The organism is Flagellimonas crocea, from assembly GCF_033441595.1.
Taxonomy (GTDB): Bacteria; Bacteroidota; Bacteroidia; order Flavobacteriales; family Flavobacteriaceae; genus Flagellimonas; species Flagellimonas crocea.
Window position 1 is genome coordinate 115,343 of sequence record NZ_JAUZVX010000001.1, and the last position, 57,671, is coordinate 173,013.

Sequence of the window (57,671 nt, forward strand, 5' to 3'; positions counted from 1 at the left end):
ACCGCATGGGCTATAACATAAATCTCCCCATCCAGACCTTCTTCAATATAATATTGTCCAGGTGCCACTGTTGCTTCACCATCGATCATTGGGAACATAGTGCTACCGGCGTAGGTGTGGGTTTCCGATACTTCATAAGCGTCGTCGATATTATAGGTAACACTGACTTCGCCATCAACATAGCTTACATCTACTGTTCCAACAAGTTCTCCTTTGCTGATATCACATTGGCCAGCACCTGCATAAATTTCGTAGGATTCCTCACTTCCATTGGCCAACGGACCAATGCTCCAGCCCCAACGGCTGAATCCTTCACCAATAAAGCAGGTATTGCCATCGTTTCCTCTTGCAAAAGCGGTCTCACAGGATGGCTCTGGTTCGCAACCAACAGGAATTGTGACGATTATACTTTGTGTTCTTCCAGTAGGAAGAAGAACAATGGCCATCACCTGTCCTGAGCTTGGTTCAAATCCTTCTCCGTTGGCCAGTGCGGCATCAACAATTTCTTGACCCTTTTCTCGGCTCCAATCGCTGCCCAAAAAACTACAGGCTATGCAGTTTTGGTCATCAAGTAGTTCCCAAATAGCCCATTGTACATCACCAAATGTATATCCTAGACTTGTGAAGTTCTGGTTAACTATCCAGTTGATCAAATCAAAATTCTGCGGATTTTCAAATGCTCCAACGGGCAATTCCGAATAACTTGAATAAACATTGTAATCAAAGCATTCATTTGGACCTAAGGATAGATCTACATCCACACACCAAGCAGCATATTCCCCGGCAAGTTCTGTGTCATTTATGGTCAAATCAAAATATGCCCCGTAGGCTGTACCTTCTCCTTTGGCCGTAGTACATGCGCTGATCATGGAAGGTAATTCAGGAAATAGGTCAACAACGCATTCTCCGGTATCATTCTTCTCCTTTTGTTCTTTAATTTTACCCTTTCCCGCAATACCTTCAATATTTTCACCTGCTGGTTCAACTTCACAGGCAAAAAAGGTAAATGCGAAAATCGCAATAAAAGCTAGTGTTAATTTTTTCATGTTCAATAGTTTAAGGTTTACATCTTTAATTTGTTAAAATTATACAAATTTGACAGCCTTATCTGCTTTGAACGGTGAACGCTTTGTTTATTCGATTAATGGCCAAAAAGGAGCTTTACAGTATGATTTTCAAGTGATTAAGTGTAGGAATTTACTTAATTGTTCAACATTACGGGCATCACCAACATGGTCACATGCTCGCCTTCATCCAAGCCATCGATTGGGGTAAGGATGCCTGCTCTGTTCGGTAAGCTCATTTCCAAGGAGACTTCATCCGAAGACAAATTGTTCAACATTTCCAGAAGGAATCTAGAGTTGAATCCAATCTGCATATCGTCCCCTTGATAGGAACAGGACAATCTTTCTTCCGCTTTGTTGCTGTAATCCACATCTTCTGCAGAAATATTGAGTTCAGCTCCTGCAATCTTCAAACGGATTTGATGCGTGGTCTTGTTGGAGAAAATGGAAACCCTTCTCACCGAGCTAAGGAATTGATTTCTTGCAATTGTCAATTTGTTCGGGTTTTCCTTTGGAATCACCGCTTCGTAGTTCGGATATTTTCCATCTATCAAACGGCAAACTAGTTCTGTATTGTCAAAATAGAACTTGGCATTACTATCGTTGTATTCGATGGTCACTTCGGATTCGGAACCTGCCAAAATACCTTTCAATAACGTCAAAGGCTTTTTCGGCATGATGAATTCCGCTACTTGGGAAGCCGTTACATCTTGTCGTTGGTATTTCACCAATTTGTGGGCATCGGTGGCCACAAAGGTCAAATTCTCTGGAGAAAACTGGAAGAACACACCGCTCATTACGGGGCGAAGGTCGTCATTTCCTGCAGCGAATATGGTCTTGTTGATAGCCGTTGCCAAAATATCTCCCAATAGGGTAGTGGAGCTCGGGTTGGAGACTTCCACCGCTTTCGGGAATTCCGCTCCATCTGCATAGGCCAAGGCATATTTACCGTGGTTGGAACTGATTTCTACCGTGTTGTTGTCCTCAACAACAAAGGTCAACGGTTGTTCAGGGAATGTTTTTAGGGTATCCAAAAGCAAACGAGCAGGAACTGCTATGGTTCCTTCGGAATCGGAATCCACTTCCAAAACCGTACTCATGGTAGTTTCCAAATCGGATGCGGAAACCGCTAACTTACTTTCTTTAAGATCGAACAAAAAATTGTCAAGAATGGGCAAGGTGTTGCTATTGTTGATAACTCCTCCCAAAACCTGAAGCTGTTTCAATAAATATGTACTGGATACGATAAATTTCATCAACGAAATACTTTAGTATAGTTGCTTTTTGTGCAATTAATTCGCGTTTTACGGCCTGTAAAATCAATAAAAACAAATATATCCCAAATGGATTTAGCAGAGAAACAAATTTATCAACACTTAAGCGGTAAACTTGCGTTTTCTGTAATAGCCAAAGAAGAGTCCGAACAGCAGGGTCAAAACTACTGGCAGTCCAATGTTTACAAGCTGCCACTTGGTTTTTTGTGCTGCTATTTTTTTCACATCCAATAACGGAATGGCTACTTTCTTGTTACGAATGTTAATAAGCCCGTTATTGTCCAATAGGTAATTTGTGCTGTTCACCAAAAATTCTTTGTTCCCATAGCGGTTGTTGGTCCATTTATCGTACCCCAATTCCAGCGGTCTGCCGTTGCGCAATTGGTTTTTGATGACGTCCCCATCCGAGATTACGATCATTTTGTTTTCAGGTCCCTCCTCCAAGGTATTTTGAAGCTTTAACGGTTTAACCCTGTTCTTGTACATTGAGATAAAATTGCCCTCAATCAACACGGCCAATGGAAGATTGCCATTGTTGTAAGTTTCCTGATCAGGTTGTTGGTTGATGATGTCCAAACTTACGACTCTCGGAATTCCGTCCGTTTTAGAAAGCGGTGAACTCTGTAATAAGACGGTCTTCTCATAATCGTTTTCCAACACGTCCATGGGACTGGTAAACTGTAATCGTACCGCCTCAATATTGGTGTTGATGGGGTGGTTGTTCTGGGAAAAAACCATTGGGTAATAAAACCAAGGCAGCGGATTGTACTGTGAATCGTTCCCTTCACCCGAGGCCAGTACTATTTGGGTAAAATATAGGTCATTGACCAAAACAGGATTGATGCGGACCCCATATTTGAAGAACAAATCTTTCAGGTTCAAATCTCGGGGAACGGCAATCGCCTCTCCGCCACCTGCATAAATGCTGTCCATTTCCATGTTGACCTGGTCTATCATCCAAATGGACTTGCCTCCTTGAACCATATATTGGTCCATCACATACTTTTCTTGATCGGTAAATGCTTCGGTAGGTTTGGCGATAAGCGCGAGGTCAAAGTTTTTTAGCTGATTTAATACATTTTGCGGATTGCTGGCCACTGAATCCAAGGTTATGGCGCCAATGTTGTAGTAGTCGCGAATGGTAGTGAGGTAATCTGCGATATAAATATCATCCAGTTCGCCATTTCCTTTGATAACGGCAATGCTCTTTTTTTCTTCAATGCTCAATTTGGTGAAGGCATCTGCAAAGGCGTATTCCAATTGCTGTACCGAATTATTGATGCGATCTTCTGCTGAAGAACCCAATTTATTCTTGAGCAGCGGAACTTTTACCGTCTGGTCGTTGTAATTGACCATGGCCCATGGAAATACCAGCTCATTGGATACCTTTCCGTTTTCCTCTACGGTAACATTAGCGGGCTGCAGACCCAAGCTCTGCAATTGGGCAACGGTTTCCTGCGGATTTTCGCTATCCTCCAAAGGGTCCACCAAATTGTATTTGATGTTGCTATTTTTAGACCCGAAGGATTCCAACAGTTGTATGGTCTCCGTTTTCAGTTTGGCAAACTCTGCTGGAATGTTTCCGTCCAACAATACGTCCACAATTACAGGTGTCTCAAATTTTTGTGCTACCGCTACGGCAGGTTCCGAAAGTGTATATCTTTTATCTTCCGTAAGGTCGAAACGAGTGTACACAAAACTGGCCAATAGGTTGATGACCACAACCAATACAATTACTTTTACTATGGATACAAAAAACCTTCCCATTATTGCGGTAATTGTTTTAAACGTTGAAAAGTGAGGTAGAGAAAAAATAGGGTCAATGAGATAAAGTAGACCAAATCCCTAGTGTCTATGACGCCTCTGGCAATGCTATCAAAATGTGCCTTTGCTCCGAGTGATTGTATGGTTTGTTGTGTTTCTCCGTCGGAAAACAGCGAAGATGCAGCATCAAACCCGTTAAAAATCAGAAAACAGACCAAAATGCCCACTAAAAATGCAATGATTTGATTATCGGAAAGGGTAGAGGCAAATATTCCAATGGACGTATAACAGGCCATTAAAAACAATAATCCAAAGTAAGAGCCCAATACCACACCGAGGTCGTAATTGCCTTCCACCATGCCCAATCCTGAGATGGCAAAAACATATACGATTGTTGGAATTATTGCGATAACGCACAAAAGGAATGCGCCCCAAAATTTACCGAGGACCAACTTCCAAACGGAGATAGGTTTGATCAGCAACAATTCGAGCGTTCCCATTTTTCGTTCTTCGGAAAAGCTTTTCATGGTGATGGCGGGTACCAAAAAGATGAAAATCCAAGGAGCCAGTAAAAAGAAATTGCTCAAATCGGCAAAGCCATAATCGAAAATGTTGTATTCTCCTTTGAATACCCAAAGAAAAAGCCCGTTGAGCAGTAAAAACGACCCCACAATTAAATAACCGATGGGCGATGTAAAAAAGGACCGTACCTCTCTCTTAAAAATTGCGAACATTAAGATGGGTTTGTTGATTGAACTTTATGAACACTCCAAGCTTCGGGCTTGTCGGAAAACAATTTTTTGGTATTGCCCCAAACCTCTTTGAAAAAATCGGAATTCCTGTATTGGTTCAGGTGCGATTCCGTGTCCCAAAAACTATAGGTGAAAAAGATGTTGGAATTAGCGATGTCCTGATACAATTCTACCATGTTGCAGCCTTCAAAAGCCAAAATGCCATTTTTACTTTCTTCAAATATTCGCTCAAAACTAGCAATATTTTCGGGTTTAAAAGTCAGTTTTACGATGCGTATCAACATTTACAGGAAATTTATGGTTACCGTGTCCCTATAATTGAGTCCAAGAAGGGAAGAGGCTCCTCCAACGGAGTTTAGGTCACTTTTATATATGGCTAGCTCAATATAACCCGCGGAATTGAACAAGGCCAAGGCGTCCCCAGGACCTTTGCGTTGGTTGCGTTCCAAATTATAGTTGATGATGCCGTTATAGCTCAGGTGTACCTGCCTGATTTTTGTGGTCCTTGCAATAATTTCAAAATCACGTCCGCTACGATAGGCCTCGAACAGGCTTTTTTGAATATTCGTGACTACGTTGCCGTAATTGTCTATGTAGATCACGTTGCCCGAAATGGTTTTGCCTTCGTTGGTAATCCTTGGTTCAAAATCACGTAGTTCCTTTAAACTTTGCAAGGGCTTGCCTATAACTTCCAATTTGCCGCCACGCGCAATGTGGCAGGCTACCTGAACAAAAATATGGAGCACGGGAAAAGCGCCAGCTTCCGCATTGGGCAGATTGATTTCCACTACTTTTTCCGGCTGGACCTCAGAAGTTATCAAGGAAATCACACCACTATTGGCGCTTACAAAATAGTGCCCGTCGACCTGAACTACGATGTGTTCGTTCTCTGGTGAAATTTCCGAATCCACTCCAACAATATGAACCGTTCCCTTAGGGAACGAACGATAGGCATTCCTAAGGATATAGGCACATTCCTGAATGTTGAAAGGACTAATGGCGTGCGAAATATCAACAATGCTAATATCAGGGAGGTTGCTCAGTATTGCCCCTTTAACAGCACCCACAAAGTGGTCCTTGTATCCAAAATCGGTAGTTAGGGTTATGATTGGCATACAATACTGTTGATATGTTTTTCCGCGTTCAAATTGATTTTTAGTTAAGTTTGTTTGTAAAATTAGTCAAAAAAGAAAGAATTAAATTCTTCAAAAACAACTGTAACACCTCACAATTTTTGAACGAACTAATAATTGAACTTACGGATATTAGCCCCCAGGAATTTTTTGGACAACAAAATTCAAATATCGAGTTGCTTAAAAAGTATTTTCCAAAGCTAAAAATTGTAGCTCGGGGCAACAAAATCAAGGTATTTGGTGATGAAGAACTATTGGAAGAGTTCGACAAGCGCTTTGACGAGCTTACCAGCCAATTTGCTAAGTACAACAAACTTGATGAAAATATGATCGAGCGAGTGCTCACCAGTAGCAGTAAGGAGGAGTATACATCTTCCAAAAGCAGTGGTGATGTTTTGGTACATGGGGTAAGTGGCAGGCTGATAAAGGCACAGACCGCCAATCAAAGACGATTGGTGGATGCCTGTAAAAAGGACGATATGGTCTTTGCCATTGGTCCTGCGGGTACCGGTAAAACCTATACAGGTGTTGCCTTGGCCGTAAAAGCTTTGAAAGAAAAACAAGTGAGGCGTATTATTCTTACACGTCCTGCTGTGGAGGCAGGGGAGAACCTAGGTTTTCTTCCCGGCGACCTTAAAGAGAAGCTAGATCCGTATATGCAGCCTTTGTATGATGCACTTCGTGATATGATTCCGTCTGAAAAATTGGAAAAGTATATCGAGGACGGTACCATTCAGATTGCACCAATGGCCTTTATGCGCGGTCGTACTTTGGATAACGCCTTTGTAATCTTGGACGAGGCGCAGAATACCACCCACGCCCAAATGAAAATGTTCCTCACACGTATGGGTAAAAATGCCAAGTTCCTTTTAACGGGAGACCCTGGCCAAATCGATTTGCCGAGACGTGTGATATCCGGTCTAAAGGAAGCTCTGCTGATTTTGAAAGATGTTGAGGGAATCAGTATCATTTATCTGGATGATAAGGATGTGATACGACACAAATTGGTGAAAAAGGTGATTGATGCCTATAAAAATATAGAGCACCAAAATCAATATTAAAAAATTATGGGGATGAATACGCTGATGTCCACGGATTTTAACTTTCCTGGGCAAAAATCTATTTACAAAGGTAAAGTAAGGGAAGTTTATACGTTGGACAATGATATTTTGGTGATGGTGGCCACAGACCGCCTATCTGCATTTGATGTGGTGATGCCCAAGGGAATCCCGTACAAAGGTCAGATTCTAAATCAAATAGCCACCAAAATGATGAAGGATACCGAGGACATTGTTCCCAATTGGCTCATGGCCACTCCCGATCCCAATGTAGCTATCGGAAAAGCTTGTGAACCTTTTAAAGTGGAAATGGTAATTAGGGGCTACATGTCCGGCCACGCCGCTCGTGAGTACAAAGCTGGTAAAAGATTGCTTTGTGGGGTACCAATGCCCGAAGGGATGAAAGAGAACGATAAGTTTCCGGAACCCATCATCACGCCGGCTACCAAAGCGGAAAAGGGAGACCACGACGAGGATATTTCCAAAGAAGATATTTTAAAACGAGGTATTGTATCCAAAGAAGATTATGAAGTCTTAGAAAAATATACCCGTGCTCTTTTTCAAAGAGGAACCGAAATCGCGGCCAAAAGAGGGCTTATTCTGGTGGACACCAAATACGAATTCGGTAAGACCAAAGATGGTGAAATTGTGTTGATTGATGAGATACACACTCCGGATTCATCTCGTTATTTTTATGCCGAGGGTTACCAAGAGCGTCAAGATAAAGGAGAAGCTCAAAAACAATTGTCCAAAGAATTTGTTAGACAATGGTTGATTTCCAATGGATTCCAAGGACTGGAGGGGCAATCGGTTCCCGAAATGTCGGATGAATATATTGAATCGGTTTCCAATCGGTATATCGAACTATATGAAAATATTACGGGAGAGAAATTCGTGAAAAGTGATATTTCCAATCTCCAAAAGCGTATAGAAAATAATGTTATTACGTATTTGTCACAATAACTGATTCAACCTTGTTATGTACCCAAGAAATGAAAGGGAATTCTGTGAATTCCCTTTTTTTATTGCTTGAATGCAGACAAATCTTAAAACTAATTTGATATATTGACATGGTACAATGGAAATAACTAAACAAACCAACCTATGTCAGAAAAACAAAAAAAAGCCACGGCCTATTGGAAGGAGAACCTAAGATATTTGGTCATATTATTGGTCATTTGGTTCTTGGTCTCCTATGGGGCGGGAATTCTTTTCAAGGATGCTTTGAACAATATTAAATTGGGCGGATTCAAACTAGGATTCTGGTTTGCCCAACAAGGTTCCATATATGTATTTGTCATTCTCATATTTGTCTATGTCCGGCTTATGAACAAGTTGGACAAAAAATATGGTTACAACGAAGAATAATCAACACAAAAACCTAAAAAATGAGTGATGTACAAATTTGGACCTATGTGTTGGTCGCACTATCCTTTGGTCTGTATATAGGAATTGCAATTTGGTCTCGGGCCGGTTCCACAAAAGAATTCTACGTGGCCGGTGGAGGAGTGTCCCCTTTGGCCAACGGAATGGCAACCGCAGCCGATTGGATGTCGGCGGCCTCCTTTATCTCCATGGCAGGAATCATATCCTTTGCAGGGTATGACGGAGCCGTGTATTTAATGGGGTGGACTGGTGGCTACGTGCTTTTGGCCCTTTTATTGGCACCATACCTAAGAAAGTTCGGAAAGTTTACCGTGCCCGATTTTATCGGGGAACGTTACTATTCCAAAACGGCACGTGTTGTTGCTGTTATCTGTGCGCTTATTGTTTCTTTTACCTATGTTGCGGGGCAAATGCGAGGAGTTGGAATCGTATTTTCTAGATACCTAGAGGTAGATATAAACACAGGCGTTGTTATCGGAATGGTCATTGTATTGTTCTATGCCGTTCTTGGAGGAATGAAGGGAATTACCTATACGCAGGTAGCGCAATATTGTGTTTTGATATTTGCTTTTATGGTGCCCGCTATTTTTATTTCCATCCAAATGACGGGCAATCCAATCCCACAACTTGGCTTTGGCAGTACCTTGTCCGATGGTTCCGGTACTTATCTTTTGGATAAGTTGGACGGTCTTTCTACCGAACTTGGCTTTGCGGAATATACCGATGGCTCCAAAAGTATGATCGATGTTTTCGCCATTACCCTCGCCTTGATGGTGGGTACTGCCGGGTTGCCCCACGTAATTGTTAGATTTTTTACCGTTAAACGCGTGCGTGACGCTAGAAAGTCGGCAGGACTGGCCTTATTGTTTATCGCAATTCTCTATACCACGGCACCAGCAGTGGCCGTTTTTGCCAGAACCAACCTCATAGAAACGGTTAGCGGGAAAGAGTACGATCAAATGCCAGAATGGTTCAGTAGATGGGAAAAAACAGGGTTGATAGCGCACGAGGATAAAAACGGTGACGGAAAAATACAGTACGTGGCATCTCCAGAGGTAAACGAACTTACGGTAGATCGCGATATTATGGTATTGGCCAACCCAGAAATCGCCAATCTTCCTGCTTGGGTGATTGGTTTAATAGCTGCTGGCGGGCTTGCAGCTGCTTTGTCAACGGCAGCAGGATTGCTGTTGGTTATTTCTTCTTCCGTATCCCACGATTTGATAAAAAATGTCCTTAAACCCGATCTTTCCGAAAAAGCGGAATTATGGACGGCTCGTCTTTCTGCTGCTGTCGCTGTAGTAGTGGCAGGATATTTCGGAATCAATCCGCCCGGCTTTGTGGCTGCTGTGGTCGCCCTTGCGTTCGGTCTTGCGGCCGCATCGTTTTTCCCTGCCATTATCCTAGGTATTTTCTATAAAAAGATGAACCGTGAAGGAGCCATTTCTGGAATGATAGTAGGGCTTTGCCTCATGCTTTTCTATATGTTGAAATTTAAGTTTGGCATTTTTGATGGAGGAAAGGACGTGGTTGCCGGACTTCAGGAAAGCTGGTGGTTCGGGGTATCTCCCGAAGGGTTCGGAACCATAGCCATGCTTGTTAATTTTATAGTTGCCATCGCGGTGAACAAATTCACCCCGCAACCACCGGAAGAAGTACAGGAAATCGTTGAAAATATTCGTATTCCCAACGGAGCGGGAAAGGCAAGTGAACATTGAAATAACTGTGATATTGGCCTGTTTTTCCTTAATTTTAAGGCAGCATAAAATTTAATAAACATAATGAGTAACTACCACATCAAACACTTGGAGGAATATTTTCAGGTGTATCGAAAATCCGTAAGAAACCCCGAAGGATTTTGGGAAGAAGTAGCCGAAGAACATTTTCAATGGCGAAAAAAATGGGATACCGTTTTGGAATGGGACTTTACCAAGCCTGAAATTACTTGGTTCAAAGGTGCCAAATTAAACATAACCGAAAACTGTATCGACCGCCACCTTCGTATTCGTGGTGATAAAACGGCAATACTTTTTGAACCCAACGACCCTAATGAAGAAGCAGAGCATATTACATACCATCAATTACATGAGCGTGTCTGTAAATATGCCAATGTATTAAAAGAGCAAGGGGTAGAGAAAGGGGATAGAGTAGTGATCTATTTGCCAATGATTCCTGATTTGGCTATCTCTCTTTTGGCCTGTGCTCGTATTGGGGCCATTCATTCTGTAGTTTTTGCAGGGTTTTCATCAACCGCATTGGCAACCAGAATCAATGATTGTGGCGCTAAAATGGTACTTACTTCAGATGGTTCTTACCGAGGAAAAAAGGTTATTGATCTTAAAGCAATCGTGGACGAAGCTTTGGAAAGTTGTCCTGATGTGAAAACTGTGTTGGTTTCTAAACGAACCGGAGGGGAAGTAAACATAAAAGACGGTAGGGATGTTTGGGTTCAACCCTTATTGGATAAAGCATATTCCGATTGCGACCCGGAAATAATGGATGCCGAGGATCCCTTGTTTATTCTATACACTTCAGGCTCTACTGGTCGGCCCAAGGGAATGGTCCACACTACCGGGGGCTACATGGTATATACAGCGTATACCTTTAAAAATGTATTCCAGTACCGTGAAGAGGATGTGTATTGGTGTACCGCAGATATTGGCTGGATTACTGGGCATTCCTATATCGTTTACGGACCATTGGCCAATGGAGCAACCACGGTAATGTTCGAAGGTGTTCCGTCTTACCCGGACTTTGGACGCTTTTGGGATGTGGTACAAAAGCACAAGGTCAACCAGTTTTACACCGCCCCAACAGCTATTAGGGCATTGGCCAAGGAGAACTTGGATTTTGTGACCAAATACGACCTTTCCAGCTTAAAAGTATTGGGTACGGTAGGAGAACCAATCAACGAGGAAGCATGGCATTGGTATAACGACCACGTAGGGGAGAAGAAATGCCCGATTGTGGATACCTGGTGGCAAACAGAAACGGGCGGAATCCTGATTTCACCCATTCCATTTTCCACACCTACAAAACCAACCTACGCCACATTGCCCATGCCGGGAATACAGCCGGCCCTTATGGACGAAAATGGACAGGAAATCAAGGGGAACCAAGTGGACGGACGATTATGTATCAAGTTTCCATGGCCTTCCATAGCAAGAACCATTTGGGGCAATCATCAACGGTATAAGGATACTTATTTCTCCGCTTTTGAAGGCAAATATTTCACAGGTGATGGAGCTCTTAGGGATGAGGTCGGTTATTACCGAATTACGGGAAGGGTAGATGATGTGATCATTGTATCCGGTCATAATTTAGGTACGGCACCGATTGAAGATGCAATCAATGAACATCCGGCCGTGGCAGAATCTGCCATTGTTGGTTTCCCACACGATATCAAAGGAAATGCGTTGTACGGTTATATCATTCTGAAAGAAACAGGGGAAGATCGTAATCGTGATAACCTCAAAAAGGAAATCAATCAATTGATTACCGAACATATTGGACCCATTGCCAAGCTGGATAAAATCCAGTTTGTGGAAGGATTGCCAAAAACACGAAGCGGTAAGATTATGAGACGTATCCTAAGAAAGATAGCCTCAAAGGACACCAGCAATCTGGGAGACACTTCAACCTTGCTGAATCCGGAGATAGTGGAATCCATTATGAAGGAAAGTATTTAACTGTATAGATTCTTTAAAATATCAAGGGCCTCTTTATGATCTTAGGAGGTCCTTTAGTTTTTTTGGTTTTAGCTTTTCAATAGTGCGTAAAAATGCAATGGCCGTGATAAAGGCATCACCTAAAGCCGTGTGTCTATCCTTTCTGGAAATACTGAATTTTTTTGCCAAATCATCTAGAGAATACCTTTCCTTTTTTTTGACCACAGTGGAAATCAATAGGGTGCGAATATAAAGTGATTCTGTGTCCAACGTCTTGTTTTTGAGTTTGGGCAAACCATTTCTTTTCAATGCTGCGTTGATCATATTGATGTCGAACATTACATGATGACCGACCAATACATGGTTTTTGGCGTATACCAAAAATTGTTTTAAAGCTTCTAGTTCGGAAATACTTCCTTTTCTGCTCTTTTTTAAGATGCCATGTATTTCAGCACTTTCGGAATCGTAGTGTTCCTGTTGAATGTACACCTCAAAACTGTCCTTGACCACAATATTGTTGTTTTTGAGCTTCAGGGCACCGATACAGAGCATTCGGTCCTTGGTCAAACTAAAACCAGTGGTCTCAGTATCCAACACCACAAAAATGTTTTCGTGGATATCCTCTGGAAGATTTTCATTGAAATATGCTTCGTACTCCCACCAAAAATCGGGCAGTTCCAACGGTTTCTTTTTGGAGAACGGCCACATCAACGCAACATGGTTTTAACCTGGAACCTTACCTCGATCAATGATTGTATCTCTTTGATGGTCTTAAAGGTTCTCTTCAATTTTATTTTTTCTTCCTTGTTCAATTGGTCCAAAGCGATGTACCTGCCCGAATCGTTGTGCAAAAGGCCCTGTCTGGTCCGGAACTTGAGCAACGCCTTGCTGGCATAGGAGCATGCCAAGAACAATTCCTTGTTGTTCGGTTCCAGTTCGGCCAATTTCTCGTAACGCTCAGCCGTATTGTTGATGGACTTGATGGAGTGCGATAGGATCAGTACCCGTGCGGCATCTATAATAGGCATAAGGGCCCGTAATTTCAAATCAAAGAAATCCTTGTGCTCACCATCCTGCTCCACTAGAAAATCTCGAAAAAACCCTGAGGGCGATGGATTTTGCAGAGCACCACTTGCCAAATGGGTGAAGAATAGGGGGTAACCCTGTACATTATCAAAAATGCTTTGCGACAGTTCATTGGCCAAAGCCTTATCTCCGTAGGTCACGTTATAATCAAAAAAGATGGAGGACAACAGGATTTCATCCGGCCCGGGATTGTGTATCCAATGCGTGGTTACCTTTTTCCATTCCTCCAGACTATGGCACCACGAAGGATTTGAGGCCATCATGTCTGCAGGACAATATTCAAACCCAATTGTGTTGAGCATTTTGGAGATGCGTTCGCCTAGCTTTAAAAAGTAGCTTCTGGTTTCCTCTAATCTATCTTCGGGTACATCCTCAAAAATAATGGCATTGTCCTGATCGGTATTCAACAATTGTTCTCCCCGGCCCTGACTTCCCATACTCAACCACGTGAATTTTACGGGAGGCTCTCCATCCATTTTGGACAAAGCAATTTGAACAGCTTGTTTTATTGAGGCGTCGTTCAGTTCCGAGATTATCTTGGATACCAATCCCAAAGGGATGTTCTGGTCCAAGTATCCCTGCAATAGATTCATGATGCCATGTCGGATTCCCCGTAATCTTTTGGCATTCGTGGCTCTTTTGATGGCCCGCAACAGTACGGCCGGATTGTTTCCAACAGCGACCATAATATCGTGTTTGGACAATATCCCTACGGATTTGGTATCGGTGGTACCATCCTCGGTAAGCACCAAGTGGCTGATATCGCTTTTCATCATTGCCATTTGGGATTGCGCCAATGTTAGGCCCTTGGGATATGTGATGATTGGTGATGACATAATGGATTTGGCGAATGCGGTGATGGGAAACAGTCCTGTGGCCACCTTTTTTCGTAAATCTTTATCGGTAATGATCCCTACGGGAAGATTGTCCTTTTCGACCAAAATACAGCTTACATTGTGCTTGGTCATTTTATTTGCGATGGTCTTTACCTTTGTTCCTTCTTTGCAGGTGATGAGGTCCGTGGAATATTTTATGGGCCGTAGATCTAATATTTTATCCGAAGAGTACTGATTTGAATCGGTACCTGCCCCGTATAGTTTCCCCCGATGTTTAATGGAGTAGGGGTTGCCCGTATTGGAAGCAAAGCTTTCTATCAAAAAATTACCAATGCGTTTGTTTTCTAGGGCCAAGGGTTTAAAATCCTTGATGGGAATAGCGTAAAGTATGGTTTCTTCATAAGCTTTGGCCTCCAACTTATAGCTTTCGTTGGCCAAAAGCGGCCGCAATCCAAAAACATCGCCCTCATCACAGATATCCAAGATTTGACTTGAACCTGATTTGGACAGTGCCACGGCACCTTTGTTCACCACATAAAAATTGTCGTGCGGGCTTTCACCTTGGGAGAAAACCACAGTGTTTGTCTCCTTGTGGATAATGGTAACCTCAATGGACAACTGCTCCAGCTGTTTGGGTTCCATGGCATTGAAAGGGGGATAGTTTTTAAGAAAGTCGGCAATACGTTCGGATATGGTGTTCTTCATGGCTTTCTAAATGTAAGCGTAAATCCCAATAGTTTCACCTTATTGCATAAAACGACCATATAAAGCGGCATTGCTCAAATCCGTTCACTTTCTATCACTTGCTTTATTGTAGGCCCTGATCATAAGTACAGCCCAGATAGCGACCAAAACAATGACCACGATGGAAAACCACAATACAATATCATTTGCTGTCATTTTCCACAAGCTTTAGGTAAATCATAAGACCTAGTAGCGTAGGTGCCCAAAGTCCTACAAATAGTCCATGGTCGGGGTCGCCATTAAGAAATAAATATTCTGCCACTAGAATGATCAATGCACATAAGATCAGCATCAATAAATTGGCGGCTCCTAATTTTTTAAGGTAATTCATTCGAAGGTTGGTTTAAAACCTTGAAGTTAGGAAAAAAAATACGGATAAAACAAAAAAGCCATCCAACTAAACTTTAGTTAAATGGCTTTGTTTTAGTAGCGAGAGGGGGACTTGAACCCCCGGCCTCCGGGTTATGAATCCTGAGTCTTTTGAATCCATTTGGGCTTATTTGATTTGATAATCAATTGTTTATAAGATATTTAAGGATGTTCAATTTTTATTCAAAGCCATAAAAATTCATATTAAAACATGATTTGTTGTACATATGTTGTACATAGATTTCGTATCTTTATAAGGCAAAAAATAACACTATGGCGACTGTAAAGATAGTATTACGCAAGAATTATCAGAAGAAGGACGGGACTTTCCCAATTGCCCTACGAATAACAAAAGATAGAAAGTCCAAGTTCCTTTTTACAGGTGAGTACATTCTTGAAAAGGATTGGGACCAAACAAAGGGGTTGGCTAAAAAAAGTCATCCTAATTCTTCACGCCTTAATAACATGCTTTTGAAAAAGATTACTGAAGCGCATGACATGGCTTTGGAAATTGAATCAAGCGAAAAAAAGCAATCTGTAGCTACAATCACTAAAAAGATTGTGGGAGAGGATAAATATGATTTTTTCAAAGTAAGTGAGGTTTTTTTGGCGAATCTCCTAAAAAGAAAAAAGTTCAATCAACAATACAATCAAGAAAAGAGGTTGGAGATTTTTAAAACTTATTTAGGGCGAAAAGAGCTTTCCTTTACCGATTTGGACGTCACCTTATTGAAAAGGTTCGAGGCATATCTTCTTTATGAACGAAAAGTCGCTCCAAGAACGGCGATAAACTATTTAATGCTTATCCGCACCATTTATAATTTTGCCCGAAAGGAATATCATGTTGATGATAGGAACTACCCATTTGGAAAAGGTAAAATACAGATTAAGTTTCCTGAAAGCGAAAAAATCGGATTGAACAAGGAAGAGGTTCAATTACTTGAAACCGCAGACAATTTGACAAAAGCACAGCTTCATGCGGTGTACGTATGGCTAACGAGCTTTTACTTTGCGGGTGTTCGGGTTGCTGATGTCATAAAACTAAAATGGTCCGACTTTAAAGATAATCGCTTATATTATCGTATGGGGAAGAACAGGAAACTTGTCTCATTGGTCGTTCCCGATAAGACCAAAGAAATTCTTAAGTATTTTGAGGCTCAAAAGAGGGGGAAGGATGATTTGGTTTTTCCTTTTTTAAAAGGCACCAATTTGAAAGATGACAAAAGAGTAGCAACTAGGGTTAAAACCGTAACCCGAAATTTAAACCGGCGATTGCAAATCGTTGGAGAAAAACTGGGTATTGAGAAAAAACTATCTATGCATATAGCCCGTCATAGCTTTGGAAACATTTCTGGCGATAAAATACCTATTCAAATGCTTCAAAAACTGTATCGTCATTCTTCGATTACAACAACGGTTAACTATCAATCGAATTTCATGCACAAAGAAACCGATGATGCCTTAGAAAAGGTAGTAAACTTTTAAGAACATCCAGTAGTTCGGGTATTTTGTCGAAAGATTTGAATACAATTGGATTATTAGGGTACCTTGTACTTTTCTATAATTGTATTCGATGCAAGTAGTTTGCCTACAAGAAGAAGCTTTCTATGCCTTGTTTGACAAGGTAGTGGAATATTTAGAGCAAAAAAGAGCTGATAAGCCAGAAAAATGGATTGACGGCGAGGAAGCAATGTTTCATCTCAAAATAAAATCCACCACCACTTTGCAAAAACTGCGGGACGAGGGTAAAATCAGGTTTTCCCAACCTCAAAAGAAAGTAATTCTGTACGATCGGGATTCTATTAATGAATATATCGAGGCACACGTTCGTGAAACTTTTTAGCCATGGAAGAAAATATAAAAATTGATGAGGAGTATAAAAAGGCATTCAATCTTGGATATGAATTGGCGAAAGAGTTGAATCTAAAAACTCCGATGTTCAAAAGTGTCGTGCCGACCGACGATCACATGAATGCTGTGCAAGCAGGAATGATGCAATACAGTAACGAACTAAATAAAAATCTACATAAAGGAAATGTCCAACATCAGGAATCAAATGTAAAACCACAAAATATTGCCAGTGTTCAATCAAACAAGAATAATAAGGATATGGGAAAAGGATTGGACTTTTCCAATTGAGAAGACCATTGCTCAATACCCTTTATCCTGAATTGAAAAATGATGAATCCGTATGGTAGTTGGAATTGGTAAAAAGGTTATTTCTTAAGTTTTGACGCAAAAGCGTAGACTACCAATTCTTCAGTCTTTCCAGTTTTTGCATAGGCGTTGCATCGATTTTTTTATATTTTTGTACCGTGAAATTTTTAACAATCATATTGTCCTTTTACTTTTTGGCGCTCAATGTAGTGCCCTGTGGCGATTCGGGCAAAGCTAAAGATGACGCCCAGGTCGTTTCGGTAATGGACTATGATGGCAATCACGACCAAGATTGTGAGCTGTGTTCACCATTCTGCCAGTGCCATTGTTGCCACGTGCATACAATTGATTTTGATATAGCCGAATTTCAACCGCTTCAATCCGTGATTTCTCAAGAAAACTTTGCCCATTTTGATAGCCTTGGCAAAGATTTTGCCCTTTCCCTTTACCAACCCCCTCAAGTATAATTCAGTTTTTTTAAGGATAGCTCTATCCTATCGTGATGCTTTCAACGTAAGCATCACATTCTAAATGCATTGCATCTCATTGCATTGCGATGTTTAAACTGAATTAATACTTTTTCTATGATTAACAAAATCATTTCATTTTCCATAAACAACAAATTTATAATCGGTTTGTTTATGGTTGCCCTAATAGGCACCGGAATATGGTCTATGGCCACTATAAATCTGGGTTCTGTACCTGATATTACCAACAACCAAGTACAGGTTATTACCGTTGCCCCAAATTTAGGTACTGAAGATATTGAGCAATTCGTGACCTATCCCGTAGAATTGGCAATGGCAAACCTTCCTGACGTTATCGAGCTGCGTTCGGTATCCCGTTTTGGATTGTCAGTTGTTACCATTGTCTTTAAGGATGAAGCAGGTACCTATCTGCCCCGGCAATTGGTGCAGGAGAAATTAGCTGAAGTTGCTGAAGAAATTCCCGAAGGTTTTGGTACACCATTTATGGCACCCATAACTACAGGTTTGGGAGAAATCTTTCAATATACCTTAAAAGTCGAGGAGGGCTACGAAGACAAATACGATGCTATGGAGCTTCGTACCATTCAGGACTGGCTGGTAAAAAGGCAAATGGCCCTAGTGCCCGGCGTAGTGGAAGTAAACGCGTTTGGTGGGTATGTCAAACAGTATGAAGTTGCCCTAAATCCCGATAAGCTAAAGAGCTTTGGCATCACGATGGGCCAGGTATTCGAGGCACTTCAAAAAAATAATGCAAATACCGGAGGTGCCTATATTGAAAAAAATCATCAAGCCAATTTTATTCGGGGCGAAGGACTCGCAAGAAGTCTTGAAGACCTAAAAAATACCGTGGTCACGACTCAAAACGGGACCCCCATACTGGTAAGCGATGTTGCAGAAAAAGTAGGCTATGGCAACCAGGTGCGCTATGGCGCCTTTACACAGGACGGGCACGAAAGCGTGGGCGGGCAGATTTTGATGCTCAAGGGCGAGAGCCCGAGCAATGTCATCGAAAATGTGGAAGGGCGAATCGCTGAAATACAAAAATCACTTCCCGAAGGCGTTACTATAGAACCTTTTCTTTCACGAAGTGAACTTATAGCGCGAACTACCAGTACCGTAAAGAAGAACCTCGTGGAAGGCGCGTTGATCGTGATTTTTGTACTTGTCCTGCTATTGGGTAGTTTTCGTGGGGGCCTTATTACGGCATCGGTCATCCCGCTTTCATTGTTGTTTGCATTCATATTGATGAGGCAGTTCGGCGTTTGGGCAAATCTGATGAGCCTTGGTGCCATCGACTTCGGTATCATTGTAGACGGGGCCGTCATCATTGTGGAAGGTATGGTGCACCATATACAGATGCGGCTGAAAAAATCCAAGGCCGTATTTACGCAAGTAGAGATGGACGAACTGGCCTATGAATCGGGCAGTACAATGATGAACTCGGCCTTTTTCGGTCAATTGATTATCCTGATTGTTTTTACCCCTATCCTCTTCCTTACTGGAATAGAAGGCAAAATGTTCCGTCCAATGGCCTTCACCTTCGGTTTTGCCGTTTTGGGGGCAATTATATTGTGCCTCACCTACGTGCCGATGATTTCCGCCCTGTTCCTACGTCCCGCCAAAAACCCAGACCACTGGTTCGCCAAGTTTGAACATAAGATTGAAGGTTTCAGCGATAAAATTATGGCAACCTTGCACAAGGGGTATCAACCGCTGTTGAATTTTGCTCTACGGTTCAAGGCTGGTGTAGTGTTGGGCGCCGTCGCCCTATTTGCCATTGCGGTATTTATATTCAGTGGTATGGGGGGTGAGTTTATTCCTAAACTCGATGAGGGCGATATAGCGATGCAGGCCCTTATAAAACCTGGAAGCAGCCTAACGGAATCCATTGAAGCTTCCAAAAAACTACAAAACCTGGTAAATGAATTTCCAGAGGTCAAGACAATGATTTCAAGGATTGGAGTTGCCGAAATCCCTACGGATCCGATGCCAATGGATATCGCCGATAGCTATGTTATCCTAGAAAAGGATAAAAGTAAATGGACGAGTGCCGATAGTAAAGAAGAATTGATAGAAAAGATAAAGGAGAAAATATCGGTCATCCCGGGGGTGAACTTCGTGTTCACCCAACCGGTCGAGCTGCGGTTCAACGAGTTGCTAACCGGAGTAAGGGAAGATGTAGCCATAAAACTCTATGGAGAAGATTTGGACATTCTGGCTGAAAAAGCCAACGAAATGGCATCCATAATTCAGACCGTGCCGGGTGCCGGTGATGTAAGGGCAGAGGCCACTAGCGGTTTGCCTCAAATGACCGTTGTCTATAATCGTGCGAAAATGGCACAGTACGGAGTTACAATTGAAAAGCTCAATGATTACGTGAGCGCGGCCTTTGCCGGTGAAGCGGCCAGTGTCATCTTTGAAGGGGAAAAACGGTTTGAAGTGGTAATACGATTGGCGGAAGCCTATCGTAAGAACATTGACAATCTTAAAAACCTGTACATCGATTTACCCAATGGCAACCAAGTTCCATTAAAAGAGGTTGCGGATATTAGTTATAAACCGGGGCCGATGCAGATATCGCGTGATAATACCTATAGAAGGATTTATGTTGGTGTAAACGTTAGGGGCAGGGACGTTAAGTCAATGGTCGAGGAAATACAGGCAAAACTTGATGAACAACTGGAACTGCCTCCTGGGTACTATATTACCTATGGTGGTTCATTTGAGAATTTACAGCGTGCAACAGACCGTCTTATGGTGGTGGTACCCATTGCCCTGGTATTGATTTTTATCCTACTGTACTTTGCCTTGAAATCATTTTCACAATCGGTGATGATATATATGGCAGTACCGTTGGCAGCTATTGGTGGGGTCTTTGCCCTTTGGTTACGTGGTATGCCCTTCAGTATCTCGGCCGGAGTGGGATTCATCGTACTCTTTGGCGTGGCCGTCCTCAATGGACTAGTGCTCATCAACAAATTCAACGATTTAAAAGAAGAAGGAATGACAAATATCAAAAAACGCATCGAAGAGGCCACCCACGAGAGATTGAGGCCAATATTGCTTACGGCTACGGCAGCCATTATGGGTTTTGTGCCAATGGCGGTCTCCACGTCGGGGGGTGCTGAAGTACAAAGACCGTTGGCCACTGTGGTAATTGGCGGTTTGATTACGGCCACCTTGTTGACACTTGTGGTGGTGCCCGTCCTCTACAACTGGCTCGAGAGCAGAAAGCAGCGCAAACAATCCGACAACGGAGATACCGGATATGTAAAGAACAGTCTGCCTATGCTCGGGATTCTACTTGCCGTAAGTGGTTTTTTGTCATCGGGTACGGTGGTTGCCCAAGAACCTGATCCTGTCCAGACCCTTACCCTGCAACAGGCCGTTGACAAAGCCAGGGAGTATTACCCAACCTTAAAACAGGGCGAGGCCTTCATTGCACGGGAGAAGGCCTTAAGGGGCACAAGCTTCGATTTGGGGAACACCCAAGTATTTACCGGTAAGGAAGAAACGGGCAGCGGTGTGCCCGGCGTTCAGACCGTGATTGGTGTTCAACAGGGAAATATCGATCTACTGTCGGGCTTTTCCAAATCCAAGTTTTTCAAGGAAAGGGTAGCCTTGGGAGAAAAACTGTATGAGCTCAGCGAACAGCAATTGGTACGCAATGTGATGCTGGCCTACAACCAGATACAGTACAATACCGCCCAGCTGCGCTTTGCCGAGCGCCTTGACAGCGTCTATACAGACTTTGAATCGGCCGCAAAGCTGCGGTACGATACCGGTGAGACGGGAAAATTGGAATACATTGCGGCCTCTTCGGAATACCAGCAGATACAGGTACTCAGGCAACAGGCCTACGATGATATCGAGATTGCCAAAAGGCAGCTGAAGCAATATCTGGGCATTAATGACCCCATCGACATAGCTGACGAACCTTTTACCGCTTGGGCGGAAAGGTTTCTGGATTCACCCTCGGAGAATATAAATAAGAACCCTTTGTTACAGTTTGCCGAACAGAATGTGGCCGTAAGCGAAGCCAATGTAGAGGTAGAGAGATCACAGTTCCTGCCCAAGTTCAACCTAACCTATGGAAGGCAAACAGTTGACGACGTTTCAGGCTTTAACACCTATCAAGTGGGAATAAGTATTCCCCTGTGGTTCTTACCGCAAAAGAACAGGGTGAAAGCGGCAAAGGCCGATGCGATTTTGGCCGAGAGCCAATACCTTGAACAGAAGGCGATGACCGAAAGCACGTTGGCCCAATTGGTTAAGGCTCTGGAAAAAACCCAAAAAAGTCTTGAGTATTACGAAAAAGGGGCACTGCGGTTGGCCGATGAACAAATTGCCACGGCAGAACTGGCATCCCGGGAAGGCGAGATAGACTATGTAAACTATATCACTATCCTTAATAGTGCCATACGCATAAAACAGAACCACTTACAATTTATAAATCAGTATAACCAGCAGGCCATTGAAATTCAATATCAACTGGGCAACCTATAATTTAAAAGAAAAAGAAATGAAAAATATAGCAATTACATTGACATCAATCCTGGCCTTGACAGCGTTCCTTGTTTCCTGCAACGGTAGGCAAAAGGGAGAATTAGGCCATGATGAGGGCAAAGCGACCACTAAAGAGACGTTACAGGAAGGGGAAGAAGGGCATGGTAATGAGGCCCATGCAGAAGAGGGCGGCCATGAGGAAGAAGAAGGTTCCGTTGAAATTACCCAACAGCAGGCGGAAACCATCGGCCTCGAAATGAAACCTTTGGAAGAACGTAGCCTGGGCAACAACATCAAGGTAACGGGCAGACTCGAACTTTTCCCACAGGACAGGGCCAATATAAGCCCCTTTGTGGGCGGCAATATAAGCTCGGTACTTGTTATAGAGGGTGATAAGGTGCGCAAGGGACAGGTTCTCGCCTATTTGGAACACCCCGATATCATAACGATGCAACAGGAATTTCAGGAGAAAAATGACGAACTGGTCTTTTTGGATCAGGACTACGAACGAAAAAAAACCCTCTATGACAAAGGGGTCTCATCCGGCAAGGAATTTCAGATGGCACAATCCAAATATCGTTCCACGACCTCTTCGGTCAATGCAATGCGGGCAAAACTACGGCTATTGGGCTTTAATGTTGACGAAATCGCCAATGGTAAAATATATCAGGGTGTACCCGTTATAAGTCCCATTAGCGGTTTTGTCGATGAGGTGTTGATAAGCCTTGGCGATTATGTGGCACCACAATCCAAGATGTTTGCCGTAAGCGACAATTCTAAGATACACGTGGATCTAAAGGTATATGAAAAGGACATCCCGAGGGTCAAAGAAGGGCAAAAGATTTTTTTCAGTGTTGCCTCGAGACCAGACGAGCTGCTTACCGCTGAGGTACATTCCATAGGCAAGACCTTCGAGGAAGATCCCAAGGCCGTGCATATCCACGCCCATATAGAAAATCCCGAAAGGGATTTATTGCCTGGTATGTATGTAGAGGGCAGGATTGTACAGGATGAAAAAAACACTCTGGCAGTACCCGAGGAAGCGGTCATCAAAGAGGGTGAAAAGTCGTTCATTTTTGTACTTGACGATGGCGATGCCCAGGAAGAAGGCAAGCTCAAATTTAAAATGGTGCAGGTATCGGTAGGGGTTATCGATTTGGGCTTTGTTTCCATAAATCCCATGGAACCCCTTCAATATGGTTCAAAAGTGGTTATCAATGGGGCCTATACCCTTTCTTCAGAAATGGTGAAAGGCGAATTGGAGCACGGACATTAATTCTCTAAAAAATCAAGGATTTTGATTCCGGGTTTGTTTATCATCTTAATTAGTTAGTTAAAAATTAGAAAACATGCCCGGTTCAAAATCGATTAAAAATTTAAACATTTTAAAAATGAAAGAAATAAAAGCATTTGTTAAACCGAACAGGATACAAAGGGTCATCGAAGCCCTTAGCGATAACGGTTTTAAAAGTATGACGCTTTCACAGGCGGAGGGTACCGGGGCGTTCAAAGCAAAAGGAGCAAGACCCTCCCTTGATTTTAATATAACCGATAGCCCGGTGGTAAAAGTGGAGTTGGTATGTCAAAATGAGGAGGCGCAATCAGCCATAGATATCATATTAGAAAATGGTAAAACGCCCGAACCTGGGGATGGAATCATTTATCTATCCTATATTGAGGATGCCTTTCAGATCAAAACAGGAAAATCCCTTAAACGCTACGATCTTTAACCCCTTTTAAAATGGAAAGAATTGTCAAAAAACTGGAAAGCAAGGGAATACGGCCCACACCGATGCGACTGTTGACCTATAAAAAGTTACTGCAAAGCGAGGTAGCCATCAGTTTGGGAGAGCTAGAGAATTTTTTCGAGAAATCGGAAAGGAGCACCCTTTTCCGGACGATGAAAACATTTGAGGAAAAAAATATTGTACATCAGATAGCGGACGGTACAGGGATTATGAAATATGCACTCTGTGAGGAAAACTGTGGATGTGAGGTGGGCAGCGACCTGCACCTACATTTTCACTGCACCCAGTGTAACGAGACCGTTTGTTTGACCGATCGTAAAATCCCACAGGTAAACCTGCCTCAAGGATATATGGCAGACGATATCAATCTGGTCGTAACGGGAGTATGCAATAAATGCAGTGGCAATTTGGAGTAGCCTTAAAGGCCAATAACATCAAAAGAATACGACGATGATAGCAATCTATAAAAAAGACCAAATCATATATACCATCGCAGATCAAGAAATGGATGCCGATGATGGGGCGACCTTGGTCAAGGCCCTGAATGAACATTTGAAAAGCAATGAACAAGCCGCTTGGTATATGGAAATGGAGCCTCGCAAAAAAGGAGTGAAGAAAAGCAGCGGTGAGAGGTTGGATTTTTCCTTTCCCGAAGAAACACGGCTTAAGAAAATAGCCTTGGTGGGCGAAAAAACTTGGCAAGAACGGTTTACCGAATCGCTATTGCCGTTTAGCGAAGCCCACATAAAATATTTCGGACCTGAAGATGGAAACATGGCCAACAACTGGCTCGAACAAACAAGCAATTTCAATAGTAACTGAAACATGAATCTTTAAATCTAGAAAATTATGATGGACGATTGGTATTTTGGGGGAATGCACTGGATATGGTGGGGGTTATGGATAATCCTCATCTTCTGGATATTTTTAATTCCCTACCCCACACCGGGACAGAAAAGAAAAAGGGACACCGCAATGGAAGCCCTGAGAGAGCGGTACGCCCGGGGCGAAATCGACGAAGAGGAATTTGAAAAACGAAAGACGTTCCTGTTAAAGAACAAAAAATAACAGTGTTTTGCTTTTGACCGAACGACCATAACACCGTTATCTATGCAAAGAAGAAAAATAGGGATATGGCTTTTGGCAGGCTTTGCCTTTGGGGTATTTATACTGCAACCCTTGGGCCTATCCCTTTTTCTCTTTGACCGGTCGGGCGATTCCGGTCACTGGTCAAGCTTTTTTCTTGAAGCCTTCAAAACCGTATGGAACGTTGTCGATGTTGACCAAATTCTTAGAAACCTGTTGTTCGGGACAATGGGAAGCAGCCTTGCCCTGATGGTCTTTTTCAGAAAAAAGATTTTTCAACTGAACAGGCAACGGATGGACAGGCAAACCGTTCTCGAACTCATAAACAAGGGAGAGAGCAGCCGGGTGGAATTCAAGTCAAGCTTGCGATGGGATGTACGGCAGGGCAAGGTAAACAAACAACTTGAGCTTATCATTGCAAAGACCATTGCCGGGTTTATGAACACCGAGGGGGGCAAGTTGCTCATGGGTGTCGATGACGGGGGAACCATTCTGGGCCTGCAACAGGATTTCGATACGCTTAAAAAGCCGGACAGCGATGGCTTTGAGCAGTATTTGATGCAATTGATCGCTCAAAAACTGGGAACCCATCTTTGTACGCTAGTGAACGTAGCATTTTTTGGGTTTGGTCAAAAGCAAGTGTGCTGTATCGAGATTTTACCAGCCCAAATGCCGGTATATGTGAACCTTGAGGGACGGTCACGGTTTTATATACGCACGGGCAATGCCACGCGCGAACTAGATTTGCCCGAAGCCCTGGTGTATATAGGTAAGGAAAAGGCACAGTGCAACTAGAAACAGGAGGTTATTGGGCCATGCAGGAAGGGTTATTGGCACTTCCGTTGCACGTTTGTTTTAATTAGATTGATTAAAAAATATACAAAAATGGTACAGATAATAAACTTAGAACAGGAACATCTTATTGCCGCTAAAATCAGCGGGAAACTTACGGAAAAGGATATGGAAAAGATGCATCCGCTCATCCACAACATCATAGAAAAAGGCCATAAAGTGGATTTCTATATTGAAATGGAAGATTTTGAAGGCTATACCCTTAAAGGCTTTTGGGAAGACCTAAAAATTGATTCGGCACACTTGGGAGATTACGGCAAGATAGCCTTTGTGGGTAACAAAAAATGGCAGGAGTGGGTGGCTAAGGCAACTGATTTTTTCACTAGCTCGGAAGTTAAGTATTTCGATATTTCCGAGAAATCACAAGCCCAAAAGTGGATTAAATCTTAATTAACGATAACAAAACGATTAATAATATGAATGACAAGGAAAAACATAGTAATGACGATGGCCACAATCACGACCACGGTGGCATCTTCGGCAAAAACACCGAACTCTATTTTGCTATATTAAGTGGGGTCACACTAATAACAGGTTTCCTATTGGAGAAATTTACAGGGGTTTCAGAAAACATTCCTTTTGGACTCTATATTGCGGCCTACTTTTTTGGAGGTTATTTTACCCTGAAGGAAGCTATTAGCAAAGTGGCCAAGGGCGAATTTGAAATCGATTTCCTGATGCTGGTCGCGGCTGCGGGGGCGGCCTATCTGGGCGAATGGGCAGAAGGTGCCTTGTTGCTTTTCCTTTTTAGTCTGGGTCACGCATTGGAAAACTATGCAATGGGCAAGGCAAAAAAGTCCATTGCGGCACTGACCGACCTCGCCCCAAAAACAGCCCTTCTCAAGAAAGATGACGATACCGTTGAAGTGGGTATTGAAGAACTACAGGTGGGCGACATCATCGTGGTGCGCCCCAACAGCAAGATATCCGCCGATGGTGTAATTGTAAAAGGTAACAGTAGTGTTGACCAGGCACCCATTACCGGGGAAAGCGTTCCGGTGGACAAAACACCAATAGAAAATCCGGACAAAGAGTATACCTCAAAAAGCAATATTCCCAATGAGAACCGTGTATTTTCAGGAACCATCAATGGCAACAATACCCTTGAAATAAAGGTAATCAAAGAGGCAAAAGATTCTACCCTCAACCGCTTGGTCACTATGGTTCAGGAGGCTCAAGACCAGAAATCGCCCACCCAGTTGTTGACCGACAAGTTTGAGCGGTACTATGTGCCAGCGGTCATTATACTGGTCGTTGCACTGAATTTTGCTTTTTTGGTCATCGATGAACCGTGGAGCGAAAGCCTATACCGTTCCTTGGCGGTATTGGTAGCTGCAAGTCCGTGCGCGCTCGCCATTTCGACGCCATCTGCTGTATTGAGTGGTGTGGCAAGGGCTGCGCGTGGCGGGGTCTTGATAAAAGGCGGTCGCCCATTGGAAGATTTAGGGGTGCTTACCGCATTGGCCTTTGACAAGACAGGAACGCTTACCGAAGGAAAACCAAAGCTTACCGACGTCGAAAGTTTTGGCAGTATAGATAAAAAGGAACTGTTGGAAATCGCGATTGCGGTTGAGGAACTGAGCGACCACCCCCTGGCAAAGGCAGTTGTACGGGACGGAATGGAACGGCTCGGGAAGGACACAAAGATTCCGGATGCCGATGATTTGGAGGCCGTACAGGGCAAGGGCATAAAGGCAAACTATCAAGGGAATTCCATTTACATTGGTAACCTGGAACTCTTCGAGGATATTGATAAGGGCGTACCCGACGATGTATCAGAAAAGGTAAGAGCGCTTGAAGGGGAAGGAAAGACCACGATGCTAATAAAAAGGGGCAATGAATTTATAGGGATGCTGGGGCTGATGGACACCCCACGGGAAAAAGCCAAGGAAACCCTTGCCCAACTAAAGGAAATAGGCATCAAGAAAATGATAATGCTTACGGGCGACAACCAGAAAGTGGCAGATGCCGTAGCCGAGGAAATTGGGTTGACCGAAGCTCGCGGAAGTCTGCTTCCCGAAGAAAAAGTGGAGGCCATCAAAAAACTTGCGGAACAGGAAAATAAACTGGCAATGATAGGTGATGGGGTCAATGATGCCCCTGCTATGGCAAACAGTACCGTTGGTATTGCAATGGGTGCGGCGGGAAGCGACGTGGCTTTAGAAACCGCAGATATAGCACTAATGGCAGACAAACTGGAAACCTTGCCTTTTGCCATCGGTTTAAGCAGAAAAGCGAAGGCGATAATCAAGCAAAACTTATGGGTTAGCTTGGGGGTTGTTGCCCTTTTAATTCCTGCGACAATTATGAGTTGGGCAAGTATAGGGATAGCCGTGGCCATTCACGAGGGCTCTACGTTGGTAGTGGTGGTCAATGCATTGCGTTTGCTCGCCTACAAAAAATAAATTCAATAAAGGAGATTGCCTTTGAATCAAGGTTAAAAATGAACAAAACGGAAAAAATATTGTCGAATTACGGTATTCGCCCTACTCAAATGAGGTCCAAGATATACAGGTATCTGAGAAGGAAGCAAAGTGCCGTGTCCTTTTCCGACTTGAAAAAGGTCTTTGCTGAAAAGAGCGAAACCAATAAGACAGCAAACAGAACGACCTTTTATCGCAACCTTAAGATTTTTGAGGATAAAGGACTTATTCATCAGATAAATGATGGAACCGGAGTGGCAAAATTTGCGATTTCCGGTGAAAATGCAAAAGGTGAATACGGTTCAGATTTACATCTGCACTTTCATTGTACCGAATGTAAGAAAACAATCTGTTTGCCAAATAAAATACCGGAAGAAAGTTTACCAGCTGATTATAAAATAAACGATGTCAACCTGGTATTAAAAGGAATATGCGTGAAATGTAAGAAAAAATAACAGGTGGGAGTTCCAGAACTTTGAACCCTTGCGCCCAAGAGTCAAGTTCAAGGTTCTTCCACCTTATTTAACCAAAAAAATACAACTATAGAAAAATATGATATAACAATTATTGGTTTGTGTTTTGGCGATAATGGAATTCAGGGCAGCGGCAGAGGATATCGCACGGATGCCCCATTGGCATCCCACATTTTCAGAAACCTTTAAGGAAGCCTTTCTGGCCGCTACCGAAGATAGGGCATTGCATATATAAATATTGGGGCAAGTAATACCATATAAAATATAAGATGATGAAGAAAATTCAAAAGCTAACCCAGGAAATCAACGAATTGACAGTAAGGATTGAACACGAATATCCCGAACTCTATCGGTATTTGGATGAGAACCCCATAACGATTCCCGTAGATGATGAAGCAAAACCGACCATTAAATCGTTCGCTGATTATTTGGAGAGCTTAAAATCGATTTTGGAAAAATATATGGAATCCCATAATAAGTAAAGAGTGAAAAGACCAAACGTAGAATTTAATACAGATTATTTAAATGTCCACCATAAACAAAACCACTTTTAAGGTAAGTCAAATGGATTGCCCTTCAGAAGAACAGATGATAAGGATGAAACTGGAGTCAAACCCTCAAATCAAATATCTGGACTTTGACATTCCGAATAGAAAGTTGGATGTGTACCATCAGGGGAATGCCCAAGAAATAAACGTGGAATTGGGTGCATTAAAGCTGGGGGAAAAACTTTTGGGAACAGAAAAGGCGGAAACACCTATTGCCGAAGACGAGACCAAACAAAAGAAGATACTCTGGTGGGTCTTGTACATCAATTTTGGGTTTTTCGTTATCGAAATGACCACGGGTTGGATTTCTTCCTCGATGGGCCTTATTGCGGATTCACTAGATATGCTAGCCGATTCCATTGTGTACGCGTTGAGCCTTTTTGCCGTAGGCGGCGCTATTTCCAGAAAAAAGAAAGTGGCGAAGTTCAGTGGCTATTTTCAAATGGCCTTGGCCCTGCTGGGATTTTCGGAAGTCCTGAGAAGGTTTTTGAGCAGTAGTGAAACCCCTTTGTTCCAATGGATGATAATCGTTTCCATTTTCGCCCTTATCGGCAACCTCGTTTCCCTATGGCTGATAAACAAGGCCAAAAGCAAGGAAGCGCATATGCAGGCAAGTGCCATCTTTACCTCAAACGACATTATTGTGAACGGCGGGGTAATACTGGCAGGGGTGCTGGTTTATTTTTTAGACAGTAAATGGCCCGATTTGGTCATAGGCGGTATTGTATTTGCCTTTGTGATGCGAGGAGCCATTAGAATTTTAAAATTGTCCAAATAACGTATTGGGAAGAAAAGAAATAGCAAAAGAAAGATTTTGGAAAGGAATCCAAATGCCATATCCCGAATAGGACTCAAAACTACCCTCGTAGGTATTTTGATCAGTGCATTATTGGCATTGATCAAAGGTTTGGGCGGGGTGTTCGGGCATTCTTATGCCCTTATTGCCGATGCGATCGAATCCGGGGCGGATGTGCTGACATCCGCACTATTATGGGCCGGGTTGAAATGGTCGTCAAGGCCACCGGATGAAAACCATCCCTACGGACACGGTAAGATAGAGGCCCTGGTGGCGGTGGGTATTGCTATAGCCCTAACCATTGCAGGTGGTATAATCATAAGGGACAGCATCGACCATATTCTGGTACCCCACAAAACTCCTGCACCCTTCACACTCTTCATACTGGTATTTGTTGTCCTCACGAAAGAGGCGTTGTATCGTTATGTCATGAAAACAGGTGATGAAATCAATAGTTCGGCCGTCAAGGCCGATGCATTTCACCATAGGAGTGATGCCATTACGTCGATAGCCGCTTTTATAGGTATTTCCATAGCATTGATCGGTGGCGAAGGGTTTGAGATAGCGGATGATTTCGCGGCACTCATTGCAGCGGGCATTATTCTGTTCAATGCCTATAAAATAGCTAGGTCATCGGTAAGGGAGTTGCTGGACGAAGCTGTTGAGCCCGAATTTCGAAATGAGGTTATCCGACAGGCCGAAGCCGTTCCTGAAGTGGTAAGGGTAGAGCGCTGCCATTCCCGAAAGATGGGAACGGCCTTTCATATCGATATGCATATTTGGATCGATGGGGAATTAACTGTGACCGAGGGCCATGATATTGCACACAAAGTAAAGGAGAGATTGTTCAGGTCATATTCCGAGATACTTGACGTGCACATCCATATCGAACCTAGCAAAGAGAGAAATGTTAAAATGACAGAATTATGAACAGTTGGCTATGGGTACTCGTTTTGGGCCTAGCGGCCTGGGCAGCACACTGGGGTGCGGATCGATTGTTGACCCCTTTAAAGTTGCTCCGCAAGCAATGGGGCCTTACCGCTTCCGCTGGAGCCGCTTTTCTTGCCTTTGTAACGGCAAGCCCTGAAGTTGCCATAAATATTACCAGTGCAGCTCGGGGAGTCTCCAATATTGGCCTGGGAAATTTGTTGGGTTCCAATATTATTTCCATTCCCTTAATGGTGACCATAGCTTATTTTGCTTCCCGGAAACAGTTCAAGAACAACAAGGAACATCAAGAGCATCTTGATAAAAACGTTCTGGCATTGAACAAACGTTCGGTTTCCGTACTGTCCCTTCCATACTTGGGCATTATCGCCCTTGTGGCCATTTTGACCTTGCCAAAGCCCTGGCGCGGGCTACAACCAATAGACGGGTGGATTATGCTGGTCGCTTATGCTGCCTTTTTGACTCACGCAATCATAAAAGGCAAGGAAAAGGGCAAAAAAGTAGAATGGAACAAAAAACAGGTCTGGTTATCGATTGCCGGGGCCTTGGCCATAGCAGTCGGAGCATTTTTCATAGTGAAGGCGACCGAAAATATTGTTTCTGCCCTAAATATTTCTGAAATCGTGGGAGGCCTTTTCATCACGGGCATAATGACCACCGCACCGGAAATATTCAAGACCTGGAGCGTGGTAAAAGGGGGAGAGGTGACTGCGGGTACCACCAGTGTTATAGCGGACAATGCCGTAACGATGACGGTGGCATTTTTTCCGCTGGCGTTGGTAACCACCCCCATTGAGGATTTTGAACTGTTCTGGGTCAACCTGGCCTTTGTCGGGCTTATGCCGCTGCTTTACACACTATTTGTGCATCAAAGCAAGGAACTGCACGGTTTCTCTCGTTGGCAAATTTTTGTGTTTGATGCTGCCTATGTCGCCTATTTACTGGTCATGGTTTTTTTCGTGTTGAAACTTTTTGATAGATGAAAAAGGAACTTTTTAAAGATTGCTCGATGAGGCTCAATATGCTGGATGAAAACATCCACAAATTGGCCGTAAAGTATGCTGAAGAATACTATATAACAAACCAATGCTCCAAGGAGGAAGCCCTTGAACGCGGTATTGTAAAAGCAGAGATGGAAGGGCGAAAGCTCTAAAAAAAGTATAGAATATGGACTGGACATTTGAAGATTTCAAAACAAAGCTTGATGGCCTACAGCCGTCAGTTCGGAAGAAGGCCCTCAAAATTGCGCAAGAATTGGTAAAGGAGAATGGGTATTCTCGTGAGAAGGCCATTACGGAGGGAATCAAACGTGCAGAAGAATGGTTTTATGACCTTAGGGGATAGCATTGGTGCGTTAATTTAAGTAAAGCACAGTACATTATGTCACGGGAAAGGAGAAAGCGGAGACTAGAGGAAAAAAAGGGTAATTCAATAAACAAAAAAGTGAGAACCAGAAAGGAGAAAGCGTATTGCCTGTTGGTTTTTGTGGCAATGTTCCTTGCGGTGCTGACAATTGCCTTTCTAGATGCAATTCTATATGGTTTTTACCTGCTTTTCAATTGAATAATTAAACCTAAAAAGAAAGATTAATGAAGTCAAATCAATAAAAACAAAATGATATGAAAGATGACGGAATTTTAATACCTGTAGATTTCACAGAGGTTTCAGAAAATGCGGTGAGCTATGCTATTGGGCTAGCACAAAAATTGAAATCAAAACTGGTTTTTGTCCACGCCTATTCAGTGGCATATCCATCCGGTACGCCCATCGGGATGGCAACTATGGCACACAATGTAACAGATACCACAGCATCACAAGAAAAAATCAATAAAGAAAAATTGGATAAGTTTCTAAGAGGCTTTCCTGAACTGGACAAGTTGGAATTTCAAGCAATGATCGGTTTCGGGGCAACGGTCGATGTGATTTCTGGCCTAGCTAAGGAAATAAATACCAGTCTTGTCGTTATGGGTACCAAGGGTACGGCTTCGGGATTTGATGAAATTTTTATTGGAACCGTTACCGAAAAGGTGACACAAAAGGCACCTTGTCCAGTACTGGCCGTACCTGAAGATGCCAGCTATACTGCATATAAGCGTATCGGGGTCGCAGTGGATACGGATAGTATGGATAATAGAATAGATTTTGAAATGTTGTCCAAATTATTGGAAAACTATAATGCACAATTGCACTTTGTACATATAGCGGACAAACAGGAAAGGGTGCCGGAGAAAGCATTTATTCGTGAAAGATTTGGCAAACTTCTTGTACCTAATCAATGGTCTTTTACAGTTATCGAGGAAGGCAAACCCGAAGAGGGTATCGATGAATTTTTGACTGAAACCCCAATAGACCTATTGGTTTTGCTTTACAGGGAACACGGATTTTTTGAGGCAGTTTTCAAAAAGGGGCTAAGAAAAAAAATGCTGTATGCCTCCAAGGCCCCATTGCTGATAGTTAAGTAGCCCTTCTACTTATGTGCTCTAGTAAATATTAGTTTTCGCTTACTACGCGAAATTATCGTGCTCATTCTGGAAGCTAGTGGACTTGCCACAATGTGGGAGGCCGTATTTGCCGATGTGGGAGTAGCGTTATTGGCAATATTCAATGCGGTTCGATTGCAGAAGATGAAGTGGACTTAGGAATAGTAAGTATCGAAATATAAATTTTCATTCTGACCAACGCACAATTTCCCACAGTACGGGATTTGCATAATTAAATCAACAACCCTTTTAAGATGTAAACACTTCTTTCTTGATAAATTACTATAAATAAATTTAGACTAAACTAAAAATATATTTATATTTACAAAAATATAAATATAGCAATGCCTAAAATTATTCAATTTTACATTGGTCTGTCCTTAATCGCTCTACTTGGCTGTGAAAATTTCGGCCCCGAAGAACCTATGGAGTTTGAGTTATTGGATGGGCCGTTGGATGGATTGTCCGTTAGTGAGCAACAGCGTTTTTTAGCCGGGGATATTGCCTTTAACGATGATGTTTTTACCGTTGAAAAAGGCCTTGGTCCCTTGTTTGTTGGCACCAGCTGTGCAAGTTGCCATTCAGGGGATGGAAAAGGTCACCCATTTAATCAACTTATTAGGTTTGGTAACAATGATTTGACCATACCCTCGATGTTATCCTTTGGTGATGGCAGGAACCAGATTCAAAATAAAGCCATACCGGGTTTTGAACCGGAGACCGTGCCGGAAGGCTTCCCATTTTCCATTTTGGTCGCTCCGGCGGTGACGGGATTGGGTTTGTTGGATGCTGTCTCTGATGCGGATATTTTGGCTCACGCAGACCCTTCTGATGAAAATCAGGACGGCATTAGTGGAAGGCCTCACTACAATATTCCTCCTGAATTCACCAAGATTCGGAATAATAGTGTTCCCCAGGGAAACAATTATATCTTCAGGTTTGGAAAGAAAGCGGGTAGTTATGATTTGTTGCACCAAAGCGTCAGCGCATATAACCAGGACATAGGAATTACATCCCTTTATGACCCTATAGACCCGTTCAGTGGACTTGAAGAGGATCCTGAAATAAGCACCCAGACCTTGAACGATGTCGTTTTCTACCTTAAAACCTTAAAAGCACCAATTCCCAGAAATCAAACAGACCCCGATGTAATTGCTGGGAAAGAACTCTTTGAATCTGTACAATGTGCTGTCTGTCACACACCCACGTTGACCACAGGATTTTCCCCAATTGAATCGTTATCCCTTAAGGAATTTCATCCCTACACGGATTTGTTGTTACATGACATGGGGCCTGAATTGGATGATGGATTCACCGAAGGAAATGTCGGGACTTCTGAATGGAGAACCCCACCGCTGTGGGGAATCGGTTTATCGGCCAATTCCCAAGGCGGGCAAATGTTCCTGTTACATGATGGAAGGGCTTCGAGCATTGAAGAGGCAATTGAATTGCACGGCGGTGAGGCCGATAATTCAAAAGCCCGGTATTTGTCCCTGACCCCAAAAGAAAAATCACAACTGATAAAATTCATTAATTCCCTATAGGTGCATAGAAAAGATTTTATTAAACAATTTGGATATCTGATTGCAGTCCTGCCAGCTTCTTCCGCTTTGCTCAGTAGTTGCGCAGGCCTGTATTATGCTTCCTTTGTTGAAGAAGGGAGAGTGCTACGAATTTCAAAGGGTGAGTTTCAACAGGTGAAAGGGGGAAAGCAGATTGAACGTGATTTCGTAGTCATCCAGAGCGATTCCATGCGATATCCGATCGGAATATTCAAAACACAAAACAGTAATTATCTGGCCAGTTTGATGCAATGTACCCATAGGGGCTGTGAACTCAACATTGGCGGCGGCATATTCAACTGTCCATGTCATGGCAGTGAGTTCGACCGTTCAGGCAGGGTTTTAGAAGGGCCGGCCGAAGAAAACCTAGAATCATTTGAAATAACCACCGATTATGAGAATATCTATGTGCATGTCCGGTAAAATATATGTGGCCTTTGTCTTAATGAACGTCTGCGTTTTAACCCTTAGCTCGCAAACCATCGATAGGGACAGTATTCGGGAATCCATGAATATGGATGCGGTTTATGACCGTCCGTTTTTGACTTTCGATAAATTTCCAGTCAATCTTGGTGGTTATCTTGAGGCGAACTCAATCTACAGTATTGAGGACGGATTGTCGGAGGGGCTTTCTTTTCAGGCCCGAAGATTGACCCTTTTCGTTTCGGCGTCCATTTCAAAGCGCATTAAGTTCTTGACCGAACTGGAATTTGAAAACGGGACAGAGGAAATTGCCATTGAATTCGCCTCAATGGACATTGCCTTGCACCCCTTGTTGAACCTTAGGGGAGGCATCGTACTGAATCCAATAGGATCCTTTAATCAAAATCACGACGGACCAAAATGGGAGTTTGTCGAGCGGCCAGATGTCAGCACCAATTTGTTGCCCGCCACTTTCTCCAATGCCGGATTTGGTATATATGGAAAGGCATATAAGGGAGCTTGGACCTTGGGCTATGAAGCATACCTCACCAATGGCTTTGATACAAGCATTATAGATAATGAGGAAGAAAGGACATTTTTGGCCGCAGTCAAGGAGAATTCCTCGCGTTTCGAGGAGAATTTTAGCGGCAATGCGCTCCTCAATGGAAAGTTCGCCATCAAGCACAGAAAATTAGGAGAATTGGGCATTTCCTATATGGGCGGGGCATACAACAGGAAAGAAGTTGATGGGCTTCAGGTTGATACAAAATCAAGAAGGGTAGATGTTCTTGCCCTGGATTTAAATACTGCCATTAAAAAAACGGGGACAAGGTTTATCGGTGAGATGGCCTACATATGGGTCGATGTTCCGGACACTTTTACGCAGCAATTTGGTGATCGGCAAGTTGGTTTTTTTGTGGACATTGTTCAACCGATACTAAGTACCGCAGTATTGGACTGGGAAGATGCCATACTCAATCTATCGCTCAGAACGGATTATGTGGATTACAACATTGGCAGGTTTGCCCAGACCAATACGAATATTGGGGATGATTTATTCGCAATTACACCTGCAATAAGCTTTAGGCCCGCACCACAGACCGTTCTAAGGATTAACTACAGATACCAGTGGCAACATGATATTCTCAACAATCCATCCTCAAGAACCGCTACATGGTATTTTGGATTCAGCACCTATTTTTAATAAAATATTCTACAAAGCTGCTTTGATTTCATACCGGGTAGAATGTACTTAAGTAAGGTGTGATTTTAAAAGAGCATCGATGGATAGTATTATTTAAGTATTTGCTTAAATAATTATATTAATATATCTTTGTCAAAAACAGTACTATGGCACTTGAATTAAGTTGTACACGCGCCGAGGCCGACCAAAAGCAACTAATGCGTTGTCGCGAAACCTTAGGAACAAACTCAGAGGCAATTTCCGAAATCAGCAAAATACTCGCGCTGGCCGGTAACGAAACACGGTTAAAGATATTATTCCTGTTATATGAGGAAGGTGAGCTTTGTCCCTGTGATTTTGCCGATATACTTGAAATGAGCGTGCCCGCAATTTCACAGCACATACGTAAAATGAAGGATGTGGGACTGATTGTTTCGAGACGTGAAGGGCAAACCCTGTATTATTCATTGGTCCAGAATCATAACGAAATATTGGAAAATGTGTTTATTAAAATTCAGAAAAATAAAAAGGTAGCATAAAATGGAAACAGGAAAAACCTCGAACAAGGTAGCCTACGCAGGAATATTGACGGCCATGGCGGCATCAATATGTTGTATAACCCCGGTTTTGGCTTTGATTGCAGGAACCAGTGGAATCGCATCCACGTTTTCTTGGGTGGAACCATTTCGGCCTTATCTTATCAGCAGCACTATACTCGTATTGGTCTTTGCCTGGTACCAGAAACTACGACCAAAAACACAGGAGGAAATTGACTGTACCTGTGAGGATGATACAAAACCCTCCTTTTGGCAATCCAAAAGCTTTCTTTTAATAGTTACGGTTTTCGCGGGATTGATGCTGGCGTTTCCATATTACTCCAATATGTTTTATGCACAGCCGAGTAAGGACATTGTCTATGTCTCGCAATCCAATATTGTAAAGCACACGTTTAATGTTGAGGGAATGACCTGCGCAGGGTGTGAAGCCCACGTAGAGAGCGAGGTCAACAAATTGGATGGCATATTATCCGTCAAGGCCAGTTACGAAGGTGCGAATACCCTAGTGGAATATGATAAGACCAAAACCGATTTGGCCGCAATCCAAAAAGCGATAAACAGCACAGGTTATAAAGTAATCGATGGTGAAAACAAAGAAAACGAGTAGATGAAAAAGTACGATGTTTTTGTTATCGGTTCCGGGATGGCAGGGATGACCATTGCCAATAAATGTGCTTCCAAAGGCCTTAAGGTAGGCATTACTGACGAACTGCCCTACGGTGGAACCTGCGCGCTAAGAGGTTGCGACCCCAAAAAGGTAATCATCGGTGCGACAGAAGTAAGGGATTTTGCAATACGCTTAAAGGATAAGGGTATCGATACGGTTCCCAATGTCAATTGGCGGGATATTATGGCCTTCAAACAATCCTTTGTGGATGCAATGCCGCCCAAAATAGAAAAAGGATACAGGCATAATGATATAGACACCTATCATTCTTCGGCAAAATTTCTGTCCAAAAATACCCTACAGTTGGGAACAGATACTATCGAAGCCGACAAGATTGTGATTGCAACGGGCGCAAAACCAAGGGTACTGGATTTTGAAGGTGGGTACTTGGCACTTTCGAGTACCGATTTCCTCAATTTAAAGGAGCTACCCAAATCCCTGCTCTTTATTGGCGGAGGTTACATCGCCTTTGAATTTGCACATATCGCCGCCCGTTGTGGTGCCGATGTAACTATTGTACATAGGGGCAAACGACCTTTGGAAAACTTTGAACAGGATATTGTAGTACACTTGATAAATGCCACGAAGGAATTGGGAATAAAACTGGTTCTAGCGACCGAGGTTTCTAAAATCGAAAAGAGAGATAACCACTATACAGTTAAAGGAACTACCGACGGTAAAGAAATGACATTTAGAACGGAAACCGTTTTCAATTCGGCCGGTCGCCCGCCTGCAATTTTTGATTTGGAGCTGGACAAGTCCGGAATATCCTTTTCAAAAGAAGGGGTTGCCGTCAACGAATATCTTCAAAGCGCATCGAACCCAAATGTTTATGCGGCCGGAGATGCGGCAGATTCAAAAGGACTGCCCCTGACACCTGTTGCCGTTATGGAAGGACATATTGTAGCTTCGAATATCATCAAGGGGAACACGAAAAAAGTGAGCTATCCACCTATGCCCTCCGTAGTTTTCACTTTGCCAACATTAGCAGCCGTAGGTCTGACCGAGGCAGAGGCCAAATCACAAAAAATCGAATATCAGGTCAATTATAACGAGGTGGGCAATTGGTTCAACGCAGAGCGGTTGAATGTTAAGGAATATGCCTTTAAGACTATTGTCGATAAAGAAGATCATACGATACTGGGAGCACATTTAATTGGTCCCAACGCCGAGGAAACCATCAATTTGTTCGCAATAGCGATAAAGACCAAGATGAGGATCAACGATTTAAGGACTATGATTTTTTCTTATCCAACATTATCCTCGGATATTCCCTATATGCTTTAACAAAATATCAAAATTTATGAAAAGTGATGAATACACTAAAAAGCACTGGGAAGAGGTTTATACCGGAAAAAGTGATGAAGAAGTAAGTTGGTTTGAAGGGAAACCCTCGACTTCATTGGATATTATAGCTTCCCTTGACTTACCCAAAGATAGTTCAATTATTGATATTGGCGGGGGGAACTCAAACCTTATCAGTCATTTGTTGAAAAATGGCTATAACAACCTGTCCATTCTTGATATTTCAGAAAATGCACTTCAGCGTACCAAATCAAAATTAGGCAAGTCAGCCACAAAGGTGCAGTGGATAAATTCGGACATATTGAATTTTGAACCGACCCAAGACTTTGAGTTATGGCACGACCGGGCTACTTTTCATTTCTTCACACGGGAAGAAGATATCTTAAAGTATATTGACATACTAGGTCGTTCCCTTAAGACGGGAGCGTATTTTATACTGGCAACTTTTTCGACCACCGGCCCAAAAAGATGTAGTGGATTGGAGATTGCCCAATATTCTCCTGAAAAACTAAAGGAATTGTTTAAAGTAGATTTCACCCTATTGGAATCCTTTGAAAAAATTCATAAAACCCCTTTTAAAACAGAGCAAAATTTTATTTATAACCTGTTTCAGAAAAAATAATATGGACTACGAGAGAATCCTTTTAAATTCAACCATTACCTGTCCCGAATGTGGACATACGAAAGAGGAGGAAATGCCAACAACGGCCTGTCAGTTTTTCTATGAATGCGAAAACTGCAATCAAATATTAAGACCAAAGGAAGGCGATTGCTGTGTCTTTTGCTCTTATGGGACGGTAGTCTGCCCACCAATACAAGAAGGCTCTGGTTGTTGTTGAATAATTTCGGGATAAATTTGTAGAGCACCCCCAGTACAATTATATATTGCCAAAATTTTAAAATCGATGATACCACGAGATTTAAGCAAGGACATAAAAAAGAGGTTGCAAAGTATCAATGGGCAAATTGGTGGCCTCATTAAAATGCTCGATGAAGATACAGACCCAGAGAAGATTTTAATACAGTTCAAGGCAGCACAGAAAGGATTGGATAAAGCTCATTTTCTGTTACTGGACGAAGTTTATCGAAAAGCTTTGGCCATAAAAATATCTGAAACTGTCGAAGCCTGCCCTGGAAACTGTGGCAATGAAGGCCGTATCGAATTTATAAGAAAACAGTTTCCAGATTTGGAATTGGACAGCCTAACGGAAAAGATGAGGGAGATAGATGCACTAAAGGCCAAGCTCGAAAACCACAAAAATGCTTGACCCCCGCAATCACAACCGATTTGATGGCCTGCACGACGCGGGCCATTTTTTTGAAATTTTATTTGGAGACCACCCTACCCACCAATCTACCTTTGATTCGTTGTTTGAATTCAATGACGCGTAAAGAAATTTTAAATAGTTAAAAAACAGAAATATGAAACGTCAAGTAGAAGTTTTTACGGCCAATTGTCCGGTCTGTGACCCAGTGGTCAAAATGATAAAGGAAATGGCCTGCGATAAATGTGAGGTAACCACATATGATTTGGTCAAGCAATGTGAAGACAAGACCTGTCTTGATAAGATGGATGAATATGGCATAAAGAAAGTTCCCGCTGTGGTAGTGAACGGTGAGCTCTTGGAATGCTGTAAGGATTCGGCTATCACCGAAGTGAAATTGGTAGAAGCGGGAATCGGACAATCCTAATTATAATGTGTTTGAGTATGATTAACAAAGTATTCCCTAAAATATCATTGAACATTCCCTATCTCAAATTGATATTGTTATTGGCCATATCAGGATCGGCGATGGCCCAAGGCCACGGCCCACTCTATGGGCTTCAGACACCGACCCTTGCCAAAGGTGGGGTCGATTTGAACGTGGCGGGAATGAGCCTAAGTACGGAGACCGAAACGTCCTATATGCTCCGCTATCTGTTTTCCTATGGCATTACGGAAGACCTGCAGATAAACCTGACCACCCCCACGATGATAGAAAGGTTGGGTGATGCACCGAGGACACGGGGCAACAGCAATATGCCCGCCAACGGGGATATTGAGGCTTCCCTTTGGTACCGGTTTTTCTCGAACGCCTTTGGGGTTGGAAAACGCTTTGAGTCCACCGCCATCGTGGGCGTTTCTGCGCCGACGGATGATGTCAGGGGACAGGCCAATGTGGGCAACTCGGTACACGCGGCCATTTCAACGGGCTATGCCTCGCGCACTTGGTATGGATGGATCGGTGGCGGATACCAATATTATTTTGAGAAAGGTGGCGAACAATTGGGCGACCTGCCCTACGCCAGTGCGGTAGTGGGGTATCGCCCCAATATATTTATGGGCGATTACCCAAAGCCCGATTGGCGCATTTTCATAGAATCATTGGCCGAATTCCCTGGCGACAATAAATTTGAGGGGCAAATGGACTTTACAGATTCGCGCAGTACAAAAATACTGGTCGGGCCCTCTTTTCTTGGACTATATGGCGCTTGGGGAATATCGTTCGGTGCGATGTTTCCGGTCGTACAGGACTTGACACTTGGGGCAGTGAAAGAAAGGTATCGATTGGCCATAAACTTAAGCTATTGGTTATAAAGCAAGAATTTTAAAAATGTATAAAATGAGAAATATATTTAGAATTATGATGATAGGTCTATTCGGAATTGGCACAGCATCGGGGCAAATTACCAAAGTTGACCAAGAAGTTTATGGAATGGATTGCGCCCCTTGCGCCTATGGCCTAGAGCGGGGACTGAAAAAGATGGATGGGCTTCAGGAAGTGCGTGTCAGCCTCAATGACGGAAAGGCATATATGGGATTGGCTGCCGAGAACGGACTTAAATTACGTAGCATTCAGGAAGAGGTAAAAAAGAACGGTTTTTCGGCAAAAAAAGCTGAAGTGACCCTAATTGGAAACGCAACGAAAGAAGATGGCCAATGGTACATTGAGACCGCTAATGAACGATTTTCGGTATCGCAGGATACGCCTACGGCGTTGTTACAAAAATTAACCGTTGGAACAGCAAGCATAAGCGGAACGGTGCAGGATGAGGAAGATGATAACCTCTCTGGCCAATGGTCCATCGTACTAACCAAAATCGAATAGATTTTATGAAGACTATTTCCAAAATGGTATTGGGAAGCAGCTTGGTTGCCGCCCTTCTTCCCTTGATGTGCTGTTTTTTGCCTGCTCTGCTATCGGTCGGCGCGGGATTGGGTTTCTTGGGCGGAAGTTTTGAATGGGTACATCCTGCCCAACCCTTTCTGACCACATTTTCGGTCGGAGCCCTTGGGTTTGCCCATTTTAAGAATTTTAAAAGTTCAAAAAAATGTAGTGGAGGGGAATCCTGCCAAAACGACAAAAGTAAACGTACCATCAATACTTGGTTTATGTGGACATTTACCTTGCTGATTCTTGCTCTTATGATTTTAAACTACTGGTATGAACTTTAGAAAGTTATTCATTTTTTCGGTTTTTGCTTTGGTTCTTCTCACATCCGGTTGTGAAAGAACGAAAGAACAATGGCAGTTCGAACGGAAAATTATACTTCCCAAAGAAGCCCGCCCCTTGGCTTTGGCCAAGGACGAGGAGGCCATTTGGTTTTCAGATCCGGATTATTTCCGCTTGTATAAAATCGACCTGAATGGAAAGGTGTTGGATTCCATCACGAGGATACAACGGCCGATGAACATCCATATGGATAAGGAAACACTTTACATACCCGAATTCTTGACCGACACCATCTGGCAATATAAAAAAGGTAAAACCAGTCCGTTGAAAATCAACAAACGGCCACAGGCCCCGGCGGGTGTTTCTGTATATGGGGATACCATTCTGGTAGCCGATTTCTATAACCATCGTATCATCGTTCAGACACCAAATTATAGCTATACTATTGGAAAGCAAGGCCATAATGAGGGCCAATTGTATTATCCAATAGATGTAAAACTAAAGGATGGTAAGGTATTCGTGGCCGATGCGTACAACCATCGGGTTCAGGTCTTTGATTTTGAAGGCAATCATATTGTTACGATCGGCCAAAATGAAAAAATAAACGTGGCCTCTGGCATTACTTTGAGCACTAATGAATTAGCTATCACCGACCAAGAAAATAACCGGATATTAATTTTTGATTATCAAGGAAAGTTGCTGCAAATATTAAAGGAAGGCATTTTCTATCCAACAGATATTCACTTTGACAAGGGAAGGCTTTTCATCGCCAATTTCAAGGACAATTCTATATCCCTTTATGGCAGGTAATATCAATTGGATATTTTTATAAAAGCTATCTTATGCGTTCATACTCCGTAAATTCGAACGTAGTCTCGCCATTTTCGTTTTTATCCGATTCACTTCTGACAAGTAATTGTTGGGCATTTAATTGAATTACAATATGGTATTCACTTGTATTAGAATTAACATGGCTCAGTTTTCCTGATTCTTCGAGAGACCAAGTGCCAATTTCAGTGAAAGTTTTTGATATCTGGCTATGACAGGCAATTGCCCCGATTCCCCAGAAATAGCGGTTATCTTCTTGCTCGTTACCCTTAACATATCTGAGAATATCATCTTTTCGGCAATTTTCGAATTGGGCAAACAAATCTTCCAAGGGCTCCAATATGCCCAATGAATCATTTGGTTGCCCTCTAAATTCTGCAATCCTTTTCCAATCTCCTGCTAAATTATTTTCGGTAAACAAAAGGTTGACTTGTTGTGAACTTTGGTCGTCTTTTTTGCAAGACCACATAACCAACAAGGAAAGTGACACTATGTAAATTGTTTGTTTTGGCATTACTTGATTGATATAAAGTTACATCTTATCCTAACATTTAGTACATCTATTTTACAGAACTATAGTTAGATAGGTTCCAAGTTGTTTTAAATGGCCATTCACTATATAATTTCAAAATACAAATAAGATTCTCGCATTGGAATTTAGACCTATTGGGTTGTCAAGGCCAAAAAAGTCTATCCAATTAGCGATGTTGCCTTTACGTTTCCCGTCGTTTTCCTGAAATCTCAAGTATTTTGACCTGATAGACAATCGGATTTCCCCTTTCGTATAATTTGCTCGAAAATTCATTGATAAACTCAACCTCTCTCCGTTCTTTTCTACGGATAATGCTCTTCACGCCTTCGGTAAAAAGGTGTAACTTTTGTTTGGCAATATTGCCCTCAAGTTCTTCGAATGTGCCGTGCACCATGGCCGATTCCCAATTGAACATCGATTGTATTTCTTCTACCTGTACGGTAACCGAGTTGTTATTTCGCATCGCATTGATTTTATGGCCATCCGAGGTATAGCTAATGATCGTATTGTCGGCAGGATCAAAATAATAGGTGATGGGAATCAAATAAGGCTTCCCTTGCCATAGATAGGCCAAGTGGCCGAGGTAATTGTTTCTGAGGACGCGCTCAATCGCACTAGTTGTTAAATCTGTCATTGCTATTGTTTTTGAATATTACTGATTGCTTATGTGTTTTTCAAAGTGTAGTTTCCACTTGTATTCCATCATCGATTATATATTTCCTTTTTTAAGTTGTTGTGCCTCATGATTTATCGCCTTGTCCGTACAGACAGATAAAGAGGCGAAACCATTTAACCACTTGCCAACATATTATAACCTATAATTTTTCAAAAACCTTAAATGCGGAAGAAAGGTTAGAAAAAGCATGGCTGTGCGTACCATTTGGTAAGAAATCCAATTACCCAACTTATTGAATATACCGGCTCTTTGTCTTAGACTCCCCTTTGTAATTTCGCTACACTGGCTTATAACCATTTCAAAGTCGGCCCGAAGAATTTTGGCAAAATTGACCGAGTGAACTTCTACGTTCATTTCAATACTGCCATAACAACTAAGACTGTTCAAGTTAAATGAGCCTATGGTAGACCATTTATTATCTACTACCGCAGCTTTACCGTGTACCACGGATTTGTTCCACTCATAGATTCTCATATGGTGGTCTAGAAAAGAGGAGTACAAATGTTCGGTAGCCCTACGTACCAAAGGCACATCGCTAATGCCCGCTAAGATCACCGTTGTTTTTATTCCTCTTTTACAGGCCTTTTTCAATGCCTTTGCTATTCTGCTTCCAGGCAAAAAATACGAGCCTATGATAACTATTTCCTTTTCGGCATGAATGAAGGCGTTCGTGTAGGCATCACAGACTTCCGTTTTTTGCTGTAGCCAGTCGTTCTGTAAAATTCCCACGAGTGCCCTACCTGCCGAATGTAACACGGGTGGTATTTTTTTTGAGCTTCCTTTTTTGAAAAAATAGTCGCTACACAGTTTTTGAAGATTTTCAGCTGCCGGGCAATTCAACTGAACGGCATAGTCCAACCAAGGTTCCGAACCTGTGGTTCCGTGGTATTTATTGGCAATATTGATTCCGCCTATCAACGCTATTTTTTCATCGGCGACCGCAATTTTATGATGCATCCGCCTGCCGATATAAAAATTGTTCAAGGAGAATAAAGGCGAAAAAAAACGAAGTAAAATACCATGCTGTACCAAATCCTGGGCAAAACTATCGGGTAATGCAGCGCTACCATAGGCATCCAATAAGACATATACCTTTACTTTTCGTTGAGCGGCTTTCTTTAAACAGGAGGCTATACGGTTTCCCGTGTCATCGTTTTCAAAAATGTAGGTCTGTAAATGGATTTCTTTTTCTGCCCTATCGATTAACATTTCCAGCCTTAAAAAATAGTCTTCTCCCGAACGGACCAATTCAACATATTTCGAATTGTCAACAGCATTTTGAAGTGCTGTTTTACTACGTTTTCTAAGTGCATATCGATGGTCCATCGCTACCCTTTTTTATGCTGGTCGGCCAATAATGGCCTGTCAATCCCTTTATTTGGTCGATTCAAAAAATAAACCAGTCCCATAGCACCCAAAATGGTTGTACCGGCAATAATAAAAGGATAATAAAACCCTCCCGCTATTAGCCAAGTCCCCAATACCGGACCCAAAATTTGACCGATACTATTCGTGGAACTTTGAATGGATATATTCCTTCCCGTGTTTTCCTTGGAAATCAAAGAAACTGCCGAAAGCAGGTTTGGTGTTACCATGGCTCCCCCTGCTGCGAAAATTATTATAGTAACATAAATGTATAGTTCACCGCTCACAAAAGGGAAGACAACTAGCGAAACACCGGAAATCAATAACCCCAATGTTATTTGCTGTTTCGAGGTCAGCATTTTTTCTCCATAGGTCGCAAATACAGGCTGTAAAACTGCCATAACGGAACCACAAAGCATAAAACCAATACCCACCTGATTGGTTGTAAAGGCCAACTCATCCTTCCCATAAATTGAAAACACGGTCTCAAACAAGGTAACCACGAACTGCATCACAAAGGACAAGAGCAACAAAATGATAAAATAGTTACTCAGGGAAAAACTGAATTTGACTGCCTCAGAAGCAATACGATTTTTTATTTCGGTATTCTTCAGCCATTTTATGATTATCAGCAATACCACAAAGCCCAAAAGAGCTGCCAAAATAAAGGGAACCGAAAAACGGTCTAAGTGGAACACTCCAAAAGAGTATGTATAGTGTAGGTTCGTTTGCGACAGAAATCCCCCCAGAACAGGGCCAAATATCACACCGGAACTGATAGCGACCCCAGACCAGGCCATTATTTTGGTCCTTCGCTTTTCTGAAGTGATATCACTTAAATAAGCATTACTGACAGGAATAACCGCAGACGTAAAGATGCCCCCTATGATACGGGCTATATATAGCATCGACAGGGAAGTGGCAAGACCCGTTAGCAAGTTCATCACGACAAAACCTACAAGCCCCAATAGTATTATAGGTTTACGGCCGTATTTATCGGAAAGCTTGCCCCAGACGATAACGAACAAGAGCTGGAACAATGGATAAATACTGGTTAACATTCCGATATGGAAGTTGATAAGGTCCGTATCCAGATTGTCTTTTAGAGCCAGTCTTTCCGTGTAATAGGGCAGGGTAGGCAATAAAATACCGTACCCGAGCATTACCACAAATAAACTTAACAGCACTAAAAATATCCTGTTAAGTTTGTCCTTTCTATTCATTACTTTTTCCCAATTTTTCTTTTCAACAATTGGGCGTTAATGGCTACAATAATGGTGCTCAAACTCATAAACACGGCACCAACTGCGGGACCCAGTACAAAGCCTGATGAGTACAAAACACCTGCTGCCAATGGGATGGCGACCACGTTATAGCCGGTGGCCCATATCAAGTTCTGGATCATCTTGTTGTAGGTGGCCTTGCCGAACAAAATCAAATTGGCAATATCCTGTGGGTTACTGTTTACTAGAATAATGTCGGCAGTCTCCGCAGCGACATCGGTGCCGGAGCCCACAGCTATTCCAACGTTGGCTTGTGCCAATGCAGGTGCGTCATTGACCCCATCGCCCGTCATGGCCACAAACTCTCCTTTGCTTTCCAACTCTTTTACGATTTCCACTTTTTGATGGGGTAGTACCTCGGCATAATAGCCATCCAACCCTAATTTATCGCTAACAGCCTTGGCGGTTTTTTCATTGTCCCCGGTGGCCATCAAGACTTTGATGTTGTTCTTTTTGAAAATTTTGATGGCTTCAGCGGATTCCGGTCTAATCTCATCCGCTAAGGCAATATAACCGACCAATTTTCCATCGATTAGAACAAAAACCACCGTTTCAGCGGCATCGCTATAGGCATCTTCAGGAATTGCAATTTTTTCATCCCTTAAATAACCCGGACTTACTACTTTCACTTGCTTACCTTCCACATTGGCCTCTACACCTTTACCAGTAATGGCATTAAAGTTTTTTGGTTTCGGGATTGTAATATTATCTTCTTTGACCTTTTTTATGATTCCAACTGCAATAGGATGTTCCGAGCTCTGTTCCAAGGCACTTGAAAGCCTTAAGATTTCTTCTGTTGAATATTCTTGTTTAACCGATTCAACTCTTGTGACACCAAAATCACCTTTGGTCAATGTTCCGGTTTTATCAAACAACAAAGCTGATATTTTTCGGGATTCTTCAAAAGCCGTTCGATTTCTTATCAGTAAGCCATTTTGGGCGGATACTGCGGTAGATATAGCGACAACTAACGGAATGGCAAGTCCTAATGCGTGTGGGCAAGCGATAACCATAACCGTTACCATTCTCTCCAAGGCATATACAAAAGGGAAGCCTAAAATCAACCAAACTGCCAATGTGCCAAAACCAATTGCCAGGGCTATGTATGTCAACCATTTTGCCGCCCTATCGGAAAGGTTCTGCATTTTAGATTTGGTCTTTTGCGCTTCCTCAACCATTGTGATTACTTTGTTGAGATAACTGTCCTTTCCGGTATGTTCTACCTTAACCTTTAAGGTGCTATTGCCGTTTACTGAGCCTCCAATTACTTTGTCGTTCTCATCTTTTTTCACTGGCTTGGATTCCCCTGTAAGCATTGATTCATTTAAGTAACTCGAACCATCTACTATAATCCCATCAGCAGGAACTTTTTCACCTGGCTTTACTAAAATCACATCGTCTTTTAACAAATCTTCCAAGGGAATATCTTCTATAGTATCACCCTTTACCCTGTGGGCTTCGGCGGGCATCATACTTACTAATAGCTGTAAGGCTTTTGATGCACCTAGCACACTTTTCATTTCTATCCAATGGCCTAAAAGCATAATTGCGATCAGTGTTGAAAGTTCCCAGAAAAAATCTTCACCTCTTAGTCCGAATACTGTGGCAGTACTATAAAAGTAGGCAACGCTTATGGCCATGGAAATTAGGGTCATCATTCCAGGTGCACCCTTTTTGACCTCTGACCAAAAACCTTTTAAGAAAGGCCAACCTCCATAGAAATAGACGATGGTAGATAGTGCAAATAGGATATATGGGTTTCCTGGTAAGAGAAATTCATATCCGAAAAACTCCTGTATCATTGGCGAGAAGAACAATATGGGAATGGTTAGCACGAGCGTTACCCAAAACCGTTTTCGAAAATCGGCAATCATCATTTTGTGATGGTCGTGACCCATTTGACCGTGACCTGGATTATGACCTGAATGGTCGCCAGAACCGTGATCCATTTTACTATGATCCATCTTGCTATGGTCGTCCGATTTTGGGTCTTCCATTTTCGAGTGATCCATTTTTGAATGGTCATCTTTGTCGTGATTCATTTTAGAATGGTCCATTTTTTTGTTCTTTTGCTCTTCGTGATTGTCCATAGTATTCTATTTAAGGGTTATCGTAATTTTTTTCGCATTGCTTCCGAGATATTTTCAGCATAGACCCCATAGGCATCTACCAAAAGCCCCTTTATACCATCTTTTGATGAAATGGCATAAAGAACACTGTTATCGTCCGTACTGCTCATACCTTCAAAACGATGGGTTTCATCCACATCAAATTCTTCGGGATGGATTTCCAATTCCAATGAAGCACATTTTATACAGTCGGGGGCCAAATTGAAATCATAGGTATATCCCCTGATCTGTAAGTCATTAATTGCTTCTGATAGGGTGTCATAGTTTCTCATAATTTATTGTTTGTATGTCATCGTAAAATAGCTGCCGTCTTTCTCGGTAAATTTCTGGAATGATAACAAGTTCTCACTTGTAAGTTTTTCACTTGCAACATAGTCCAATTGTTTAATTCGTATACCAATGGCATAGGCCTTAATATTGATTTTGGATTTGATTGTTTTCCCATTTCCGTTAGATTCCAACACGCGGTCATAAATTTTAATCTTACTGTTGGAACCAAAGAAGTTCAACAATCCCGAATCAAAGCTCATTTCGAGTTCAACATTCTCTAAGTTCCCAAGGTCATAGAGTTCCTTGAAATTTTTGGACACTGTATTGATTTCGGTTTCCTTGGATTTTGGCTTTGAAAAAGGGAAGGCCATTACTATAATACTGGATTCATCCGGTTTGCATCGGTAAGTGGTGGTATATTTATCGGTCGGGGTGCCTTTTTCATCAAAAAGCTCGGTTGTGACAACAATTTCATAGTAACCATTGGCTTCTTTTAGCTTTCCGGCTTTAAAAGTTTGCTTGTTCAGAAAGTCTCCATTTTTATCAAAATTTTCCCGTACCACCAATCTATCGGACAATTGTCCAATCAACATTTTATCTTGTGGGTATGCGGAAAAAATCATAAAAACGTATACTATTAAGTGCAATCCTATTTTCATATGTGGTGCATCAACTCTTTTACTTCCTTGGCGATCACATCGCTCAAATCAATTTTATTTGACTGGTGTGGAATCGTGTTGCAGGTAATGATGTCCTCCACATAAGCGTCCCACAAATCTTGATAGGCATTTCCTGAAAATACGGCATGAATGCCAATGCATATTGCAGGTTTCATTCCCGCACTTTTCAAATGCTCCGTAGTTTCTATCATGGTCCGGGCCGTAGAAATGATGTCGTCTACTAAAACTGGCGTCGCTTCCTTATATTTATCTACATCGGGAACGGAAACTTCAACATCACGGTCGCCATGGCGGACCTTTTGTAACACCGTGAAGGGTACTCCCGCTTTTTTTGCCACATCGGAAACCCATTGCTCACTTTCGGAATCGGGCCCGATAAGTACCGGATTATGAATGTTCTCCTTGATGTATTTGGAGATTTCGTCCGCTGCATGAATGACCCTGTTCGGAATGTTGTATACCTCGCCCAACGAATGTATTCTATGTAGATGCGGGTCAATGGTCGTGATGCTATCTGCAAAACCAGAAATCAATTTTCCGAAAAACCCAGAAGTAACCCCTTCGCCCTTATGAAAAACCTTGTCTTGCCGCATATAGGCCAAATAGGGAGCCACCAAGCATGTGCACATCGCGCCCAAAGATTTTGCGGTGTGGCTTAAAAAATACAATGGCAATAGTTTTTCATCGGGTTCGTGCAAGGTGCAGACCATGATTACACATTTGTCTTTTACATCGGAAAGGATACGCGTGTAGGATTCCCCATCCGGAAATTTGCGTATGGTACATTCCCCGATTTCCGCTTTCATTTTCTCTGCCAATAATTCCGTGAGTTCTTGGTTTCCCAGAAGACTGAATAATATAGTTTTCATTTGTCCTTTTTTTATTCTATTGTTATAATATCGTCATGGTTCTCATAATATTCCAAGGCATAATTCAACTCACCTTGCGATTCTGCAAAGAGCGTATACAGCAACTGGCCTTTTTCTATTTCATCGTTCAAATGAACGTTCAGTAAAATACCGGCAGATTTTGATTGGGGCGCACCTGAAAGTTTGGCGAGTTTTGCAATCTTTCTATTGTCAATACGCCGTAAAACACCTGTTTTTTTGGCTTTTATTTCGAATTTATAAGGTTTTAGGAGAGGTTGTTTAAAATTACCTTGGGCTTTACAGATAGCGAGAAATTTGTTATATGCCTTACCTGATTCCAATAGCCCTCTGGCGGTTTGCTTTCCTTTTCCCGATTCGATTTCGCCAGAAAGCTCTAACAGCTCGCCCGCCAACAGAACTGCCCTTTCTCTTAGGTCTTTCGGTGCATCAACTTCATTCTTGAGTACACTAAGGATGTCCATTGCTTCAAGGGCTGGACCAATACCTCTGCCGACAGGCTGTGTGCCATCTGTAATAACTACTCTTGTAGTAAGGCCAACAGCTTTGCCCACGACTTCGAGATGTTCCTTAAGCTTCATGGCAGCGTCATTGGTACGAACCTTGGCCGTTTCGCCGACAGGAATATCAATGACCACATGGGTAGAACCTGCTGCCGCTTTTTTGGAAAGAACCGATGCAATCAACTGCCCTTCGCTATCAATATCCAAGGCTTTTTCAATTTTGATGAGCATATCATCTGCCGGACTTAATTGGGCGGTACCCCCCCAAACAAAACATCCGCCTTCTTTTTCAACAACTGCTTTGATTTCTTCCAAAGAAAGGGTAACATTGGTCAATACCTCCATGGTATCGGCTGTTCCTGCCGGGGAAGTAATGGCTCTCGATGATGTTTTGGGCATGGTAAGCCCGTAGGCTGCAACAATGGCTACAACGATGGGTGTTGTTCGGTTTCCTGGCAAGCCACCGATACAATGTTTATCGACTACGATTTTTTTGTTCCAATCCAATTGTTTTCCAGAAGCTATCATGGCTTGTGTGAGATTCGAGATTTCATTGACATCCAATCTATTTCCGGCACAGGCCGTAATAAAAGCCGAAAGATGAATGTTGGAGTAATCTCCTTCAACAATATCTGTAATGATTTCTTCGAAGGCCGTATAAGCTAGTTTTTGATTGTAGATTTTGGCCCTTACATGGCTTAACGAATCTATAGGTTCCAAGTGCGACACCCTTAGTGTTTCATTTCCGGACACTTTTAATTTTTTCGCCGCCGCTTCCGATAAGCCTATCTCTCCGGCTAGCAGCACATCCGACGTTATTACATTAAGACTGGCAACGATGGAAGTATTGAAATTGGATACCCGGATTCTGGTTAATGCTTCAAAACCTTCGGAAACACAGACATGGCAATCTTCCCGCATATAAACCACATGTTCGTTCTGTGTATAAATGCCCAAGTGTTTATATTTTAAAGTACTCGATTTTTCTTCCATAACCTTTTCGTTATTTTATTTTTAATAGTGTTGGTGATGCCACCAATAGTATTCCTATAATCTAGTCCATTAACTGTTTTGAAAAGTTTCTACGGATTCAATGCTATATAATTTGGGAATTTCAGAATCCCAATCATAAGTTTCCTTAATGCCTTTTTGCAATGCCTCCGCACCTTCCTTCTCTCCGTGAACAATAAATATCCTTTCCGGTTTCTGTTCGACCTTGCTTAGCCAATCCAATAGTTCGGCATGGTCGGCATGCGCCGAAAGCCCTTCTATTTCTGCCACCTCCATTTGAAAGGATACTGTTTTTCCGTACACTCTCAATTCCCTGTCGCCGTCCAACAATTTCCGTCCCCGAGTACCTTCTGCTTGATACCCAACAAAAAGCAAGGTGTTTTTTGGTTTTTGCGCCTGGGTTTCCAAGTAATTAAGCATTCTACCTCCCGTGAGCATTCCGCTTCCAGCGATGACGATTTTAGGTGTATCATCGCTTCTCAATTCCATTGTTTCCCGATAACTGCTTACGACCGTAAAGTGCGAACATATTTCGTCACACTCAGCATCTTCCAACCTATGCCAGTCTCTAGTTCGATGGAACAGTTCCAGTACGTTGGCCCCCATCGGGCTGTCCATAATCATCTGTACTTTGGGAATTTTATTTTGTTTTAACAACCTCCAAAATATCAGCATCATCAATTGGGCACGCTCTACGGAAAAACTTGGTATGAAAAGGCTTCCGCCCCTTTCAATGGTTTTGTTGACCAATTTTTCAATTTCGGGAAGTGCCTCCGCCTCTTCGGGATGAAACCTGCCGCCATAGGTCGATTCTATAAAAAGAACATCCGCCTTTTTTGGTTTTAGCGGTGGATATAGCAATAAATCGTTGGTTCTGCCGATATCCCCTGAAAAAACAAAACGTTTTCCGAGAACATCCAATTCAATGTAGGTAGCACCTAGGATATGGCCGTTGTACTGAAATCTAGCCTTTATGTTTTTCATTAAGGGCAGCCATTGGCCGGGGGGTACTCCCTTAAAAAAGGGAACGGTTTTTTCAACATCCTTTAAGTCATAAAGTGGTTCGGCGGGGCTGTGTTTGGAATAACCTTCCTTATTGGCCCGTTCGGCTTCCTGTTCTTGAATCTTGGCACTATCGTTCAATATGATTTTGGCAATGTCCAGGGTGGGGTACGTTCCATAAATGGGCCCCTTAAAACCCTGTTTGACCAATCTGGGCAGATAGCCTGTATGGTCCATGTGCCCATGCGTAAGCAAGACCGCATCAATTTCCGAGACTTCAACGGGTGGATACTCCCAGTTTTTTAGACGTAGTTCTTTTAGCCCTTGAAAAAGACCACAATCAATCAAGATTTTGCGTTCGCCGGTATCCAAGAGATATTTTGAACCGGTAACGGTTCCAGCAGCTCCTAAAAAGTGAATGTTTATTTTGTTGTTTTTCATTTATAGTACCCGTTTAGTGTCCCCCACAGCAGGAAGGTGTGTTCCCTTTATCTTGGTCCGGTTGGCATAACTCCGCTATTTCTTTGTAGAGATCATGAAAATCCTCTTTGATGAGAAGGGCTAGTTTCTTGGTGGATTTGGGTTCGGAGTTTACCATCTCCAGTAATGTTTCGAAGGCCTCTTCAAGTAAGCTTGGATCATCTTCCATTGCTTGGTAAAATGGCTCTAGGTCTATACTGTTCTGTTTTTGTAATGTTTCTGTTCTCATCTGTTTTCTTTTTAGGATTGATCAATGTTTATTGGTTTAATGTGCTGTGCATAATTCTTCTGAATCTTCGAGAATTTTTTTTTGTCGTTGCTTGGCGATACCTATTTGCCCCAAAAATGATGGGTTTTCGCTAATGTCCTTGCAGAGCACAATGCCCTTATCCAATAATTTGGATTTCTCGGCCTTTGTCAATGTTGTTAAAGAGGTTAAGGGATGTAGGCCGGATCTGTCTATGCGTTCTTTCAGACCGTTCCCTTTCGGATAATCCCAACTTGTAAGCATCAGCCCAACACAGGTACCATATTGTATGGCATCGGTGGTAAAGCGGGTATTGGTATAAACACCCCCTTGATGAAACTTGGTTTTATGGCCTTGCTGTTTTTCCCATTGTTTTTCCACATCCAAAAATCTTGAATGGATATAGAGCGGGATTTTCACATTGCAAAACCGGCCCTGATCACTATGGTATTTACATTCAATCATATAATGCTTGTTGTCTTTTTCAGCTATCACATCCACTTCATGCTGTACACAATTGCCTTGAACGATTACCCCGACTTTTGTATCAAAACCTTCTTGACTCAATAGGGCCCCAACAAATTTTTCAAAGGGATAACCCGAAGGCCCGAGTTCCATAAGGGCTTTTTTTAGTTTATACCGCGAAGCGCTCACACGGGCCTTGCTCTTTAGCATCCTAAAGGCACTTCGGTATATTTCTTTGGTGGTCATGCCATGGGATACCCTGTCCCTAATTTCATTGGCAATTTCTTGAACAAGCGTTTCGTCAGCCTTTGAACGGCGCAATGATTTGATGAGCTTTTTGATATCGAATTCCTCAAGTTCACCGGAATATTTTCTTATCTGTACCTGCTGGGTCATTCTCTATATTTTAATGGTCATCACTGGTAGCGAAGAATGGTTGGCGACCCCTTCTGTAATGCTTTTTGAGAACAAACTTAAAAATCCTGTATTCCCATGTGTACACATGGCGATCAGGTCCGCTTTGTTGTGTTTCAAATATGTATTGATGCCCGTTTCAACTTGGTTTTCGTTATACACGTTCATGGAGAAATTCTTGAGTTCTGGAAAACCCTCCAAAAACTTTCGTATGGGATCTAGGCCAAGGGCGATACTATTATGGTCCGATGCCGTGTTGATGCGTAATAGATGAATTTTCGCATTACATTTTTCTGCGATGGAGAGTACTGCCCTAAAAGCACTGCCCACATCTTCCATAAAATCTGAAACGAAAACGATATCCTTGAAAGGAAACCTTACATCATCTTCTTTTACCACAACGACCGGCACATCGGATTTTCTTACCAAACGCTCTACGTTGCTACCAAGAAGTTCACGAACTATGCCTTTGGTGCCACTGCTTCCTGTAACGATGAAATCATGGTCATAATGACCCGAATGTTTCAGAATGTTGTCTTGATCTACATGAAATTGTAAAAAGGTTTGGCATTTTAGATGTTCTTTTTCGGCCTTTTTTTCCAGTTCACGTAACGAGGCTTTCGCTTTTCCAATTTTTTTGAGGGTTTCTGGATACCGTTTTTCCTTTTGCTTATCCAATTTGACCCAATCGACAGGAGTCTTTAACAAATGGAAAAAATGAATTTCCGCATTATAAAGTTTGGCCATTTCAATGCCCAAATCGGCGGCTTTGTTGCAGTTTTCTGAGAAATCCGTGGGTACGAGTATATTTTTCATAGTGCTATTGTTTTTAGGTTTATATAGATTTAAGTACTTCCTATGGAAGCTTGTCGTTTTATTTGCTGGCTACTTCGTTTCCCGAGTCGATTTGTTTTTCAAAACAATCCAGATTATGTATGGTGGTTTCGGCAATATTCGTCAGTGCCGTATCGGTCAAGAAGGCCTGATGGCTCGTTATCAGAACATTATTGAAGGTCATCAAACGAGCGATTACATCGTCCTGTAAAATCTCGTCAGAATGGTCTTCGAAAAACAGTCCTTCCTCTTCTTCATAGACATCCATACCAAAGAACCCGACCTTTCCGGTTTTTAGTCCATCGATGACCGCTTTGGTATCTACCAGACCGCCCCTGCTCGTATTGATGAGCATAACACCTTTTTTCATGACCCCAATTTGCTCGGCATCTATTAAATGTTTCGTGTCGGTAGCCAAAGGCACGTGAAGACTGATAATATCCGATTCGGCACATAATGTTCTACAATCGGTATAGCGGGCACCAAATTTTTCTACTAGGTCTTCATCCTTGTTGACATCATAGGCTAGAATTTTACAGCCAAACCCATGAAGGATTTTGACCAAGACTGCGCCAATCTTTCCGGTGCCCAATACCCCAACCGTTTTGCCGTTCAAGTCAAAACCAGTGAGTCCGTTTAAGGAAAAGTTTTGTTCACGCACTCTATTATTGGCCCTAATTAGTTTTCTGTTCAAAGCCAATATGAGTGCGACCGTGTGTTCTGCGATGGCGTAAGGCGAATATGCGGGAACACGAGCCACCTTGATGTTCATTTCATCCGCCTTTTCCATATCCACATGATTGTAGCCTGCCGAACGAAGAGCTATGTATTTGACTCCGAACGCACCTAATTTTTCCAGTACGTTGGCGGATGCATCATCCCCTGTAAATAGACTGATGGCCTCCGAGCCTTTTGCCAAGGGAACGGTATGCTCGGATAATCGTTCCTCTAGTAGCCTCAATTCATGTTTGCCGTCATTGGCGGATGTTAAATAGGATTCTTCAAACTTATGGGTGCTGAATACCGTTGTTTTCATTTGCGTTTTAATTTTATTTACCAAAAATCTTTACGAGTTCGTACAACTCGTCTTGTACCTGGTGTTGTTTTACCACTTGGTCAAAAGGCGTGAGGCTAAGTTCGTTGTTGAGAATACCGACCATAACGCTCTTTTTTTCTTGTAAAAGGGCCTTTACCGAAGCTGCCCCAAGTCTTATCCCCAACATACGATCGGCAGCGGAAGGGTTTCCACCGCGTTGCACATGCCCCAGTTTTGTGATACGGAGGTCTAGCTTCG

General features: G+C 42.5%; 65 protein-coding genes (2 of these 65 running past the window's edge). 41 read left to right on the forward strand and 24 right to left on the reverse strand.

The genetic code is table 11. From position 1 onward, the window contains the following. From SD449_RS00445 to SD449_RS00470, 6 genes are all read right to left on the reverse strand, one after another. A protein-coding gene (locus tag SD449_RS00445; protein WP_318308139.1) for a hypothetical protein crosses the window boundary here: on the reverse strand, positions 1-1,046 show its 5' portion. 16 nt of this gene lie to the left of the window's left edge; the window shows 1,046 of its 1,062 coding nt (coding positions 1-1,046); the start codon lies at positions 1,044-1,046; its stop codon lies beyond the left edge, outside the window. A gap of 155 nt (positions 1,047-1,201) precedes the next feature. Then, positions 1,202-2,320, reverse strand: coding sequence for a DNA polymerase III subunit beta (gene dnaN / locus SD449_RS00450; RefSeq protein WP_318308140.1), 1,119 nt, complete (start codon positions 2,318-2,320; stop codon positions 1,202-1,204). Between the two features lie 120 nt (positions 2,321-2,440). Further along, positions 2,441-4,105, reverse strand: coding sequence for a gliding motility-associated ABC transporter substrate-binding protein GldG (gene gldG / locus SD449_RS00455; protein WP_318308141.1), 1,665 nt, complete (start codon positions 4,103-4,105; stop codon positions 2,441-2,443). After that, entirely contained in the window at positions 4,105-4,836 is a 732-nt protein-coding gene (gene gldF, locus SD449_RS00460; protein ID WP_318308143.1) for a gliding motility-associated ABC transporter permease subunit GldF, read from the reverse strand. Before gldF ends, gldG begins: the two co-directional genes overlap by 1 nt. Continuing rightward, entirely contained in the window at positions 4,836-5,138 is a 303-nt protein-coding gene (locus tag SD449_RS00465; RefSeq protein ID WP_207032491.1) for a putative quinol monooxygenase, read from the reverse strand. The genes gldF and SD449_RS00465 overlap by 1 nt, the downstream gene beginning before the upstream one ends. After that, positions 5,139-5,969: an SAM hydrolase/SAM-dependent halogenase family protein gene (locus SD449_RS00470; protein ID WP_318308144.1), complete on the reverse strand. Its 831-nt coding sequence runs from the start codon at positions 5,967-5,969 to the stop codon at positions 5,139-5,141. Between the two features lie 119 nt (positions 5,970-6,088). On the opposite strand from SD449_RS00470, the gene SD449_RS00475 reads away from it, so the two are divergent. From SD449_RS00475 to acs, 5 genes are all read left to right on the forward strand, one after another. Continuing rightward, on the forward strand, positions 6,089-7,048 hold the full coding sequence (locus SD449_RS00475) for a PhoH family protein (RefSeq protein ID WP_207032489.1): 960 nt from the start codon (positions 6,089-6,091) through the stop codon (positions 7,046-7,048). A gap of 6 nt (positions 7,049-7,054) precedes the next feature. Beyond that, complete coding sequence (locus SD449_RS00480; protein WP_404828008.1) at positions 7,055-8,008, forward strand: phosphoribosylaminoimidazolesuccinocarboxamide synthase; 954 nt, start codon at positions 7,055-7,057, stop codon at positions 8,006-8,008. A gap of 141 nt (positions 8,009-8,149) precedes the next feature. Continuing rightward, the gene (locus tag SD449_RS00485; protein ID WP_207032487.1) at positions 8,150-8,413 is read left to right on the forward strand and encodes a DUF4212 domain-containing protein; all 264 of its coding nucleotides are present in this window, start codon (positions 8,150-8,152) and stop codon (positions 8,411-8,413) included. Positions 8,414-8,433: 20 nt separating this feature from the next. Beyond that, complete coding sequence (locus tag SD449_RS00490) at positions 8,434-10,149, forward strand: sodium:solute symporter family protein (protein ID WP_318308147.1); 1,716 nt, start codon at positions 8,434-8,436, stop codon at positions 10,147-10,149. A gap of 63 nt (positions 10,150-10,212) precedes the next feature. Next, on the forward strand, positions 10,213-12,120 hold the full coding sequence (gene acs, locus SD449_RS00495; protein ID WP_318308149.1) for an acetate--CoA ligase: 1,908 nt from the start codon (positions 10,213-10,215) through the stop codon (positions 12,118-12,120). A gap of 33 nt (positions 12,121-12,153) precedes the next feature. On the opposite strand, the gene SD449_RS00500 is transcribed toward acs, so the two are convergent. The 3 genes from SD449_RS00500 to SD449_RS00510 all read right to left on the reverse strand — a co-directional run bounded on the left by SD449_RS00500 (position 12,154) and on the right by SD449_RS00510 (position 15,096). After that, a complete protein-coding gene (locus tag SD449_RS00500) occupies positions 12,154-12,807 on the reverse strand; it encodes a 3'-5' exonuclease (RefSeq protein WP_318308151.1) in 654 nt (217 codons plus the stop codon). Further along, positions 12,807-14,726 (reverse strand): DUF294 nucleotidyltransferase-like domain-containing protein, encoded by a 1,920-nt coding sequence (locus SD449_RS00505; protein ID WP_318308153.1) that lies wholly within the window; start codon positions 14,724-14,726, stop codon positions 12,807-12,809. The genes SD449_RS00500 and SD449_RS00505 overlap by 1 nt, the downstream gene beginning before the upstream one ends. 181 nt (positions 14,727-14,907) lie before the next feature. Further along, positions 14,908-15,096 (reverse strand): hypothetical protein, encoded by a 189-nt coding sequence (locus SD449_RS00510; protein WP_318308155.1) that lies wholly within the window; start codon positions 15,094-15,096, stop codon positions 14,908-14,910. Between the two features lie 311 nt (positions 15,097-15,407). Here SD449_RS00510 and SD449_RS00515 point away from each other — a divergent pair, with 311 nt between their 5' ends. The 36 genes from SD449_RS00515 to SD449_RS00690 all read left to right on the forward strand — a co-directional run bounded on the left by SD449_RS00515 (position 15,408) and on the right by SD449_RS00690 (position 43,581). Further along, on the forward strand, positions 15,408-16,619 hold the full coding sequence (locus SD449_RS00515; RefSeq protein WP_067035995.1) for a site-specific integrase: 1,212 nt from the start codon (positions 15,408-15,410) through the stop codon (positions 16,617-16,619). 88 nt (positions 16,620-16,707) lie between these two features. Continuing rightward, the gene (locus SD449_RS00520; RefSeq protein ID WP_067035991.1) at positions 16,708-16,977 is read left to right on the forward strand and encodes a helix-turn-helix domain-containing protein; all 270 of its coding nucleotides are present in this window, start codon (positions 16,708-16,710) and stop codon (positions 16,975-16,977) included. A gap of 2 nt (positions 16,978-16,979) precedes the next feature. After that, positions 16,980-17,273 (forward strand): hypothetical protein, encoded by a 294-nt coding sequence (locus SD449_RS00525; RefSeq protein WP_067035988.1) that lies wholly within the window; start codon positions 16,980-16,982, stop codon positions 17,271-17,273. Between the two features lie 176 nt (positions 17,274-17,449). Then, positions 17,450-17,758: a DUF6660 family protein gene (locus tag SD449_RS00530; RefSeq protein WP_067035985.1), complete on the forward strand. Its 309-nt coding sequence runs from the start codon at positions 17,450-17,452 to the stop codon at positions 17,756-17,758. 117 nt (positions 17,759-17,875) lie between these two features. Next, positions 17,876-22,285 (forward strand): CusA/CzcA family heavy metal efflux RND transporter, encoded by a 4,410-nt coding sequence (locus SD449_RS00535; protein WP_067035983.1) that lies wholly within the window; start codon positions 17,876-17,878, stop codon positions 22,283-22,285. Between the two features lie 16 nt (positions 22,286-22,301). Further along, complete coding sequence (locus tag SD449_RS00540; RefSeq protein WP_067036003.1) at positions 22,302-23,561, forward strand: efflux RND transporter periplasmic adaptor subunit; 1,260 nt, start codon at positions 22,302-22,304, stop codon at positions 23,559-23,561. A 115-nt stretch (positions 23,562-23,676) separates the two neighbouring features. Continuing rightward, a complete protein-coding gene (locus SD449_RS00545) occupies positions 23,677-24,015 on the forward strand; it encodes a P-II family nitrogen regulator (protein ID WP_067036000.1) in 339 nt (112 codons plus the stop codon). Between the two features lie 11 nt (positions 24,016-24,026). Continuing rightward, on the forward strand, positions 24,027-24,449 hold the full coding sequence (locus SD449_RS00550) for a Fur family transcriptional regulator (protein ID WP_067035981.1): 423 nt from the start codon (positions 24,027-24,029) through the stop codon (positions 24,447-24,449). Positions 24,450-24,483: 34 nt separating this feature from the next. Further along, a complete protein-coding gene (locus SD449_RS00555; protein ID WP_067035978.1) occupies positions 24,484-24,855 on the forward strand; it encodes a SpoIIAA family protein in 372 nt (123 codons plus the stop codon). Positions 24,856-24,882: 27 nt separating this feature from the next. Next, positions 24,883-25,101, forward strand: coding sequence for an SHOCT domain-containing protein (locus SD449_RS00560; protein WP_067035975.1), 219 nt, complete (start codon positions 24,883-24,885; stop codon positions 25,099-25,101). A gap of 42 nt (positions 25,102-25,143) precedes the next feature. Continuing rightward, on the forward strand, positions 25,144-25,914 hold the full coding sequence (locus tag SD449_RS00565) for an AlbA family DNA-binding domain-containing protein (RefSeq protein ID WP_067035972.1): 771 nt from the start codon (positions 25,144-25,146) through the stop codon (positions 25,912-25,914). 90 nt (positions 25,915-26,004) lie between these two features. After that, on the forward strand, positions 26,005-26,361 hold the full coding sequence (locus SD449_RS00570) for a SpoIIAA family protein (protein ID WP_067035997.1): 357 nt from the start codon (positions 26,005-26,007) through the stop codon (positions 26,359-26,361). A 26-nt stretch (positions 26,362-26,387) separates the two neighbouring features. Next, positions 26,388-28,376: a heavy metal translocating P-type ATPase gene (locus SD449_RS00575; protein WP_067035970.1), complete on the forward strand. Its 1,989-nt coding sequence runs from the start codon at positions 26,388-26,390 to the stop codon at positions 28,374-28,376. A 38-nt stretch (positions 28,377-28,414) separates the two neighbouring features. Further along, positions 28,415-28,849 (forward strand): Fur family transcriptional regulator, encoded by a 435-nt coding sequence (locus SD449_RS00580; protein ID WP_067035967.1) that lies wholly within the window; start codon positions 28,415-28,417, stop codon positions 28,847-28,849. A gap of 124 nt (positions 28,850-28,973) precedes the next feature. Continuing rightward, positions 28,974-29,102: a hypothetical protein gene (locus tag SD449_RS00585; protein ID WP_258537667.1), complete on the forward strand. Its 129-nt coding sequence runs from the start codon at positions 28,974-28,976 to the stop codon at positions 29,100-29,102. Between the two features lie 34 nt (positions 29,103-29,136). Further along, positions 29,137-29,349 (forward strand): hypothetical protein, encoded by a 213-nt coding sequence (locus SD449_RS00590; RefSeq protein ID WP_229702480.1) that lies wholly within the window; start codon positions 29,137-29,139, stop codon positions 29,347-29,349. Between the two features lie 43 nt (positions 29,350-29,392). Continuing rightward, entirely contained in the window at positions 29,393-30,193 is an 801-nt protein-coding gene (locus SD449_RS00595; protein ID WP_067036940.1) for a cation transporter, read from the forward strand. A gap of 36 nt (positions 30,194-30,229) precedes the next feature. Then, positions 30,230-31,141: a cation diffusion facilitator family transporter gene (locus SD449_RS00600; protein WP_083158134.1), complete on the forward strand. Its 912-nt coding sequence runs from the start codon at positions 30,230-30,232 to the stop codon at positions 31,139-31,141. Continuing rightward, entirely contained in the window at positions 31,138-32,142 is a 1,005-nt protein-coding gene (locus SD449_RS00605) for a sodium:calcium antiporter (protein ID WP_067036935.1), read from the forward strand. Before SD449_RS00600 ends, SD449_RS00605 begins: the two co-directional genes overlap by 4 nt. Further along, a complete protein-coding gene (locus SD449_RS00610) occupies positions 32,139-32,312 on the forward strand; it encodes a hypothetical protein (RefSeq protein ID WP_166247885.1) in 174 nt (57 codons plus the stop codon). The genes SD449_RS00605 and SD449_RS00610 overlap by 4 nt, the downstream gene beginning before the upstream one ends. 14 nt (positions 32,313-32,326) lie before the next feature. After that, a complete protein-coding gene (locus SD449_RS00615) occupies positions 32,327-32,503 on the forward strand; it encodes a hypothetical protein (protein WP_162987829.1) in 177 nt (58 codons plus the stop codon). A 275-nt stretch (positions 32,504-32,778) separates the two neighbouring features. Further along, positions 32,779-33,621: a universal stress protein gene (locus tag SD449_RS00620; RefSeq protein WP_067036932.1), complete on the forward strand. Its 843-nt coding sequence runs from the start codon at positions 32,779-32,781 to the stop codon at positions 33,619-33,621. 362 nt (positions 33,622-33,983) lie between these two features. After that, the gene (locus SD449_RS00625; protein WP_083158133.1) at positions 33,984-35,183 is read left to right on the forward strand and encodes a di-heme oxidoredictase family protein; all 1,200 of its coding nucleotides are present in this window, start codon (positions 33,984-33,986) and stop codon (positions 35,181-35,183) included. Further along, positions 35,184-35,624, forward strand: coding sequence for a QcrA and Rieske domain-containing protein (locus tag SD449_RS00630; protein ID WP_067036929.1), 441 nt, complete (start codon positions 35,184-35,186; stop codon positions 35,622-35,624). Next, positions 35,596-36,828 (forward strand): hypothetical protein, encoded by a 1,233-nt coding sequence (locus SD449_RS00635; protein WP_116183712.1) that lies wholly within the window; start codon positions 35,596-35,598, stop codon positions 36,826-36,828. The genes SD449_RS00630 and SD449_RS00635 overlap by 29 nt, the downstream gene beginning before the upstream one ends. A gap of 146 nt (positions 36,829-36,974) precedes the next feature. Beyond that, a complete protein-coding gene (locus SD449_RS00640) occupies positions 36,975-37,346 on the forward strand; it encodes an ArsR/SmtB family transcription factor (RefSeq protein ID WP_067036925.1) in 372 nt (123 codons plus the stop codon). Between the two features lies 1 nt (position 37,347). Beyond that, positions 37,348-37,971, forward strand: a complete 624-nt coding sequence (merTP, locus tag SD449_RS00645; protein WP_067036923.1) for a mercuric transport protein MerTP — start codon at positions 37,348-37,350, stop codon at positions 37,969-37,971. Further along, positions 37,972-39,318, forward strand: a complete 1,347-nt coding sequence (locus SD449_RS00650) for a dihydrolipoyl dehydrogenase family protein (protein ID WP_067036921.1) — start codon at positions 37,972-37,974, stop codon at positions 39,316-39,318. Between the two features lie 16 nt (positions 39,319-39,334). Next, the gene (locus SD449_RS00655) at positions 39,335-39,958 is read left to right on the forward strand and encodes a class I SAM-dependent methyltransferase (RefSeq protein ID WP_067036919.1); all 624 of its coding nucleotides are present in this window, start codon (positions 39,335-39,337) and stop codon (positions 39,956-39,958) included. Position 39,959: 1 nt separating this feature from the next. Then, positions 39,960-40,175, forward strand: coding sequence for a GDCCVxC domain-containing (seleno)protein (locus SD449_RS00660; RefSeq protein ID WP_083158132.1), 216 nt, complete (start codon positions 39,960-39,962; stop codon positions 40,173-40,175). A 66-nt stretch (positions 40,176-40,241) separates the two neighbouring features. Further along, complete coding sequence (locus tag SD449_RS00665; protein WP_067036917.1) at positions 40,242-40,604, forward strand: metal-sensitive transcriptional regulator; 363 nt, start codon at positions 40,242-40,244, stop codon at positions 40,602-40,604. Positions 40,605-40,758: 154 nt separating this feature from the next. After that, complete coding sequence (locus tag SD449_RS00670; RefSeq protein ID WP_116183711.1) at positions 40,759-41,028, forward strand: thioredoxin family protein; 270 nt, start codon at positions 40,759-40,761, stop codon at positions 41,026-41,028. Between the two features lie 17 nt (positions 41,029-41,045). Next, entirely contained in the window at positions 41,046-41,915 is an 870-nt protein-coding gene (locus SD449_RS00675) for a hypothetical protein (RefSeq protein WP_083157918.1), read from the forward strand. 25 nt (positions 41,916-41,940) lie between these two features. After that, the gene (locus tag SD449_RS00680) at positions 41,941-42,426 is read left to right on the forward strand and encodes a heavy-metal-associated domain-containing protein (RefSeq protein ID WP_067028999.1); all 486 of its coding nucleotides are present in this window, start codon (positions 41,941-41,943) and stop codon (positions 42,424-42,426) included. Positions 42,427-42,431: 5 nt separating this feature from the next. Beyond that, positions 42,432-42,773 (forward strand): mercuric transporter MerT family protein, encoded by a 342-nt coding sequence (locus tag SD449_RS00685; protein ID WP_166247886.1) that lies wholly within the window; start codon positions 42,432-42,434, stop codon positions 42,771-42,773. Continuing rightward, positions 42,763-43,581: an NHL repeat-containing protein gene (locus SD449_RS00690; RefSeq protein WP_067028995.1), complete on the forward strand. Its 819-nt coding sequence runs from the start codon at positions 42,763-42,765 to the stop codon at positions 43,579-43,581. The genes SD449_RS00685 and SD449_RS00690 overlap by 11 nt, the downstream gene beginning before the upstream one ends. A 25-nt stretch (positions 43,582-43,606) precedes the next feature. On the opposite strand, the gene SD449_RS00695 is transcribed toward SD449_RS00690, so the two are convergent. The 15 genes from SD449_RS00695 to SD449_RS00765 all read right to left on the reverse strand — a co-directional run. Further along, positions 43,607-44,113, reverse strand: coding sequence for a hypothetical protein (locus SD449_RS00695; protein ID WP_116183710.1), 507 nt, complete (start codon positions 44,111-44,113; stop codon positions 43,607-43,609). Positions 44,114-44,312: 199 nt separating this feature from the next. Further along, positions 44,313-44,765: a pyridoxamine 5'-phosphate oxidase family protein gene (locus SD449_RS00700; RefSeq protein WP_067035861.1), complete on the reverse strand. Its 453-nt coding sequence runs from the start codon at positions 44,763-44,765 to the stop codon at positions 44,313-44,315. Between the two features lie 174 nt (positions 44,766-44,939). Then, positions 44,940-46,133, reverse strand: coding sequence for a phospholipase D-like domain-containing protein (locus tag SD449_RS00705; RefSeq protein WP_067035864.1), 1,194 nt, complete (start codon positions 46,131-46,133; stop codon positions 44,940-44,942). A gap of 2 nt (positions 46,134-46,135) precedes the next feature. Beyond that, complete coding sequence (locus SD449_RS00710; RefSeq protein WP_067035866.1) at positions 46,136-47,395, reverse strand: MFS transporter; 1,260 nt, start codon at positions 47,393-47,395, stop codon at positions 46,136-46,138. After that, positions 47,395-49,545: a copper-translocating P-type ATPase gene (locus tag SD449_RS00715; RefSeq protein ID WP_176712428.1), complete on the reverse strand. Its 2,151-nt coding sequence runs from the start codon at positions 49,543-49,545 to the stop codon at positions 47,395-47,397. The genes SD449_RS00710 and SD449_RS00715 overlap by 1 nt, the downstream gene beginning before the upstream one ends. 17 nt (positions 49,546-49,562) lie before the next feature. Next, complete coding sequence (locus SD449_RS00720) at positions 49,563-49,856, reverse strand: phosphoribosylpyrophosphate synthetase (RefSeq protein WP_067035869.1); 294 nt, start codon at positions 49,854-49,856, stop codon at positions 49,563-49,565. Between the two features lie 3 nt (positions 49,857-49,859). Then, positions 49,860-50,477, reverse strand: coding sequence for a hypothetical protein (locus SD449_RS00725; protein WP_237685876.1), 618 nt, complete (start codon positions 50,475-50,477; stop codon positions 49,860-49,862). Positions 50,478-50,509: 32 nt separating this feature from the next. Next, the gene (locus SD449_RS00730; protein WP_067035874.1) at positions 50,510-51,403 is read right to left on the reverse strand and encodes a ribose-phosphate pyrophosphokinase; all 894 of its coding nucleotides are present in this window, start codon (positions 51,401-51,403) and stop codon (positions 50,510-50,512) included. 11 nt (positions 51,404-51,414) lie between these two features. Continuing rightward, positions 51,415-52,917 (reverse strand): thymidine phosphorylase family protein, encoded by a 1,503-nt coding sequence (locus SD449_RS00735; protein ID WP_067035877.1) that lies wholly within the window; start codon positions 52,915-52,917, stop codon positions 51,415-51,417. Between the two features lie 69 nt (positions 52,918-52,986). Then, positions 52,987-54,378 (reverse strand): MBL fold metallo-hydrolase RNA specificity domain-containing protein, encoded by a 1,392-nt coding sequence (locus SD449_RS00740; RefSeq protein ID WP_067035879.1) that lies wholly within the window; start codon positions 54,376-54,378, stop codon positions 52,987-52,989. A 13-nt stretch (positions 54,379-54,391) separates the two neighbouring features. Beyond that, positions 54,392-54,646 (reverse strand): hypothetical protein, encoded by a 255-nt coding sequence (locus SD449_RS00745; RefSeq protein WP_067035882.1) that lies wholly within the window; start codon positions 54,644-54,646, stop codon positions 54,392-54,394. A 36-nt stretch (positions 54,647-54,682) separates the two neighbouring features. Beyond that, positions 54,683-55,525 carry an ATP cone domain-containing protein gene (locus tag SD449_RS00750; RefSeq protein WP_067035885.1) on the reverse strand — a complete coding sequence of 281 codons (843 nt, stop codon included), beginning with the start codon at positions 55,523-55,525 and terminating at the stop codon, positions 54,683-54,685. Positions 55,526-55,528: 3 nt separating this feature from the next. Further along, positions 55,529-56,359 (reverse strand): universal stress protein, encoded by an 831-nt coding sequence (locus SD449_RS00755; RefSeq protein ID WP_067035888.1) that lies wholly within the window; start codon positions 56,357-56,359, stop codon positions 55,529-55,531. 58 nt (positions 56,360-56,417) lie between these two features. Further along, a complete protein-coding gene (locus SD449_RS00760; RefSeq protein WP_067035891.1) occupies positions 56,418-57,413 on the reverse strand; it encodes a 2-hydroxyacid dehydrogenase in 996 nt (331 codons plus the stop codon). 13 nt (positions 57,414-57,426) lie between these two features. Then, positions 57,427-57,671, reverse strand: the 3' portion of a protein-coding gene (locus tag SD449_RS00765; protein WP_067035894.1) for an ATP-dependent 6-phosphofructokinase. Its footprint extends 727 nt past the window's final position; the window shows 245 of its 972 coding nt (coding positions 728-972); its start codon lies off the right edge, out of view — the gene reads right to left on this strand; its stop codon occupies positions 57,427-57,429.

Coding starts and splice junctions, on each gene's coding strand:
- merTP (WP_067036923.1), top strand. CDS start 37,348: ATGGAAACAGGAAAAACCTCGAACAAGGTAGCCTACGCAGGAATATTG.
- SD449_RS00570 (WP_067035997.1), top strand. CDS start 26,005: ATGGTACAGATAATAAACTTAGAACAGGAACATCTTATTGCCGCTAAA.
- SD449_RS00685 (WP_166247886.1), top strand. CDS start 42,432: ATGAAGACTATTTCCAAAATGGTATTGGGAAGCAGCTTGGTTGCCGCC.
- SD449_RS00695 (WP_116183710.1), bottom strand. CDS start 44,113: ATGCCAAAACAAACAATTTACATAGTGTCACTTTCCTTGTTGGTTATG.
- SD449_RS00560 (WP_067035975.1), top strand. CDS start 24,883: ATGATGGACGATTGGTATTTTGGGGGAATGCACTGGATATGGTGGGGG.
- SD449_RS00760 (WP_067035891.1), bottom strand. CDS start 57,413: ATGAAAACAACGGTATTCAGCACCCATAAGTTTGAAGAATCCTATTTA.
- SD449_RS00485 (WP_207032487.1), top strand. CDS start 8,150: ATGTCAGAAAAACAAAAAAAAGCCACGGCCTATTGGAAGGAGAACCTA.
- SD449_RS00505 (WP_318308153.1), bottom strand. CDS start 14,726: ATGAAGAACACCATATCCGAACGTATTGCCGACTTTCTTAAAAACTAT.
- SD449_RS00635 (WP_116183712.1), top strand. CDS start 35,596: ATGAGAATATCTATGTGCATGTCCGGTAAAATATATGTGGCCTTTGTC.
- SD449_RS00490 (WP_318308147.1), top strand. CDS start 8,434: ATGAGTGATGTACAAATTTGGACCTATGTGTTGGTCGCACTATCCTTT.
- SD449_RS00520 (WP_067035991.1), top strand. CDS start 16,708: ATGCAAGTAGTTTGCCTACAAGAAGAAGCTTTCTATGCCTTGTTTGAC.
- SD449_RS00690 (WP_067028995.1), top strand. CDS start 42,763: ATGAACTTTAGAAAGTTATTCATTTTTTCGGTTTTTGCTTTGGTTCTT.
- SD449_RS00625 (WP_083158133.1), top strand. CDS start 33,984: ATGCCTAAAATTATTCAATTTTACATTGGTCTGTCCTTAATCGCTCTA.
- SD449_RS00700 (WP_067035861.1), bottom strand. CDS start 44,765: ATGACAGATTTAACAACTAGTGCGATTGAGCGCGTCCTCAGAAACAAT.
- SD449_RS00615 (WP_162987829.1), top strand. CDS start 32,327: ATGGACTGGACATTTGAAGATTTCAAAACAAAGCTTGATGGCCTACAG.
- SD449_RS00510 (WP_318308155.1), bottom strand. CDS start 15,096: ATGAATTACCTTAAAAAATTAGGAGCCGCCAATTTATTGATGCTGATC.
- SD449_RS00610 (WP_166247885.1), top strand. CDS start 32,139: ATGAAAAAGGAACTTTTTAAAGATTGCTCGATGAGGCTCAATATGCTG.
- SD449_RS00470 (WP_318308144.1), bottom strand. CDS start 5,969: ATGCCAATCATAACCCTAACTACCGATTTTGGATACAAGGACCACTTT.
- acs (WP_318308149.1), top strand. CDS start 10,213: ATGAGTAACTACCACATCAAACACTTGGAGGAATATTTTCAGGTGTAT.
- SD449_RS00540 (WP_067036003.1), top strand. CDS start 22,302: ATGAAAAATATAGCAATTACATTGACATCAATCCTGGCCTTGACAGCG.
- SD449_RS00550 (WP_067035981.1), top strand. CDS start 24,027: ATGGAAAGAATTGTCAAAAAACTGGAAAGCAAGGGAATACGGCCCACA.
- SD449_RS00580 (WP_067035967.1), top strand. CDS start 28,415: ATGAACAAAACGGAAAAAATATTGTCGAATTACGGTATTCGCCCTACT.
- SD449_RS00735 (WP_067035877.1), bottom strand. CDS start 52,917: ATGGAAGAAAAATCGAGTACTTTAAAATATAAACACTTGGGCATTTAT.
- SD449_RS00525 (WP_067035988.1), top strand. CDS start 16,980: ATGGAAGAAAATATAAAAATTGATGAGGAGTATAAAAAGGCATTCAAT.
- SD449_RS00535 (WP_067035983.1), top strand. CDS start 17,876: ATGATTAACAAAATCATTTCATTTTCCATAAACAACAAATTTATAATC.
- SD449_RS00565 (WP_067035972.1), top strand. CDS start 25,144: ATGCAAAGAAGAAAAATAGGGATATGGCTTTTGGCAGGCTTTGCCTTT.
- SD449_RS00575 (WP_067035970.1), top strand. CDS start 26,388: ATGAATGACAAGGAAAAACATAGTAATGACGATGGCCACAATCACGAC.
- SD449_RS00660 (WP_083158132.1), top strand. CDS start 39,960: ATGGACTACGAGAGAATCCTTTTAAATTCAACCATTACCTGTCCCGAA.
- SD449_RS00620 (WP_067036932.1), top strand. CDS start 32,779: ATGAAAGATGACGGAATTTTAATACCTGTAGATTTCACAGAGGTTTCA.
- SD449_RS00515 (WP_067035995.1), top strand. CDS start 15,408: ATGGCGACTGTAAAGATAGTATTACGCAAGAATTATCAGAAGAAGGAC.
- SD449_RS00640 (WP_067036925.1), top strand. CDS start 36,975: ATGGCACTTGAATTAAGTTGTACACGCGCCGAGGCCGACCAAAAGCAA.
- SD449_RS00595 (WP_067036940.1), top strand. CDS start 29,393: ATGTCCACCATAAACAAAACCACTTTTAAGGTAAGTCAAATGGATTGC.
- SD449_RS00555 (WP_067035978.1), top strand. CDS start 24,484: ATGATAGCAATCTATAAAAAAGACCAAATCATATATACCATCGCAGAT.
- SD449_RS00755 (WP_067035888.1), bottom strand. CDS start 56,359: ATGAAAAATATACTCGTACCCACGGATTTCTCAGAAAACTGCAACAAA.
- dnaN (WP_318308140.1), bottom strand. CDS start 2,320: ATGAAATTTATCGTATCCAGTACATATTTATTGAAACAGCTTCAGGTT.
- SD449_RS00710 (WP_067035866.1), bottom strand. CDS start 47,395: ATGAATAGAAAGGACAAACTTAACAGGATATTTTTAGTGCTGTTAAGT.
- SD449_RS00680 (WP_067028999.1), top strand. CDS start 41,941: ATGAGAAATATATTTAGAATTATGATGATAGGTCTATTCGGAATTGGC.
- SD449_RS00545 (WP_067036000.1), top strand. CDS start 23,677: ATGAAAGAAATAAAAGCATTTGTTAAACCGAACAGGATACAAAGGGTC.
- SD449_RS00670 (WP_116183711.1), top strand. CDS start 40,759: ATGAAACGTCAAGTAGAAGTTTTTACGGCCAATTGTCCGGTCTGTGAC.
- SD449_RS00730 (WP_067035874.1), bottom strand. CDS start 51,403: ATGAAAACTATATTATTCAGTCTTCTGGGAAACCAAGAACTCACGGAA.
- SD449_RS00665 (WP_067036917.1), top strand. CDS start 40,242: ATGATACCACGAGATTTAAGCAAGGACATAAAAAAGAGGTTGCAAAGT.
- SD449_RS00465 (WP_207032491.1), bottom strand. CDS start 5,138: ATGTTGATACGCATCGTAAAACTGACTTTTAAACCCGAAAATATTGCT.
- SD449_RS00655 (WP_067036919.1), top strand. CDS start 39,335: ATGAAAAGTGATGAATACACTAAAAAGCACTGGGAAGAGGTTTATACC.
- SD449_RS00500 (WP_318308151.1), bottom strand. CDS start 12,807: ATGTGGCCGTTCTCCAAAAAGAAACCGTTGGAACTGCCCGATTTTTGG.
- SD449_RS00590 (WP_229702480.1), top strand. CDS start 29,137: ATGATGAAGAAAATTCAAAAGCTAACCCAGGAAATCAACGAATTGACA.
- SD449_RS00740 (WP_067035879.1), bottom strand. CDS start 54,378: ATGAAAAACAACAAAATAAACATTCACTTTTTAGGAGCTGCTGGAACC.
- SD449_RS00750 (WP_067035885.1), bottom strand. CDS start 55,525: ATGACCCAGCAGGTACAGATAAGAAAATATTCCGGTGAACTTGAGGAA.
- gldF (WP_318308143.1), bottom strand. CDS start 4,836: ATGTTCGCAATTTTTAAGAGAGAGGTACGGTCCTTTTTTACATCGCCC.
- SD449_RS00480 (WP_404828008.1), top strand. CDS start 7,055: ATGGGGATGAATACGCTGATGTCCACGGATTTTAACTTTCCTGGGCAA.
- SD449_RS00720 (WP_067035869.1), bottom strand. CDS start 49,856: ATGAGAAACTATGACACCCTATCAGAAGCAATTAATGACTTACAGATC.
- SD449_RS00650 (WP_067036921.1), top strand. CDS start 37,972: ATGAAAAAGTACGATGTTTTTGTTATCGGTTCCGGGATGGCAGGGATG.
- SD449_RS00715 (WP_176712428.1), bottom strand. CDS start 49,545: ATGGACAATCACGAAGAGCAAAAGAACAAAAAAATGGACCATTCTAAA.
- SD449_RS00725 (WP_237685876.1), bottom strand. CDS start 50,477: ATGATTTTTTCCGCATACCCACAAGATAAAATGTTGATTGGACAATTG.
- SD449_RS00605 (WP_067036935.1), top strand. CDS start 31,138: ATGAACAGTTGGCTATGGGTACTCGTTTTGGGCCTAGCGGCCTGGGCA.
- SD449_RS00705 (WP_067035864.1), bottom strand. CDS start 46,133: ATGGACCATCGATATGCACTTAGAAAACGTAGTAAAACAGCACTTCAA.
- SD449_RS00745 (WP_067035882.1), bottom strand. CDS start 54,646: ATGAGAACAGAAACATTACAAAAACAGAACAGTATAGACCTAGAGCCA.
- SD449_RS00675 (WP_083157918.1), top strand. CDS start 41,046: ATGATTAACAAAGTATTCCCTAAAATATCATTGAACATTCCCTATCTC.
- gldG (WP_318308141.1), bottom strand. CDS start 4,105: ATGGGAAGGTTTTTTGTATCCATAGTAAAAGTAATTGTATTGGTTGTG.